At 41.3% G+C, this 57,671-nt stretch carries 53 protein-coding genes (2 of these 53 running past the window's edge); 28 read left to right on the top strand and 25 right to left on the bottom strand.

Annotated features, from left to right (window positions below; all coding sequences use genetic code 11):
• From V2H41_RS12815 to cas13b, 4 genes are all read left to right on the top strand, one after another.
• Positions 1 to 709 carry the end of a type I restriction-modification system subunit M gene (locus V2H41_RS12815; protein ID WP_330975557.1) on the top strand. 1,634 nt of this gene lie to the left of the window's left edge, so only the last 709 of its 2,343 coding nucleotides appear in the window; its start codon lies beyond the left edge, outside the window; it ends in the stop codon at positions 707 to 709.
• A 15-nt stretch (positions 710 to 724) separates the two neighbouring features.
• A complete protein-coding gene (locus V2H41_RS12810; RefSeq protein ID WP_330975556.1) occupies positions 725 to 2,098 on the top strand; it encodes a restriction endonuclease subunit S in 1,374 nt (457 codons plus the stop codon).
• Positions 2,099 to 2,513: 415 nt separating this feature from the next.
• A complete protein-coding gene (locus V2H41_RS12805; RefSeq protein WP_330975555.1) occupies positions 2,514 to 5,513 on the top strand; it encodes a type I restriction endonuclease subunit R in 3,000 nt (999 codons plus the stop codon).
• A 196-nt stretch (positions 5,514 to 5,709) separates the two neighbouring features.
• A complete protein-coding gene (gene cas13b / locus V2H41_RS12800) occupies positions 5,710 to 9,180 on the top strand; it encodes a type VI-B CRISPR-associated RNA-guided ribonuclease Cas13b (protein ID WP_330975554.1) in 3,471 nt (1,156 codons plus the stop codon).
• 875 nt (positions 9,181 to 10,055) lie between these two features.
• Here cas13b and V2H41_RS13990 read toward each other — a convergent pair.
• The 4 genes from V2H41_RS13990 to V2H41_RS12785 are packed head-to-tail and all read right to left on the bottom strand — an operon-like array spanning position 10,056 to position 11,531.
• A complete protein-coding gene (locus tag V2H41_RS13990; protein WP_419784742.1) occupies positions 10,056 to 10,265 on the bottom strand; it encodes a c-type cytochrome in 210 nt (69 codons plus the stop codon).
• Positions 10,184 to 10,372 carry a hypothetical protein gene (locus V2H41_RS12795; protein ID WP_330975553.1) on the bottom strand — a complete coding sequence of 63 codons (189 nt, stop codon included), beginning with the start codon at positions 10,370 to 10,372 and terminating at the stop codon, positions 10,184 to 10,186. The genes V2H41_RS13990 and V2H41_RS12795 overlap by 82 nt, the downstream gene beginning before the upstream one ends.
• Before the next feature lie 12 nt (positions 10,373 to 10,384).
• On the bottom strand, positions 10,385 to 10,855 hold the full coding sequence (locus V2H41_RS12790) for a hypothetical protein (RefSeq protein ID WP_330975552.1): 471 nt from the start codon (positions 10,853 to 10,855) through the stop codon (positions 10,385 to 10,387).
• Between the two features lie 37 nt (positions 10,856 to 10,892).
• A complete protein-coding gene (locus V2H41_RS12785) occupies positions 10,893 to 11,531 on the bottom strand; it encodes an NAD(P)-dependent oxidoreductase (protein WP_330975551.1) in 639 nt (212 codons plus the stop codon).
• 111 nt (positions 11,532 to 11,642) lie between these two features.
• On the opposite strand from V2H41_RS12785, the gene V2H41_RS12780 reads away from it, so the two are divergent.
• Positions 11,643 to 12,272, top strand: a complete 630-nt coding sequence (locus tag V2H41_RS12780; protein ID WP_330975550.1) for a MarR family winged helix-turn-helix transcriptional regulator — start codon at positions 11,643 to 11,645, stop codon at positions 12,270 to 12,272.
• Between the two features lies 1 nt (position 12,273).
• Here the strand turns inward: V2H41_RS12780 and V2H41_RS12775 are convergent, their stop codons facing one another.
• Positions 12,274 to 12,837, bottom strand: a complete 564-nt coding sequence (locus V2H41_RS12775) for a class I SAM-dependent methyltransferase (protein WP_330975549.1) — start codon at positions 12,835 to 12,837, stop codon at positions 12,274 to 12,276.
• A 266-nt stretch (positions 12,838 to 13,103) separates the two neighbouring features.
• Here V2H41_RS12775 and V2H41_RS12770 point away from each other — a divergent pair, with 266 nt between their 5' ends.
• Complete coding sequence (locus V2H41_RS12770) at positions 13,104 to 13,847, top strand: hypothetical protein (protein ID WP_330975548.1); 744 nt, start codon at positions 13,104 to 13,106, stop codon at positions 13,845 to 13,847.
• Here the strand turns inward: V2H41_RS12770 and V2H41_RS12765 are convergent.
• The gene (locus V2H41_RS12765; RefSeq protein WP_330975547.1) at positions 13,829 to 14,353 is read right to left on the bottom strand and encodes a dihydrofolate reductase family protein; all 525 of its coding nucleotides are present in this window, start codon (positions 14,351 to 14,353) and stop codon (positions 13,829 to 13,831) included. The two genes, V2H41_RS12770 and V2H41_RS12765, sit on opposite strands and share 19 nt — an antisense overlap.
• 92 nt (positions 14,354 to 14,445) lie before the next feature.
• Between V2H41_RS12765 and V2H41_RS12760 the strand changes: the two genes are divergently transcribed.
• Positions 14,446 to 14,823: a winged helix-turn-helix transcriptional regulator gene (locus V2H41_RS12760; RefSeq protein ID WP_330975546.1), complete on the top strand. Its 378-nt coding sequence runs from the start codon at positions 14,446 to 14,448 to the stop codon at positions 14,821 to 14,823.
• 25 nt (positions 14,824 to 14,848) lie between these two features.
• On the opposite strand, the gene V2H41_RS12755 is transcribed toward V2H41_RS12760, so the two are convergent.
• The gene (locus V2H41_RS12755) at positions 14,849 to 16,051 is read right to left on the bottom strand and encodes an MFS transporter (RefSeq protein WP_330975545.1); all 1,203 of its coding nucleotides are present in this window, start codon (positions 16,049 to 16,051) and stop codon (positions 14,849 to 14,851) included.
• A gap of 87 nt (positions 16,052 to 16,138) precedes the next feature.
• Positions 16,139 to 17,059 (bottom strand): helix-turn-helix domain-containing protein, encoded by a 921-nt coding sequence (locus V2H41_RS12750; protein ID WP_330975544.1) that lies wholly within the window; start codon positions 17,057 to 17,059, stop codon positions 16,139 to 16,141.
• Positions 17,060 to 17,228: 169 nt separating this feature from the next.
• Between V2H41_RS12750 and V2H41_RS12745 the strand changes: the two genes are divergently transcribed.
• From V2H41_RS12745 to glgP, 3 genes are all read left to right on the top strand, one after another.
• Entirely contained in the window at positions 17,229 to 17,696 is a 468-nt protein-coding gene (locus tag V2H41_RS12745) for a MarR family winged helix-turn-helix transcriptional regulator (protein ID WP_330975543.1), read from the top strand.
• Positions 17,697 to 17,709: 13 nt separating this feature from the next.
• On the top strand, positions 17,710 to 18,216 hold the full coding sequence (locus V2H41_RS12740) for a transposase (protein ID WP_330975542.1): 507 nt from the start codon (positions 17,710 to 17,712) through the stop codon (positions 18,214 to 18,216).
• Positions 18,217 to 18,508: 292 nt separating this feature from the next.
• Positions 18,509 to 20,167: an alpha-glucan family phosphorylase gene (glgP, locus tag V2H41_RS12735; RefSeq protein ID WP_330975541.1), complete on the top strand. Its 1,659-nt coding sequence runs from the start codon at positions 18,509 to 18,511 to the stop codon at positions 20,165 to 20,167.
• A 54-nt stretch (positions 20,168 to 20,221) separates the two neighbouring features.
• On the opposite strand, the gene folP is transcribed toward glgP, so the two are convergent.
• Positions 20,222 to 21,022 (bottom strand): dihydropteroate synthase, encoded by an 801-nt coding sequence (gene folP, locus V2H41_RS12730; RefSeq protein ID WP_330975540.1) that lies wholly within the window; start codon positions 21,020 to 21,022, stop codon positions 20,222 to 20,224.
• A 144-nt stretch (positions 21,023 to 21,166) separates the two neighbouring features.
• Between folP and V2H41_RS12725 the strand changes: the two genes are divergently transcribed.
• From V2H41_RS12725 to V2H41_RS12715, 3 genes are read left to right on the top strand one after another with little or no spacing between them, the layout of a single operon-like run.
• On the top strand, positions 21,167 to 21,715 hold the full coding sequence (locus V2H41_RS12725; RefSeq protein WP_330975539.1) for a DUF1599 domain-containing protein: 549 nt from the start codon (positions 21,167 to 21,169) through the stop codon (positions 21,713 to 21,715).
• A gap of 3 nt (positions 21,716 to 21,718) precedes the next feature.
• Positions 21,719 to 22,825, top strand: coding sequence for a BT_3928 family protein (locus V2H41_RS12720; RefSeq protein ID WP_330975538.1), 1,107 nt, complete (start codon positions 21,719 to 21,721; stop codon positions 22,823 to 22,825).
• A 14-nt stretch (positions 22,826 to 22,839) separates the two neighbouring features.
• Positions 22,840 to 23,889: an ABC transporter permease gene (locus tag V2H41_RS12715; protein ID WP_330975537.1), complete on the top strand. Its 1,050-nt coding sequence runs from the start codon at positions 22,840 to 22,842 to the stop codon at positions 23,887 to 23,889.
• Here the strand turns inward: V2H41_RS12715 and V2H41_RS12710 are convergent, their stop codons facing one another.
• The 6 genes from V2H41_RS12710 to nusB all read right to left on the bottom strand — a co-directional run bounded on the left by V2H41_RS12710 (position 23,890) and on the right by nusB (position 27,883).
• The gene (locus V2H41_RS12710) at positions 23,890 to 24,171 is read right to left on the bottom strand and encodes a DciA family protein (RefSeq protein ID WP_330975536.1); all 282 of its coding nucleotides are present in this window, start codon (positions 24,169 to 24,171) and stop codon (positions 23,890 to 23,892) included.
• A gap of 35 nt (positions 24,172 to 24,206) precedes the next feature.
• Positions 24,207 to 25,289: a DNA replication/repair protein RecF gene (recF, locus tag V2H41_RS12705; protein WP_330975535.1), complete on the bottom strand. Its 1,083-nt coding sequence runs from the start codon at positions 25,287 to 25,289 to the stop codon at positions 24,207 to 24,209.
• Between the two features lie 117 nt (positions 25,290 to 25,406).
• A complete protein-coding gene (coaE, locus tag V2H41_RS12700) occupies positions 25,407 to 25,997 on the bottom strand; it encodes a dephospho-CoA kinase (protein WP_330975534.1) in 591 nt (196 codons plus the stop codon).
• Between the two features lie 60 nt (positions 25,998 to 26,057).
• On the bottom strand, positions 26,058 to 26,390 hold the full coding sequence (gene yajC, locus V2H41_RS12695) for a preprotein translocase subunit YajC (RefSeq protein WP_330975533.1): 333 nt from the start codon (positions 26,388 to 26,390) through the stop codon (positions 26,058 to 26,060).
• Between the two features lie 17 nt (positions 26,391 to 26,407).
• Positions 26,408 to 26,863, bottom strand: coding sequence for a DUF1573 domain-containing protein (locus V2H41_RS12690; protein WP_330975532.1), 456 nt, complete (start codon positions 26,861 to 26,863; stop codon positions 26,408 to 26,410).
• A 93-nt stretch (positions 26,864 to 26,956) separates the two neighbouring features.
• The gene (gene nusB, locus V2H41_RS12685; RefSeq protein ID WP_330975531.1) at positions 26,957 to 27,883 is read right to left on the bottom strand and encodes a transcription antitermination factor NusB; all 927 of its coding nucleotides are present in this window, start codon (positions 27,881 to 27,883) and stop codon (positions 26,957 to 26,959) included.
• Positions 27,884 to 28,213: 330 nt separating this feature from the next.
• Between nusB and V2H41_RS12680 the strand changes: the two genes are divergently transcribed.
• Both V2H41_RS12680 and groL read left to right on the top strand, forming a co-directional pair.
• The gene (locus V2H41_RS12680; RefSeq protein ID WP_330975530.1) at positions 28,214 to 28,507 is read left to right on the top strand and encodes a co-chaperone GroES; all 294 of its coding nucleotides are present in this window, start codon (positions 28,214 to 28,216) and stop codon (positions 28,505 to 28,507) included.
• Between the two features lie 112 nt (positions 28,508 to 28,619).
• On the top strand, positions 28,620 to 30,254 hold the full coding sequence (gene groL / locus V2H41_RS12675) for a chaperonin GroEL (protein WP_330975529.1): 1,635 nt from the start codon (positions 28,620 to 28,622) through the stop codon (positions 30,252 to 30,254).
• 137 nt (positions 30,255 to 30,391) lie between these two features.
• Here groL and V2H41_RS12670 read toward each other — a convergent pair whose 3' ends face one another.
• Positions 30,392 to 31,825 carry a Gfo/Idh/MocA family oxidoreductase gene (locus V2H41_RS12670; protein ID WP_330975528.1) on the bottom strand — a complete coding sequence of 478 codons (1,434 nt, stop codon included), beginning with the start codon at positions 31,823 to 31,825 and terminating at the stop codon, positions 30,392 to 30,394.
• A gap of 217 nt (positions 31,826 to 32,042) precedes the next feature.
• Here V2H41_RS12670 and V2H41_RS12665 point away from each other — a divergent pair, with 217 nt between their 5' ends.
• Complete coding sequence (locus V2H41_RS12665) at positions 32,043 to 33,668, top strand: ABC-F family ATP-binding cassette domain-containing protein (RefSeq protein ID WP_330975527.1); 1,626 nt, start codon at positions 32,043 to 32,045, stop codon at positions 33,666 to 33,668.
• A 69-nt stretch (positions 33,669 to 33,737) separates the two neighbouring features.
• On the opposite strand, the gene folK is transcribed toward V2H41_RS12665, so the two are convergent.
• Positions 33,738 to 34,247 carry a 2-amino-4-hydroxy-6-hydroxymethyldihydropteridine diphosphokinase gene (gene folK / locus V2H41_RS12660; RefSeq protein ID WP_330975526.1) on the bottom strand — a complete coding sequence of 170 codons (510 nt, stop codon included), beginning with the start codon at positions 34,245 to 34,247 and terminating at the stop codon, positions 33,738 to 33,740.
• A gap of 134 nt (positions 34,248 to 34,381) precedes the next feature.
• Here folK and sppA point away from each other — a divergent pair, with 134 nt between their 5' ends.
• From sppA to V2H41_RS12645, 3 genes are read left to right on the top strand one after another with little or no spacing between them, the layout of a single operon-like run.
• Complete coding sequence (sppA, locus tag V2H41_RS12655) at positions 34,382 to 36,139, top strand: signal peptide peptidase SppA (RefSeq protein ID WP_330975525.1); 1,758 nt, start codon at positions 34,382 to 34,384, stop codon at positions 36,137 to 36,139.
• A 39-nt stretch (positions 36,140 to 36,178) separates the two neighbouring features.
• On the top strand, positions 36,179 to 37,279 hold the full coding sequence (locus V2H41_RS12650) for an ABC transporter permease (protein ID WP_330975524.1): 1,101 nt from the start codon (positions 36,179 to 36,181) through the stop codon (positions 37,277 to 37,279).
• Between the two features lie 40 nt (positions 37,280 to 37,319).
• Positions 37,320 to 37,811 (top strand): hypothetical protein, encoded by a 492-nt coding sequence (locus tag V2H41_RS12645; RefSeq protein WP_330975523.1) that lies wholly within the window; start codon positions 37,320 to 37,322, stop codon positions 37,809 to 37,811.
• Between the two features lie 26 nt (positions 37,812 to 37,837).
• Here the strand turns inward: V2H41_RS12645 and queG are convergent, their stop codons facing one another.
• Positions 37,838 to 38,785: a tRNA epoxyqueuosine(34) reductase QueG gene (gene queG, locus V2H41_RS12640; RefSeq protein ID WP_330975522.1), complete on the bottom strand. Its 948-nt coding sequence runs from the start codon at positions 38,783 to 38,785 to the stop codon at positions 37,838 to 37,840.
• A 35-nt stretch (positions 38,786 to 38,820) separates the two neighbouring features.
• Positions 38,821 to 39,930, bottom strand: a complete 1,110-nt coding sequence (locus V2H41_RS12635) for a lactonase family protein (RefSeq protein ID WP_330975521.1) — start codon at positions 39,928 to 39,930, stop codon at positions 38,821 to 38,823.
• Positions 39,931 to 40,096: 166 nt separating this feature from the next.
• On the opposite strand from V2H41_RS12635, the gene V2H41_RS12630 reads away from it, so the two are divergent.
• A complete protein-coding gene (locus V2H41_RS12630) occupies positions 40,097 to 40,546 on the top strand; it encodes a hypothetical protein (protein ID WP_330975520.1) in 450 nt (149 codons plus the stop codon).
• Positions 40,547 to 40,657: 111 nt separating this feature from the next.
• Here the strand turns inward: V2H41_RS12630 and dapA are convergent, their stop codons facing one another.
• The 6 genes from dapA to V2H41_RS12600 all read right to left on the bottom strand — a co-directional run bounded on the left by dapA (position 40,658) and on the right by V2H41_RS12600 (position 46,603).
• Entirely contained in the window at positions 40,658 to 41,545 is an 888-nt protein-coding gene (gene dapA, locus V2H41_RS12625; RefSeq protein WP_330975519.1) for a 4-hydroxy-tetrahydrodipicolinate synthase, read from the bottom strand.
• A gap of 165 nt (positions 41,546 to 41,710) precedes the next feature.
• Complete coding sequence (locus V2H41_RS12620) at positions 41,711 to 42,682, bottom strand: acetyl-CoA carboxylase carboxyltransferase subunit alpha (protein WP_330975518.1); 972 nt, start codon at positions 42,680 to 42,682, stop codon at positions 41,711 to 41,713.
• Positions 42,683 to 42,821: 139 nt separating this feature from the next.
• A complete protein-coding gene (locus tag V2H41_RS12615; RefSeq protein ID WP_330975517.1) occupies positions 42,822 to 44,060 on the bottom strand; it encodes a glutamate-5-semialdehyde dehydrogenase in 1,239 nt (412 codons plus the stop codon).
• Between the two features lie 46 nt (positions 44,061 to 44,106).
• Positions 44,107 to 45,144 (bottom strand): glutamate 5-kinase, encoded by a 1,038-nt coding sequence (gene proB, locus V2H41_RS12610; RefSeq protein ID WP_330975516.1) that lies wholly within the window; start codon positions 45,142 to 45,144, stop codon positions 44,107 to 44,109.
• 66 nt (positions 45,145 to 45,210) lie between these two features.
• The gene (locus tag V2H41_RS12605) at positions 45,211 to 45,690 is read right to left on the bottom strand and encodes a YkgJ family cysteine cluster protein (RefSeq protein ID WP_330975515.1); all 480 of its coding nucleotides are present in this window, start codon (positions 45,688 to 45,690) and stop codon (positions 45,211 to 45,213) included.
• The gene (locus V2H41_RS12600; RefSeq protein ID WP_330975514.1) at positions 45,683 to 46,603 is read right to left on the bottom strand and encodes a sterol desaturase family protein; all 921 of its coding nucleotides are present in this window, start codon (positions 46,601 to 46,603) and stop codon (positions 45,683 to 45,685) included. The genes V2H41_RS12605 and V2H41_RS12600 overlap by 8 nt, the downstream gene beginning before the upstream one ends.
• Before the next feature lie 272 nt (positions 46,604 to 46,875).
• Here V2H41_RS12600 and gcvP point away from each other — a divergent pair, with 272 nt between their 5' ends.
• From gcvP to V2H41_RS12560, 8 genes are all read left to right on the top strand, one after another.
• Complete coding sequence (gcvP, locus tag V2H41_RS12595) at positions 46,876 to 49,743, top strand: aminomethyl-transferring glycine dehydrogenase (RefSeq protein ID WP_330975513.1); 2,868 nt, start codon at positions 46,876 to 46,878, stop codon at positions 49,741 to 49,743.
• 177 nt (positions 49,744 to 49,920) lie between these two features.
• Positions 49,921 to 50,280: a DUF488 domain-containing protein gene (locus tag V2H41_RS12590; protein WP_330975512.1), complete on the top strand. Its 360-nt coding sequence runs from the start codon at positions 49,921 to 49,923 to the stop codon at positions 50,278 to 50,280.
• Positions 50,281 to 50,350: 70 nt separating this feature from the next.
• Complete coding sequence (locus tag V2H41_RS12585) at positions 50,351 to 51,406, top strand: metallophosphoesterase (protein WP_330975511.1); 1,056 nt, start codon at positions 50,351 to 50,353, stop codon at positions 51,404 to 51,406.
• Between the two features lie 233 nt (positions 51,407 to 51,639).
• On the top strand, positions 51,640 to 52,512 hold the full coding sequence (locus tag V2H41_RS12580) for an aldose 1-epimerase family protein (protein WP_330975510.1): 873 nt from the start codon (positions 51,640 to 51,642) through the stop codon (positions 52,510 to 52,512).
• A gap of 71 nt (positions 52,513 to 52,583) precedes the next feature.
• On the top strand, positions 52,584 to 54,905 hold the full coding sequence (locus V2H41_RS12575) for a TonB-dependent receptor (protein ID WP_330975509.1): 2,322 nt from the start codon (positions 52,584 to 52,586) through the stop codon (positions 54,903 to 54,905).
• A 9-nt stretch (positions 54,906 to 54,914) separates the two neighbouring features.
• Positions 54,915 to 55,757 carry a DUF4249 domain-containing protein gene (locus V2H41_RS12570; RefSeq protein ID WP_330975508.1) on the top strand — a complete coding sequence of 281 codons (843 nt, stop codon included), beginning with the start codon at positions 54,915 to 54,917 and terminating at the stop codon, positions 55,755 to 55,757.
• A gap of 90 nt (positions 55,758 to 55,847) precedes the next feature.
• Complete coding sequence (locus tag V2H41_RS12565; RefSeq protein ID WP_330975507.1) at positions 55,848 to 56,885, top strand: LacI family DNA-binding transcriptional regulator; 1,038 nt, start codon at positions 55,848 to 55,850, stop codon at positions 56,883 to 56,885.
• A 352-nt stretch (positions 56,886 to 57,237) separates the two neighbouring features.
• On the top strand, positions 57,238 to 57,671 hold the 5' end (the start) of the coding sequence (locus V2H41_RS12560; protein ID WP_330975506.1) for a SusC/RagA family TonB-linked outer membrane protein. The gene runs 2,659 nt beyond the window's last position; only the first 434 of its 3,093 coding nucleotides appear in the window; its start codon is at positions 57,238 to 57,240; its stop codon lies beyond the right edge, outside the window.

The raw sequence follows: 57,671 nt of genomic DNA, 5'->3' as shown, positions 1-57,671 counted from the left end.
AACCTATGGCGAAAAAGTGTACGCGGGCTTAAGCGCTTATGCCGATGAAATCAGCCACCGCTCCGAGCGGGAAGGCTGGGAGCTCAACAAAAAGCAAATAGCCAAACTGCTCGATGCCGACACCTGGCAGCAACAAAAAGTATTGTACGAAGCAGCACAGCAACTGGCCGCGCATTTTGGCGATAGAGTGTTTATGGATTTTAATCGCTTTTCAGAAGAATTGGATGAAGCCCTGAAGACTTTGAACCTTTCATTAAGTGCCGCGCAGAAAAAGAACCTAATGCAAGCCGTATCGGTATACGATGCTCAGGCCGAAAAAGTGGTGAAGAAAAAAGAAAAGCTGCAAGGCGACAAATTGAGCAAACTCCTGGACCACCTGGGTTGCAAGGAAGAAGAGCTGCCCTATTTCGGTTATTATCCTTCGGGGAAAAAAGGCGAGTACATCGTATACGAAAGCGAGACCGACCTGCGCGATGCCGAGCAGATTGGTTTGAATGAAAACATTTTGGATTATTTCCTGCGCGAAGTACAGCCGCACGTGCCCGAGGCCTGGATTGATTTGGACTCGGTGAAGATGGGGTATGAGGTCTCGTTCAACAAATATTTTTATCAGCACACGCCATTGCGCCCTGTGGAAGAGATAGCCGGGGATTTGTGGACTTTGGAACAGGAAGCCGAAGGATTATTAAAAGAAATTTTGGGATGCTAAAAAATGGAAACAACAATGAGTACGCTCGATATACATAGCCCGGCCCAAAGCTTAGCCCGCTATCCCGCCTATAAAGATAGTGGAGTAGAATGGATTGGGGAAATGCCGGAACATTGGGAGGTGAGGAAATTAAAGTATTTGGGTTATTTATTTTCAGGCTTATCCAATAAAAAGGGTGAAGATTTTAGTAAAGAGTATCTTCCTAATACAAAAGAATTCATTCCATTCACTACTATTTGTAATTTTTCTCAAATAAAAGAGGAAATTTTTCAGTATGTGAAAATCTCAAAATATGAACGACAAAACCTTGTAGAGAAGAATGATATATTGTTTTTGATGAGTAGTGAAACTGATGAAGATATAGCTCGATGTGCAGTTTATTTGTTGGATAAGAAAGTCCATTTAAACTCCTTTTGCAAAGGATTTAGATTGACAAGCGGTGAAACCCATCCAGTTTTTATAAACTATTTATTAAGCAGCAATACTTATCGTAAATACTTCCGAGCAAGTGGTAGAGGTTTTACACGAGTTAATATTAAGCAAGAGTATATCAACGATGCTATAGTCACTCTCCCCCCACTCTCCGAGCAATCCGCCATTGCTGAATTTTTGGATAAGAAATGTGAGCAGATTGACCGGTTGATTCGCATCAAAGAGCAGCAGATAGAGCGCTTGCAGGAGTTGCGCCAGGCGAAAATCCACCAGGCGGTGACCAAAGGCCTCAACCTCAATGTGCCCCTTAAAGACAGCGGCATTGAATGGATTGGACAAATCCCGGAGCATTGGGAGGTGAAGAGGTTGGCCTCTTTTGGGAGATTTTCTAAGGGGGGAGGATTTTCGAAAGCTGATTTAGTTGATGAAAAAGGTGTTGCTGCAATTCTCTATGGGGATATTTATACTAAGTACAATTATATAATTAATGAATCGGTGCGTTTAATTTCTAATGAGTCAGCTTCAAATGCAATTGTTTTAGAATATGATGATTTATTATTTACTGGTTCAGGTGAAACTAAAGAAGATATTGGAAAGTGTGTAGTATTTAAGTCTAATACTAAAACTGTTGCTGGTGGTGATGTTATTATTTTTAAACAAGTCTCAAATTCAAGTTGCTTTTTGGCGTATTGTTTAAATACAGAAGGAGTGAAGTTTGAAAAAGCTAAATCTTCTAAAGGTGAAATAATTGTACATACTTACGCATCAAAATTGAAAGAAATATCTGTTCCTATCCCTCCATTATCAGAACAAGAAGCCATCGTGGCTTACTTAGACGAAGCAACCAATAAAATAGACCAAACGATTAATCATTATCGAAACCAAATAGAAAAACTGAAGGAATACAAACAAAGTCTGATTAATGCCGCGGTAACGGGGAAGATAAAGGTAGCTTAAGGCAACATCAGATTTTGAATGGACGAAACAAAATATTAGTATGGACAAGGAACCATAAGCCGAGGATGAAGATACAGATGCACAGGGCGTCCAAAGCCGATGCCGCGTGAGGGATAGCAACGGAAAGCCCGCAGCGGTGCGAAACGCAGCGATAGCCGGTGAAGCACTGCGAGGACTTGGAGTGAATAGCCCGACCCGCCGTGCTGAATGGTAGTACCAACATTGAGCTATGGCAATAGGATGAGCAATGATATGCAGTGGATGAACGGCAAGAAGGCGGGGCACGCCCAAATAAATATAAACATTAACGAAGCATGCTTGCTTATGCAGAATGAGGAGGAACGAGCATTGGGGAAGTTGGTTAAACCAATAAACAAAAAAAAGAAAAGTGTGAACCACATATACTATTGCTGTTATGACCACAACCTATAACGAACAAGCCTTAGAAGCACTGATAGAAAAACATCTGACGGGGTATACCTCTGAGATGCGTCAGGGTGCGAATATAGTGGAAGAAGAACGGGAGCATTACCTTTCGGGTAAGGGGTATTATCCGAGCAGTCCTTCGGATTTTGATGCGCGCTATGCTTTGGATACACGCCGCTTTTGGGATTTTCTGGAAAAAACGCAACCGAAAGAATTGGCCAAACTCCAAAACTATAGCGACTGGCAATTGAGAATCCTGGAACGCTTCGACCGCAAAGCTAAAAAAGACGGCATCCTGAAGCTGCTCAAAAAAGGTTTGGAGGTGGATAATGCGCATTTCACCTTGTTTTACGAGGCTCCGGGAGCGGCTTCGGCCCAGTCGGTGCACGAGAACTTTTTGAAAAATCAGTTTTCCGTAACCCGTCAGGTGCGTTACTCTACCGTCAATCCGGGTGAGGAAATCGATATGGTCTTGTTCGTGAACGGCATTCCCCTGTGCACCATCGAACTCAAAAATCCCTGGACCGGCCAGACCGCTGCCGTGCAGGGCATTCATCAATACAAAAACCGCGATGAGCGGCAAACCCTGTTGCAGTTTGGCCGCTGCCTCGTACACTTTGTGGTGGATACCGACGAAGTGTATATGACCACCAAACTCCAGGGCTCCGATACCGTGTTTCTGCCCTTCAACAAAGGCAACAACTTCGGCAAAGGCAATCCGGTAAACCCGAACGGACATAAAACCGCCTATCTGTGGGAAGAGATTTTTTCGCGTGAGGTGTGGGCGCAGATCATTCAACATTATATGCTGCTCGAAGGCGATGACAAAGAGCCATTGTCGAAGAAATATTACATCTTCCCACGCTATCATCAACTCGATGTGGTGCGCCGCCTCGTGGCCGACGTGCAACAAAACGGCGTGGGCAAAACCTACCTGATACAGCACTCGGCCGGTTCGGGTAAGTCGCACTCCATCACCTGGACGGCCTTCCGCCTGATTGAGTTGGAGCAAGACGGCAGGCCGATGTTCGACTCGGTGGTGGTGGTTACCGACCGCAAAGTATTGGACAGACAATTGCGCGAAAACATCAAACAATTTTCCGAAGTCAAAAACATTATAGCCCCTGCCTATTCCTCCGGCGATTTGAGACAGGCCCTGGAATCGGGCAAGCGCATTATCGTAACCACCATTCAGAAATTCCCCTTCATCCTGGATGAAATAGACGATATGGCACAGCGGCGCTTTGCCGTCATCATCGACGAGGCGCACAGCAGTCAGGGAGGCATAGCCGCCGGAAAGATGAATCAGGTATTGGGTGCATTGGAGGTGAACGAAGAAGGTGAAATAGATGCGCAGGAGCTCATCTTGCGCGCTATGCATGCCAGAAAAATGCGCAAGAATGCTTCTTATTTTGCTTTTACGGCCACACCCAAAGGCAGTACCCTCGAGCGATTTGGCGAGCGCCAGCCCGATGGGAGTTTTAAACCCTTCCATTTGTACTCCATGAAACAAGCCATTGAGGAAGGATTTATTTTGGATGTGCTGGCCAATTACACGACGTACAAGAGTTATTACCAGCTGTATAAATCCATAGAAGACAATCCGGAGTTCAATACCCGCAGGGCACAGCGGATATTGAAAGCCTTTGTGGAGCGGGACCCCCGAACCATTCAGGCCAAAGCCCAAATAATGCTCGATCACTTCATTGGGCAGGTGTACAACAAAAAGCTGCTCAAGGGCAAAGCCAAAGCCATGGTGGTTACACAAAACATCGTGTCAGCCATTCGATATTACCAGGCCTTAAAGCAGTTGTTACAAGAGCGTGGCAATCCGTTTAAAATACTGGTAGCCTTTTCCGGTACCAAAACCGTGGACGGCATTGAGTATACGGAATCCTCTATCAATGGTTTTCCTGATAGCGATACCAAGGAAGTTTTTGACCGCGACGAATACCGCATACTGGTCGTGGCCAACAAGTACCTCACCGGTTTTGACCAGCCCAAGCTTACGGCAATGTATATCGACAAAAAACTGCAGGGGGTATTGTGCGTGCAGGCCTTGTCGCGCCTCAACCGCTCCGCTCCCAAGCTGGGTAAGAAAACCGAAAACCTGTTTATCCTCGACTTTGCCAACGATACCAACGATATCAAAGCCGCATTCGATCCGTTTTATACCTCCACCAGTCTGAGCGCTGCAACGGATGTAAACGTGTTGCACGACCTCAAAGACGAGCTGGACGAGTCGGGTATTTACGAATGGTCGGAGGTGGAAGACTTCAATCAAAAATTTTTCACCAATGCCTCAGCCGATGAGCTGAGTCCGATCATCGATACGGCCGCACAGCGTTTCAATGAAGGGCTGGAATTGGATGAAGACACCAAAGCCGATATAAAGGTAAAAGCCAAGCATTTTGTCAAGGTATATGGGCAGGTGTCGTCTATACTGGAGTTTGACAATCTTCGTTGGGAGCAATTGTTTTGGTTTTTGAAGTTTTTGATACCGAAGATGGTGGTACGTCGCAGGGAAGATGAAATACTGGATGAACTTTTGGACTCGGTAGATTTATCTACCTACGGTATAGAACGTACCAGGTTGAACGAGCGTATTGGGTTAGATGCTTCGGAGGCAACCTTAGATCCTGCCAATGCCAATCCCCGCAGTGCACACGTAGTGGATGAAAAAGCCGCCCTGGATGAGATCATCAAGCAGTTCAATGAGCGATGGTTTGCCGATTGGGAAGCCACCCCCGAAGACAAGCGGCAGTTTTTTTATACCTTTTTAGACAAGATTCAGCAGCATCCTGATTTTGAGTCTAAGTACAAAAACAATCCCGATGCCCATACGCGGGAGTTGGCGTATGAAAAGATCGTAGAGCAGGTGGTGTACGAGTTGCGCCGGCTGCATTTAGACTTTGCCAGGAAATGGACTGATGAACATTTTAAGCAAGATTTCAAAGCCAGTACACAGCGAGCGATTGGGGGGTGGTAGAGGAAAGAGAATTGCATAAGTGGGGCGTAAAAGTTATTTGATGAAGTAGAGGGGATAATTAGAAAAGTATGCAATGTTCGAAGGAACAAGGGGGATAGTTATGTATTGTAAAAAGAAAAGAATCATAGAGGGAGATGGAAATGATTAGGAGGTAGAGTTGAAGGCAAGTTTTGTAAAATTCTTAAAATGTATTTATATGGAAAACCACACCAAACAAACCACCTATAAGTACGATGAGATAGCTGATAAACATTATTTTGCCGGCTTCTTCAATTTGGCTTGGAATAATATAGAAATTGTCTTCAAGGTATTTCTTAAAAAGTTCAAGTTAATTGAAGATAAAGACAAGAAAATTGAAGTAAATCCACTTTCATTTGTTGATAATTACTTTAAAAATGAACTGGCTTTATCTGACTATCGGGATAGAATTGATTTCTTAAAACAATATTTTCCGGTTGTCCAATATTTAGAATTGTTGGTTAGCAAAAACAACGACTTGGAGAAATGTATCGGTGAAGAAAAAGAAAATAAGCGTAGAGAATGTTTTAGAGCTAAGTTCAAGTCTTTAATAAGGACAATTAATGAATTAAGAAATTATTATACACACCATTACCATAAACCTATCATTGTAGATGAAGCTACATTTGAATTATTAGATGAGCTATTTCTTACCGTTGTTAAAGAGGTGAAGAGATACAAGATGAAAGGGGAGCCCATACGTCATTTATTCAAAAAAGAATTAAATAACGAGCTCACGGCTCTCATCAAATTGAAAAAATCCGAGTTAGAAACACGTCGAAAGGAAGGTAAAAGAGTAAATATTGATCCTGTCTCTATAGAAAATGCAGTACTCAATGATGCATTTTCTCACTTACTGTTTGGGGAAAAGGGGGAAAAATTTTATCAATCTAAATCAACATCTTCTAACCAGCAATCTACAATCAATATTTCGGAAAGTGGTTTGTTGTTTTTGTTGGGCATGTTTTTACATAGAAAAGAAAGTGAACGGTTAAGGAGCAATATCCAAGGTTTTAAAGCAAAAGTAGTGCGTGACCCTGAGAAGCCAATTGATTTTAAGAACAACAGCCTGAAATATATGGCTACCCATTGGGTGTTCAACCATTTGGCAGCAAAACCCATCAAAGAACGATTAAATACTGCTTTTCAAAAAGAAACATTACTATTACAAATTGCTGATGAATTGAGTAAGGTGCCGGATGAAGTTTATCAAACCTTTTCTCAAGAGAAAAAAAATGAATTTTTAGAAGACATTAATGAATATTTTAAAACAGGAAATGATATCAAAAGCTTCGAAGAAAGCAGAGTAGTCCATCCGGTAATTCGAAAGCGTTATGAAAATAAATTTAACTATTTTGTTCTGCGTTTCTTGGATGAGTTTATTGATTTTCCAACACTTCGCTTTCAGATTCATTTAGGCAACTATGTACATGACCAAAAAGAAAAACCAATATCACAAGGTACTCATCTAATAACCCAAAGAATCATTAAAGAGAAAATAAACCTATTCGGAAAACTATCAGAAGTAACCAATAACAAAACAGATTTCTTTCAAAAATTAGAAGTAGCTGGTGGTGAAACAAATTTGGAAATGTTCCCTGAGCCGTCTTATAATTTTGTGGGGAATAATATACCTATTTACCTCAATTTGGCTAAATCTAAAGTTGAAGGAGCAAAAGAATTGAATTCTCATCTAATAAGATTAAATAATGAAGAAAAGAAGCATCAAAAAAAGAGAACGGGTAACAAACCTGATAAGACGGCAATATTGAGCGAAATTCAAATTAGTGGCATTTCTTATGGAAAGCCAGTAGCATTGCTATCCTTAAATGAATTGCCGGCTTTGCTTTATGAATTACTGATTAATGGTAAGTCAGGAGAGGAAATTGAAAATATTTTGGTGGAAAAATTAGTAGCACGTTATAAAACGATAAATAATTTTTCACCTGATAATCCTCTACCCACATCTCAGATTTCCAAAAAGCTCAGAAAAGCTACAGCTAATGAAAGAATAGATATAGATAAATTGATTAGAGCAATAGACAGAGAAATAACTGTATCAAAAGAAAAGGCTAACCTAATTGCTACCAAGCTACGTGACTGGGAAAATGCGAAGACAAATAGAAAATATGTTTTTACGAAAAAAGAGTTGGGTCAAGAAGCTACGTGGTTGGCGGATGACATCAAGCGATTCATGCCTAATAAGATAAAAGAAAATTGGAAGGGTTACCAGCACAGTCATTTACAACTATTGTTGGCGTTTTATGAAAGCCGTCCTAATGAGGCCTATTCTTTTTTACGAGAGTTTTGGAACCTGGATGATGATACTTATTTATTTAACCGATGGCTCAAAACTTCTTTTAACGAAAAAAGCTTCCATAAATTTTATCTAAAGTATTTAGAAAATAGGAAGGAATATTTTGAAAACATACAACAACAAATCACTGCTTTCAAAAACCAAGAAAAACTCTTAAAAAAGTTTATCGAGCAGCAGCATATATGGTCGGTTTTTTATAAGCGATTGTATATAGTTTCTCCAATTGAAGAACAAAAAAGGCAGTTGCTTTTAAAACCTTTGGTATTTACCCGAGGCATTTTTGATCCAAAGCCAACGTATATTGAAGGAAAGGAATTCGAAGGGAATAAAGATTTGTTTGCGGATTGGTATCAGTATATTCATGATGAAGAACATGTATTGCAGAAATTCTATAGTTGGAAAAGAGACTACAAGGAACTTTTTGAAAAATTTAAAGCGTCTGATGAGTTTACTAATAACAAATACCAGCTTAGTGAAAAGCAGCAATTTGAGTTATTTAATAGAAAGTGGGACAAAAAAATACGGAAAATTATTGGTCAGGATTTGTTCTTAAATTTAATCATCAAACGCATCATAAAAGAGCTCTACCATCAAGACGTAGCATTGAATTTAGCCGATTATTACTTAACACAAGAAGAAAGAATAGAGAAAGAACAACGTGCAAAACAACAAACCAATAGACTAAAAGGTGATAAATCAGAAAACATCATCAATGACAGTTTTATTTGGAATATGACCATTTCCTATAAAACTGACTATATTGATGAGCCGGCTATAAAGCTAAAAGATATTGGCAAATTCATACGCTTTCTCAACGATGAAAAAGTAGAACGGATTTTTAGCTATACGCCTAAAAAAAATAATTGGAGAAAGGATGAGATAGAAAAGGAATTGGAAATGTATGAAAAAATAAGAAGAGAAGAGGTGTTTAAAATGATTCAAGAATTAGAAAAGAAGATTTTAGAAAAACATAAATTTGATGGTATAAATCATCCAGATGAATTTGAAAAGAGTGGAAACCCCAACTTCAAGAAATATATAGCTCAAGGTGTATTGAAAAAACATGGAATACAAGATGTTGTTATTGAGTGGATTGAAAATCTTGGAGAAAATAGCTATGAGGATAATAATACACTAGAGTTGCTAGTTCAAAAAGATGAAAAAGTACAGGATGCGTTTTTATTGATATATTTACGTAATAAGTTTGCTCACAACCAGTTGCCTACAAAAGAAATTTTTGACATAATCGTGTCCAAAACAGACACTAAATCTTATGTGGCAGAGACTCTTTTGAACTATATATCGATTACCTCGAGAAGAATTTTAAATTAGTTTAGAATAAAAAACCAGTTCTTTGTCATCTCGGACCATACGATATTTGCTGATTTTACTGATGAAAAATTAGCTTTACCCTTTACGAAATCAAGGGCGTACAATTTCCTGTTGTAACTGCCCTTATTTTGAAGGGTAAACACAACGCGCATCTAAGCACCCGATAACCCGGAGCAGTTGTAACTGCCCTTATTTTGAAGGGTAAACACAACAACTTGCCTATATGTGTTGGAACGGTAAAGTTGTAACTGCCCTTATTTTGAAGGGTAAACACAACAACTTGCCTATATGTGTTGGAACGGTAAAGTTGTAACTGCCCTTATTTTGAAGGGTAAACTCAACGAATAATAGAATTATCCTCTCACAAAGTCCTTGGAGAAGCATGTCAGGCTTTTATTCCTGCAAGCATTGTTGGGATAAAAGTATTCTGAAGCAATCGTAATGATACGGGGGAGTGTTATAAAGAATCAATTCGGTATGGCTACGAAACTTTCTTTCCCAATCGAAAGAAAACTAAACGTGCTTCGCAAACTGTAGGAGCAGTAAGTAATCATACTATTTTGCCAGGTCCTTCCCCCACTTTTTATTATTTATGTCATCACCGGCGAAGCTATTTTTTTACTTCTTTGCTACATTCTCGTCAAAACAACCCCGTCCTCTCTCTTGAATCCGCTTATTTCATCGTTAGGGCATATCTTCCTGAAAGTTTATGGCGTAAGCCATGGGGGGCCTAATTATTGTAACCTCCCTGGGATCACCTGTTCCTAATGTTGTGTTTTATTTTGCGATCATCCATGCATTGCTCAATCAGGTTTGCTAATTACATTCACCGTTTGCCAGGTGCTGTGAAGTCAGGATCGTATACCGGTAGATACTTACTCTTCCTTGCTTAGCGTCAGTATATAGCTTACTATTTCGCTTGTCTCTTCGATGGAGAGTTGGGTTTTAAAGGAGGGCATTTTGTTACGTCCTTCCCGAACGATCTTCAATAGTCTTGCACTGTCTAAGCTTGACTGTCGAAGGTTAGTTGCACCATTGATTCGGGCAGTGCCATCATTTCCGTGGCAGGCACTGCAGTAACGGATGTACAGTTCGGAGCCGCTCGTTGCAGACGCTGCAACGGGGGCGTCTCGTCAGAAGCAATATTGCAGGCCAGCCATATTGCCATTATGAAGGCTAAGTAATATCGCATAGGCATCTTGAATTAAAACCGAAATGCAGAAACGATAAGTATGACAGCCAGAATGAGCATTACTATAATGTAGAATCGATGCTGTTGCGCGAAAAACTTCATTAATTCCCGTTCTGATGGTTGAAGCACATCATTCTTAAAGGTATGGTTGAACCATTTTCGTTGTCTTGTGGTGAAGATGAAGAAGAGTACGATGCTGAGGATGGCTAAGGGAAATTTTATTTGAAACCATAATTGTTCGGAATAAATGCCTTTGGTTGCCGCCATCATGGCAACACCAGAGACGACAGCCAGTATGCCTGCCAGATGTATGTTTCGGCTGATTTTGTTTTTTATGTTGTATAAAAAGAACGCTTTATCAGAGTCGGTAAAGAAAGCTTGTCTCAGCTTTCTGAATAAAAGATAATCGGTAAAAGCCGTACCAATAAACAGTACAAATCCGACCATGTGCAGACTGAGTAAGATGGGATACACTGTATGCATACTGATTGAAGTTGAGAAATGTTGGGTGATAGAAAAATTAGTGGGCTACTTCTACAATCGCTTGATAGGTTTGCGCATCGTCTATATGGTTGATAATAAAGTCGGCCAGGTCTGCGCGGGAGATGCTCAAGCAAGCATCCAAAAAATCATTGACCGCATACCGATATTGGCCTGTGTAGGAGCCTTTGGTGAGACGGGGCGGTCGTACGGAAGTCCAATCCAGATTGCTTTTTTTCAAAACATCTTCCATTCGTAGGGTATCGTCGTATAGATGACGAAGGAATCGTTGCAGCACATTCTTGATAAAAAATCTGATGAAGAGATTGTGCTTGGGACTCACTTCCACCCCTGAGGCTGAAATACAGATAAGGCGGCGCACCTGTTGGCGATGCATTGCAGTTGTCAGCATCTTTATGCCCTCTGAAAAAACATAAACCGGTTGTTGCACTGCCTTAATTCCTATTGCCGAAATCACGGCGTAGGCTCCCGCTAGTTCGTCAAAATAGGTATCGGGTTGAAGGATGTCGCTTTTCACCACCTTAAGATGAGGATGCGTAAGGGTGATGGTTCCCGGCCTTCTTACCATAGCAACTACCTGATAGTTATGACGTAAAGCCAGATTGACAAGGAAGCATCCCGTTCCTCCATTAGCTCCAAAGATGATTAGCTTTTTCATGGGTTATTTTATTTCGGTTGCGTAATAAATATTGACAAATATACTTTGTTCCCAAATAAAAATATCGAATCCGAAGTAATTTTATATATTTTTGTTGCGAAAACACAGAAAATGGAAGAAACGGTCGAATTGGTATGTCGTTGGGCGGAATTCAAGAAAGCGCATCCCAACGCTTCTATTGAAGATTTTTGTCGGTATTACATCATTGAGCAAAGAGAGAATACCAAGCAAGAATCCTTGGTAGGGGGCGTTATTCCCGATAGTGTTTCAGGTTTACTGGTTAAGTTGCTTGCACGCATTGCCCGTATTCACGCTACCTATGTATCTATGGTATTGGAAGAGGAAGCTGTGTCAAGAATAGAAGAAGTGGGGATTTTGGCAACTCTCTATCAAATGGGACATCCCAAAAAATCGGAGGTGATCTATTCCAATTTGCTTGATTTTTCGAGCGGTACTGATATGATTGCTCGTCTGAAGACCAAAGGATTTGTTAATGAATCGGAAGACAAGGAAGACAAACGCTCGAAGCGCTTATCGTTGACTAAGGAGGGAAAGAAAGTATTTTTGAAGGTCATTCAAAAGATAGTGCGTGTAGCGAATCTGTTAACATACGATATGTCGGAAGACGACAAAAAATTGTGCATTCAGTTACTGAAGCATATCGACATAAAGTTTTCGGCTGTGGTGCATAAACACAAGGGGAGAAAATTTGATGATGTCTATCGCGAAATGACTTCCTAGATTAAGCGCTTGGCTGGAGCGTTAATAAGGCCGCCCGACTCAAAAAAATGGAAGGGGTAGCCATTATTTTAAAACCTTCATGCAATAGTACGTTGAGGATGTGATGGTATTGACGACGCGGTACATGGAATTTTTGTTCTGCTACCAGTAATAATGTAGCATCGTGGCATCGCTGCTTCAACTCGCTCGCTATCTTTTCCAAATAAATCATCTCGTGCAGGCTATAAAAAGCCAAGATAAAGTCAAACTTTAAGTGGAGATGAAGCGTTTCATGACTACTTTGATGAACAAGAATGTTACGTAAATGCGGTTTACGTTCCAGTTTGGCGTTCAGTATGTCTAGCATCCCTTTTTGAACATCTGCAGCCACCACCAACCCTTGTTCGCCCACCATTTCCGCTAATGCGATTGTAAAAAAGCCCGGACCACATCCAAGATCTAATACCCGCATTTTAGGTTTGACGTATGGTTTAAGGATGCGCTTGGGATCTTGTAACCAATATCTCAGCGTACTGGTTAGCCTATGGGCTTCTTCGATCGGATGGAGTAGGGGGTGTTGCATCATCAGTATATTTAGAACGTTATAAGAGTAAATTTAACGCATCATTACAATGAAAACAATACGTAGGGTATAGGCTAAAACTTTTAATGTGCAAGTATTTGTGAAAATGTCGAAAGCCAGCCTGCTACTTCGATCATCCTCCTTTTGCTCTAGGTTTTTTGAATTCCACAAGCGCAGTGCAGGAAGGGGAATAGGGGAGCTAGTATCTCAGTCGCTTCTCTAGTTTGGGACCAATAGCATATCTTTATAATGCGATTTCATAATGGTATATGTCCCATCCATCGTACAAAAAACACCCGTCATGCAGCCCTTTATCATACTATGCGCTATCAGTAGGATTGTCTGTATTGGTAGCGGGCATTTTGTTTTATGGTATGCGTCGTTGGAGTAAGGGGGTGGCGCTGATGCCCATCGATGCAGTATTGATGTATCTTTTGCCAATTGCATGTGGGGTAGGAGTATATCTATTGATGAGAAGCAGTTGGCATCGTAGGGCTGATAGCCGTTACGTGCGTGTTCCCAAAGCTTATTACAAAAACTCAGCGCAACTACCCAAAGCTACTTTGCAAGAACCCCAAGCCTACGATATCATTGCTTATAACGCTTATTCGGAGGCTTTGTGGATGAGCATTGCAGGGATAGGGCTGATCGGCTTTTCGATATTCGTTTTTCGGGAAGGTTATATTTTGCTGCCTTTGTTCCTCTTGTGCTTCGGGTTGTGGGTGATGGTGAGTGGCATTAAGGATTTTGTCAACCGCAAGCCCCAGCTGAAACTGAGTCAAACCGGTATATGGACTCCCCAATTGGGCTATCGCAGTAGGGAGGAAATCAAAGCCCTAAGCATCATTACTAAAAGGAGATACAAATCGCCCGAGTGGATCTTGGAGATTTATCTCCATCGACCGCGCGCCACGCAGGCATTATTGCCTGATGATACACTCTCGCTCAGCAGTTTGACGCCATGCGATGCGGTGATACAATATATTCAGCGTTACTATCTGCGGGATGAGTGATGATTTTTCTGATACACCACCTGCAAGGTATCTGCACTGAGTTTGCGATATTCTGATAAGCGTAAAGGAATATGCTGGGGGAGAAAATCGTCGCCTGGACTGATGATGGGTACCACGTGAAAAATAAAATCCGTAACCAGGTCAGCCTTCAGAAAAGCATTATATACTTGGGTGCCTCCACCGACGAGCATTGTTTCATGACCGCGCTGTGCCAAATAAGCAAGGGCTGCTTCGGGTGATGATGCTACTATTTTGTCTTCGGTTGGGGCGAGGGATTGTGACAACCATACCAGGTCTACTCCCGGATAGGCGGCTTTTAACCGATCGGCCCCGCCCATGGCTTGCTCAAATACTTCAAAAGATTTTCTACCCATGATTAAATTGCCATAGTTGCGAATAATAGCCGCCGAAGCTTCGATGATTTCCATCGGTACTTGATGATTGAGGTTCTCTGACAATAGAATTTTACCGTTTGCGGATATATTGGCTAGTAAGATTACTTTCATAAAGAAAATTGTATTAAACTTGTTGCAAAAATATTAAAGCCGTCAACCGTATAGCTATAGCGTTTCCTCAAGGTAACTATGTTTCATAGCCTATGACTGCAAAAGCACCATACGACACCCAAGCCTGTAAGCTCAATCGCCTTGCGATAAGAGACAGCCTAGAACTTATTGGAGGGAAATGGAGTTTGTTAGTGGTGCTCTTGCTAGGCAGACAGCAAGAGCCGATGCATTTTAAGCAAATTCAGAGAGCGCTGGATGGCATTTCTGCAAAAGTGTTGACTCGAGAGCTCAAACTCCTAGAAGAAAACCGTATTCTAAATAGAACAGTGCAGGATACCCTGCCTGTCACCGTTACATATGCCCTCACCGATTATGGTAAAACCCTGGTTCCCATCGCTCGTGCATTGCAGCAATGGGGGAAGCAACATCGCGAGGTGATTCTGGAAAATTTTAGACATTCTAAAAAGTAAAGTCATTACGCGATGCTGCCGCTATTTATGCACTGTAGGCGCGTAGCTGTAGCGCCTTGCGTACAAAGAGCAACAGCAACTGCAGGCATAATATTAGACTGAAATAGGATAATCCTAATGTCAGCTGATCTTTAATGGTGATAACATGCACCACAATATAGCTGACAATGGAAAAGATAACATAAGAACCGCCACTGGCTAGACCGCTTGCGGTAGCAGCATATTGGGGTCGACTAGTGAGCGAATAGGTAAAATAGGTGTTATAGCTATAGCCCAACCAAAAGTGAATGAGGAAAACAAATATCATGATGATGTACAGCTGATGAAAAACGGTTGCGGTAGTCAGCATGATGGCCATGACTATGAATTGTGAAACTGCCGATAGTTGTAATTTCTGAAAAGCGGGTTTATTGACGTGTTTCTTGCTCAGTAGTCCTCCAAAAAACATGGCGAGTCCCGATACCAAGGCGCAATAGCCGGTATGAACAGCCGTGAGATGATATTCGTGCTCTACAATAAACGCAATGCTCATCCCAAATACCATCACCATACTGTAGCATAATCCCAGTACAATAATGCCCAGGCTAAAGTCGGGAGCGCTTAGCAATTGCCGATACATCGAAAGAACCGACTTCAGTTTAAACGGATGTCTATGCGTGATGGTTTCTCCGCTATATATCCATTCCAGCACCAACATAATAAATGCATATAAAGCCAGAAAAAGGAAATTGGCGCGCCATCCGAAACTTTCCTGTAGATAGCCTCCTACAAACGGCGCCACAATAGGTGCGGTAGACCATACCACAGTCACAAGGCTCGTATAGTGTTTTCTTTTTTCTCCGGTGAATACATCCACAAAAAAGGCGCGCTTACACACTACAATAAAAGAAATTGCAATGCCTTGTATAAAGCGTAGCACCAGGATAGTATTCAAATCGCTGCTGAATGCAATGGCCAATGAGGAGAGCAATAAAACCATCAGCGAAATGATATTAATCCTATAGCGTCCGAAGCTATCCGAAATACTACCTACAAATAATTGGGATATACCATAACTTACGAGATAAAGGCTTAATGTAAGTTTGATATCCGATTCGCTTATCTGTAAGTCGGTTGCCATATGTGGAAACGAGGGAATGTAAACATCCATAGCGAAACCAGATAGGGGAATAAGAGCAAATGCTAAGATGGTACTGATGCCTTCGTGTTCTTTTTTCAGTTGCTTCATTATAGAAATCTCCTTTCTTTGAGCAAGCAAAATTATGCCGAGGCAGCGCGAAAACCGTTAAATGATTCAAACAAGATTTTACAAAAATCAAATATCCTGCTCATGATGTGCTCTGAAAGATCGGGGCGTGAAGCCGGTGTTTTTCTTAAAGAAATGAGTGAAATGTTGCACATACTCAAAGCCTAACGCTTCCGCTATTTCCGAAATATTCCAATCTGAATATTTTAATAAACTTATGGCTTCAGCAGCAATGCGCTCGTTAATGAGTTGGGTGGTAGATTTGCCGGTTTGTTCTTTTAGGCAATGATTGAGGTGGTTGACATGCACATGCAAAAGCTTGGCAAAATCGGAAGGGGTTCGCAGTTGAATGGGATTGAGAGGGGAGTCGATGGGGAATTGCACTTCCAGTGCATTGATGAAGGCATTCACCACTCGGTTTTTGGAACTCTTTTCGGGGTATAAAGAATCGGTTTGCGATTGTATCCAGATTGCCTGATAAACAATGAGTTGCAGCCATTTTTTCACTACGGCTTCACGGTATTCAAAGTCGCTGTGATAGGCATTGTACATCTGTTGAAAGCAGAAAAACAGCAGCTGATAAGTGTCTTCATTCAGAAAGAGAAAAGATCGGCGCGCTACGTTTAAAATATGGGTGAGGTGTGTAAAGAGTTGTTTTAAATCATAGGTTAGGTATTCATCATTAAATAAACAGATAAAGCCTGTAGGTTCTCCGGGAGTAGATTTCCAGCTATAAGCCATATTAGGTTGTGAGATGAAAATGCACGGCTTATCGATGACGATATTTTCTTCTCGAGTTTTTAATTCTGCGGTATTATTCAATAAGGTGATTTTCCAATAGTCACGTCTAGCAAAAGGAAGGCCTCCCGAGCAATTATTTCTTTTCAGAACGTTAAAATGTCGGGGTGTTTCTTTTTGTTCCAGCAGGTCGTGGGGCACCGGCTTTTTGATGAGTTCATAGTAATCGCGTAGGGATTCGATTTTTTCCATATTTACATAATTCAAATATTAGAAGGGATATGCAAAGTTAAGAATAATTAGTAATGGCTTCTGTTTATATCATAAAGATGTAGCACTGAGGAAGGGTTGAGAAAAAATGTTGCGGTAATTTGTTTTTTATTTAGTCACTAATTATCTTTGTAGATAAGATATTTATTAGATGAGCAAAAAACACTGCAAGGAGATTATAGAAGCATTCAGTAATGCCAGTCGTCATTATTCGGATGCCTCTATTCTAATGCATGAGGCCATTGCCCGTAAAGTGGGCTTGCCCGGCACAGATCATAAGTACTTGGGCCTGATATTGCAACACCGCGAGTTGACGGCAGGAGCTATTGCCCGCCTTACCGGCCTCACCACAGGAGCCGTTACCGGCTTGATTGATCGTTTGGAGAAGAAAAAACTGGTGAAGCGGAAATTTTCTAAAGAAGATCGTCGCAAAGTGATGATTGTACCCAACGAGGAGAATGCTATGAGGCTTCTGGGGCCCATATTTGGTGCACTCACGCAGCGCACCGCAAAGCTGTTGAGTGGTTATTCCGAAGAGGAGGTAAAGGTGATATTGCGGTATTTCACGGAAGCTACAACACTTATGAAGGAAGTAACCGATTCTCTAAATAATCCATAAAAAAATGAGCAATATGGAAAATCTTACTACAGCCTATGTACACCGCGCCGAACTATGGCTTTTTATTTCTACAGTAGTATATTTTCTGATGAACGGTGCACAAATTTTCGAAACATTGATACTGGTACCCAAATGGGGAGCTGCCCCGCCGGAGAGCTTAAAAATACTGCTGGATGGTAAAGGTACCGGGCTTAAGCCTTTCTGGATTATCTTTCATTCCTTTCATGAAATCTTGTTTATTCTGGCCATTATTTTCTGCTGGAGAATTGAGCCGGTGCGCAATGCCTTGTTGATAATATTTGCATTGCATGTGGGCCTGCGCGTATGGACTATTGCCTATTTTGCACCCAATATCATCGCTTTTCAACAAATTGCTGAAAATCCTTCGCAGATGATGACCGATATTGCCGCGCGTATTGCTCGCTGGGAAAAGTTGAACTATTGGAGAGTGGTGCTCTACATGTTGCTCTCCATTGCTTTGATACCTTTGTGTATTAAAGTATTTCATTTACGTTCATAAGGCAACGGTGTTGTGAGAGGCAATATGCAGCGCATGTTCATTGCTGCAACACATCCGTCAGGAACAATTTATCTTACCCATTATACGTTGTAACATTTTTATATGTAGTATTTTTCATAATCGTAATCAATATCAACAGACAGCGATAGAAATATCCTGTCTGTTTTTTATTTGTATTTTTCAAAAGTTTTGCCGTATTATTGTGTGTAGTTTACACATTCATTGATGATGTGGTATTGGCGGTTGGTTCAATTAATTTGATTACTTTGCCGCAATTTTAAAAGAATGATGTATGAGTTTTGAAAACTTCAGGGTTCCTTACGAAATTGATGCTAATTATAGTACAAAGGTGGCTTATTTTTCCATGGAGTATGCTATCCATCAGCCGTTAAAGATATACAGTGGTGGATTGGGATTTCTGTCTGGTTCGCATCTGCGCAGTGCATACGAGCTCCGTCAGAATATGATTGGAATCGGTATTCTGTGGAAGTACGGCTATTACGACCAAGAGCGTAATCAGGATCAAACCCTGAATGTAACCTGGAAAGAAAAAACTTACAGCTTTTTGGAAGATACCGGTATCAAGTTTCAGGTGACTATTCACGATCATCCGGTATGGGTGAAAGTTTGGTATCTGAATCCTGAGACCTTCAAAACTGCTCCTTTATTTTTATTGAGCACCGAACTGCCGGAGAACGATTACGTATCACAAACCATTACACACAAACTTTACGATGCTAATGCTGCGACTAAGCTGGCGCAATGCATTCTGCTGGGCGTAGGGGGTGCCAAGCTTATGGATATTCTCAACTTTAATCCGGAGGTATATCACCTCAATGAAGCTCACGGTTTGCCTGCAGCTTTTTACTTGTATCAAAAGTATCAGCAAAATATAGAGGAAGTAAGAAAGAGACTGGTGTTTACTACACATACACCTGAAGAAGCCGGTAATGAAAAGCACGATATTTATCTATGTCATAAGATGACCTATTTCTGCGGATTGGGTGTGGAAGAAGTGAAGTCATTGATCGGCGAGTACAGCGATATGTTTAATCATTCACTTGCCGCCTTACGCATGGCTCGTTTGGCAAACGGTGTGTCTCAATTGCATGGCGAAGTGTCGCGAGAAATGTGGGGTAAATATGGTAATATCTGTCCGATTATTTCCATTACCAATGCACAGAACTGGACCTATTGGGCCGATAAACATATGTATAAATTCAGGGAAGTAGGGGATGATTACGGACTAGATGATCGTAAGAAATGGATGAAGAAGCGTGCGTTTGAAATTGTGGCTGATCAGACGGGGAAACTCTTCGATCCTGATGTGTTCACCATCGTATGGGCCAGAAGATTTGCAGGTTATAAGAGAGCCGGCCTGATTGCTTCCGATAGGGAGCGTTTTGCAGAGTTGATGAATAATACCAAGTATCCCGTGCAGATGATTTGGGCCGGAAAGCCTTATCCGATGGATCATCCAGCTATTGGCGAGTTTAATGAACTGGTGCATCTGAGTAAGAATTTTAAAAATGTGGCCGTACTGATAGGTTATGAATTAGCGCTTTCTAAACGCCTGAAACAGGCTGCAGATGTATGGCTCAACAATCCGCGTGTGCCGCGCGAAGCTTCAGGTACCAGCGGTATGACTGCTGCCATGAACGGTGCTGTGAACTTCTCTACCGATGACGGCTGGATTCCTGAGTTTATCAATCACGGACATAATGGCTTTGTCATTCCCAAAGCTGATTACAGAAATATGTCGGTGTATGATCAGGATCAGTACGATCTAAACAAACTGTACGAAATTCTTACCGGGGAAATTTTGCCCCTGTATTATGAGAATTACAGTACTTGGCGTCAGATTATGAAAAACGGCATGCAGGACGTGCGTTTCAGATTCGACAGTAGCCGTATGGCGCATGAATATTACGAAAAGCTCTACAATGCTTAATGCCAAGAGTGATATGTTATATAGAAAGAAGGTGACTACAGCTTCTTTCTTTTTTTATACCGATGCTTCTTTATAAGTCGTATAAAGTTTTATAGCTTCCACAGCGGCTTTTACATCGTGTACTCTTAGAATCTGCGCACCGTTGAGCAGGCCAATGGTATTGATAACGGTAGTGCCATTCAGCGCTTCTTCGGGCGTAATACCGAGTGTGTGGTAGATCATTCCTTTTCTACTTACCCCCAGCAACAACGGGCATTGTAGCATCTCGAAGGTTGACAGATATTTTAATAAACAGAAATTGTGTAGGGTAGTTTTCCCGAATCCGAAACCGGGATCGATGATAATATCTTTTATGCCTTTTGATCGTAATAGGGCAAGTTTTTCGATAAAAAAATCCAATATTTCACGTACTACATTTTCGTACTGCGGATTCTGCTGCATATTTTGAGGAGTGCCTTGCATATGCATGAGTACATAAGGTAATTGCAATGCGGCAACTGTATCTATCAACTCTGAATCCATACTGCCTGCACTGATATCATTAATGATGGAAGCGCCCGCAGCCGCCGCTTCGCGGGCTACTTTGGCATAAAACGTATCGATAGAGAGAATAGCTTGCGGGAATTCTTTGTGTAGCACTTCTATAGCAGGCAATACTCTTTGCAGTTCTTCATCCACACTATATGTGGTGCTTCCCGGTCGGGTACTTTGTCCGCCAATATCCAAAATGGTTGCACCTTCCTTCAGCATTTGAGCAGCAGTACGAAGTATGGCTGTAGTTTCGGTATGTCTGCTACCACTATAAAATGATTCGTTATTAATATTGATAATACCCATTACGATGGGGGTATCCATGTTTAATAGCCTGCCTTTACAATTAAGTGTGAACATTCAGGTATTTGTTTGTTATTTTTGTTCCAATCCTGAGCGCTAAGTTACAGGTTGATTTGTAAAGAAGAGGAAGGAGCGTTGGGATCGGTTGGATAATAAAAGGAATGTATGAGTAAAACCAATGAACAATATGATGCCGTAGTGGAGTCGTGCAAATCCATCTTTTTTAAAAAGAATAAGGATTATGGTACAGCTTGGCGGGTATTGCGTACGATTTCCATTGTGGACCAAATTTATATCAAGGCACAGCGTATACGCACCATACAGGATAAAAAGCAGCAAAAAATTGCCGATGATATTCCCGGAGAATTTAAGGGCATTATCAATTATGCCGTTATCGGCCTGATACAATTAGCGCTTCCTGGAGATGCCCCAGAGGACTTGCCGGAAGCCGAGGTGGCACAGCTATATGATAAATATATCCATGAAGCCAAAACCCTCATGACTAACAAAAATCATGATTATGGCGAAGCTTGGCGCAACATGAGTCAGGAGGGACTTACCGATCTTATTCTGATGAAACTATTGCGCATCCGGCAGATATTGAATAATGACGGTCAGACGCTGATTAGTGAAGGTATCGATGCCAATTATTACGATATCATTAATTACGCGGTTTTTGCCCTCATATTACATAACGAAGCCCATAAAGCATAAATTATGAAAGCTCTTGTAACCTTCTCCCGAATACTGGTAGGCCTGTTGTTTATTTTTTCAGGACTGGTGAAAGCCAATGATCCTATTGGATTGAGTTATAAGATGCAGGAGTTTTTTCTAGCATGGGGAATGAGCGCATTGGATGGCATCGCTTTGCCCTTATCCATATTCATGATCGCTTTTGAAATTATTGCCGGAGCGGCTTTGTTATTGGGTTGGAGAATTAAGACCGTGAGTTGGTTACTGCTGTTGCTGATTATCTTCTTTACTTTTTTGACAGGATATGCTTATTTATCCGGTAAATTTAAAAGCTGCGGATGTTTTGGCGATTGTCTGCCTATTACTTCTCAACAATCCTTCTGGAAGGATGTGATATTGCTGCTATTTATTTTGATTATTTTCTTCAATAGAAAATATATCCAGCCTGTCTTCAATAAGTCCACAACTTCTTTTTTGTTGCTACTGGTGGCATTTTTCAGTTTTGCCGCACAGCGGTATACTTTGAAGCATCTGCCCGTAGTGGATTGCCTACCGTTCAAGAAAGGTAATAATATTGCGGAGCAGATGAAAGTGCCGGCCAATGCCATCCCCGATAGTACGGTAATCGTATTTGAGTATGAAAAGGACGGACAGAAGGTTTCCTTCACGGCTGATGAATTCCCGGATGATTTTGACGACAGTACCTACACTTTTATCGATCGTTACGACAGAGTAATCCGACCGGGTAAAAACAATGAGCCACCGATTAAGGCTTTTAATTTAAGCAATCAACAGGGTGCAGATCTTACACAGCAAATTCTGGAATTAGATAAGGTGGTATTGTTGTTTGTTGAAAATGCAAAAACACCAGTACATAAGTGGTCCAAGGGTTTTGCAGACTTGTATAAAAAGGCTAGGGAGAAAAATATTCCTGTATACATTGTTAGCAGTGACGCCAATGCCGTAAAAAAACATATTGCAGGTACATCATTTGCCGGTGTTGACGTATTGAGTGGCGATAATACTTCCATTAGGATTGCCGCTCGCACCAATCCTACTGTGCTTGTATTGCAGAAAGGTACAATTGTAGACAAGGAAAGCTATAAACGTTTTAACCGTATTACCTTATAAAGCTTTTAAGCACGATGGCACAATATATCGTCCGAAAACTTGTTTACAGCATACTGGTACTGATCGGTGTGGTAATACTGGTATTCTTTCTGTTTCAGGGTTTTGGTGATCCTGCACGGTTGGTAATGGGACAAACAGGCGACCTTAAAACACAGGAAAATATACGTCGCGAGTTGTATCTCGATCAGCCTAAGTGGAAGCAGTTTGTCCTCTATCTAAACGATGTGTCGCCTATTGCTATTCATTCTAAAGAAGAAGTTACCAATAAACAACTGAAAGGTATTTTTATAGGAGGAGAAAAGAAACTGGCCTTTAAAATTCCTTATCTGCGCAGATCTTATCAAAGCAAGCGCGAAGTAGGTAGTATTCTTATGCAGGCCTTACCGGGAACCATTATGCTTACCGTTGCAGCTATGGCACTGGCGGTTGTAATCGGTATCCCGCTAGGTGTGCTCGCTGCTGTGAGGCAGAACACTTGGATGGATACTACGGCTATTTTCTCCAGCATTATCGGTATTTCCGCGCCCTCATTTTTCATGGGAATTATCATTGCCTATATTTTCGGATTTGTGCTCACACACTATACCGGTTTGCAGATTAGTGGCAACTGGTTCGATATTGATGCAGAAACGGGGAAAAAAGTATTAAGCTTTAAAAACATCATATTGCCGGCCGTAACGCTGGGTATTAGACCTCTAGCTATTATTACGCAGCTCACCCGAAGCGCTATGCTCGATGTATTGGATCAAGACTATATCCGTACAGCTTATGCTAAGGGTTTGTCGAAGAAAGTAGTGGTATGGCGGCACGCTTTGAAAAACGCGCTCAACCCTGTCATTACTGCGATTACTGGATGGTTTGCTGAGCTCTTGGCGGGTGCTTTTTTTGTAGAGTATATATTTGGGTGGCAGGGGATCGGAAAAGTAACGGTGGATGCACTTGAAAAACTGGATTATCCGGTAGTGATGGGTTCTGTTCTGATATCGGCAGCTTTCTTTGTGATCATGAATATTATGGCCGATGTATTGTACGGTCTTTTCGATCCGCGCGTAAAGAATCAGTAATTATTTTACAATAACTTCTTTTATCACATTTTCCTTAAGCGCTTCATTGATCCGCTCGATGATTTTTTCTTTCTGATAAATCAGTTCGTTTTTTAATGGCGCCACACTGGTGTGGATGAAAAGTTTATCGCCCACAATCTGTATTTTTTCAGTATATCGGGCGATGGTTTTACCCATGATTTTTTCCCATAGGGCTTCTACCTCTAGTGCCTGTATATCGCTGCGAAAACGGCTTTTGTTTAGAAATTCCTTCAGGGCTTCTCCGATAGAATATTCGGCCATATGCGAAATTTTACTCGTGTTGGGAAAGGGGCAAGTTACAAAGTTATTATTTCATATTCCGCTTTTATTTTTTCCAAATGGGAGCGGAGTCGTTCTTCATTGGTATCGGTGATAAATACTTGTCCTTGATTCATTATGCATACTTTTTCCAGTAGGCTGGTAATTCGGGATTCATCCAGTTTTTCAAAAACATCATCCAGCAAGAGTATGGGCGATAATTTTTTTTCTTCGGTGATAACATCCAGCTCTGTGATTTTGAGTGCAAACAAAAGGCTTTTGCGTTGCCCCTGCGAAGCGATGTTCTTAAAAGGCTGATTGCTGAGTTGAAACAAAATATCATCGCGATGAATACCTGCTGTAGTGCGTTGTAATTGAAGGTCCTTATCGCGTGTACTTTCTAGCAATGCTTCGAACGAAATGTCGAAGAGTTTACTGTCGTAAAGAATAGATAGGTCTTCTTCCTTTTGTGCAATATCAGAATAGAGTCTTTTCACTCGTGGCAGAAAAGACACCAGAAAATGACTTCTTTTTTCAAAGATATAATTGCCGGGCGTGGTAAGTTGTTCGTTGAATATCTTCAGCAGGTCTTCGTTCAGACGCCCACTTTCTGCAGCGGCTTTTAAAAAAGAATTGCGCTGCTGCAATATTTTATTATAGGTGATGAGTTGCTGCAGATATTCAGCATCGAGTTGGGAGAGGAGTGCGTCAAGAAAGCTTCTTCTTTCTTCACTTCCTCCGGTAATCAGTATAGCATCGTCGGGCGCGATGACTACACAAGGGTAGCGGCCAATATGCCGTGAAAATTTATCATAGGGTTCTTTGTCCAATAAAAACTCTTTTTTATTATTCTCGCGTAATATGCAGGTTGCAGTTTCTTCTTTGCCGTTCAGGTTGAAGTGCCCTTCAATTCTAAATCCCTTAAAGCCGTGCTGCACGTTCACCACATCCGAATTGCTGAAATAGCTTTTAGTAAAGCATAGATAATGGATGGCGTCGAGAATATTGGTTTTGCCTACACCGTTTTGTCCGCAGATCCCGATTACCTTTTTGTTAAAAGTGAAGGTTCGGTTGGTGTAGTTTTTAAACTGTAAAAGCGATATGGAATGTAGCGCTAGCATGGAGCACAAAAATAATTCTTAGTCATCTATATAGTTGTTTCCAAGCGGTAGATTATATGGCCGAATGATGATGTATAAGAGCCAAGGGGAAAATGTTGGGAGAAAAAAGATAGCGTATTATTTCTCTGCTAGCTGTAGCAATTTTTCATGTAGGGCTATCACTTGTGGAATAACGGGGGTGGTGCCGCCGTTGTCGATGATGAAGTGAGAGCGCTTCATTTTTGCTTCTTCGTTCATCTGGCGGGCCATGCGGCTTTTAATTTGTGCTTCGGTCAAACCGCCGCGGGCAAGCACCCGTTGTATGCGTACTTGTTCAGGAGCCCACACACCAATAACATAGTCCAGAAACTGTTCGCTGCCGCTTTCAAAAATCAGTGCGGCTTCCTTGATAGCATAAGGAGCCTGTTGCCGCTGAAACCAGTTTTCGGCATCCTGAATAGTGGCAGGGTGGGTGATATCATTGAGGTCTTTCAGTGCGGCCTCGTCGTTAAACACAATAGCGGCAAGATAGGCCCGATTGAGCGCTCCCTGTTGATACACTTCCTCGCCGAAGCGGGCAATAAGCTGTGCGCGGATTTGCGGATCTAAGCGCATCAGTTCTTTAGCTGCGATATCGGCATCATAGACAGGGATACCCAGCGTAGAAAAAATTTTGGCAATGGTTGATTTACCACTGCCAATTCCTCCTGTGAGGCCTATCTTTAACATGTCGTAAATATTGTGTGTTCAAAATTGCATGCATCCTGAACGCAAACAGTATTACTGCACTTATTTAGCGGCAGTAGCTGCTTTATTCACCTGGTTGCTCCATTCCATGCTAATCGCTGATTTTGCCACTTTGATATAGTTGCCAGGGCTTACTTCGAGGCTAATAGTACCGTCTTCATTCAGTTGTTGAATTTTTCCGTGAATACCGGCAATGGTAACAACTCTATCACCTTTTTGCAGGTTTTCAATGAACTTCTTTTGTTCTTTAGCTTTTTTCGCCTGAGGGCGGATAAAAAACAGCCAGAACACTAAGATCATACCTAATAAGAAAATCAACTGCAAAGAACCGGCTCCTGAAGCGCCTTGAGCTTGTAAAATGTAATTAGTCATCATTTATAGTCTTTAAAATATTAATCTGTTACGGTCACTTTAAAAAGCAATAAGTGGTCGGTAGTAGGTTTTGTATTGGCTCTTACCTTTACGTTTTTGGTATGGGTGCCGGTGGGTTGCCCTGTACTGTTATAACGGGCTACAATTTTATCTTCCTGGCCCGGCATGATGGGTTTTTCGGGTTTGTCGGCTACAGTACAGCCACAACCCGGGTTTACCGAAGAAATAATTAAAGGTTTATCACCGGTATTTTTTACAACAAATGGTATTTCAACTGTTTGCCCCTTTTTGATACTGCCGATATCCTGAAAAGTAGAATCTACCCATTCCACTGTAGTGTAGTTGGAGGAGTCTCTTAATGCTGCTTGTTTTAGCGAGTCGTTTAAGGGAGCTTCATCGGCATTAGCCGATTGATTCCCGCTGTTGCAGGCTGCCATACCGGCTGCAAGTGTAAGAACAACTAATAAGCGTTTCATTGCAATCAAATTTTTGCAGAGATTGTTCAATTTCAATTTCTATTGCGAATGTATAGGAATATTCAGTATTCTGCTACAATTATCGCGATAAAATTATGCTTTTCTGAAATCCGTCTTTTTGAGCTTTCCCTGCCGTGCCAACTCTTTATGAATATTATCTAGAATACCGTTGACGAAAAATCCGCTTTGTGCGGTACTGTATTCTTTTGCTAGGTCAATGTATTCGTTAATGGTGACTTTGGGTGGAATGGTATCGAAATACAAAAACTCTGCTACCCCCATTTTCATAATAATCATGTCCAGCAAAGCAATGCGTTCCGGATCCCAGTTTTTCAACTTGGGGGTGATGAGTGACAGTAGGTATTCTTCTTTTTCAATAACGGTTCTCAGCAGATCTCTAGCAAATTGTTCCTTATCGGGAGTAATAATTTGCCTGAAAGCGGCTGATTGTGGCTTGCGGATAATAGCTGCTATTGTTTGCGCCAGCATATCTCCGTCGTCGTTCCAATTACTGAACGACTCTTCCATATGGTTGATGAAAATTTCATTACCCAGCATCAGGTCGTTGAAGATGAATTCAAATATCTTCCGGTCTTCCTGAATTTTATTTTCTTGAATACTGATATACTGTTGGTATTGAGGAGTAGCGGTAAGCTGTGTATAGATTTTCTTTATCAACGTTTCATCTCCAAACTGTTCGGGCTTTTCGTTTTTAAGGGCCGCTTTATACTCTTCCAACTCCAAAATTTCCCACAAAAGCGGACAGCCGGCGAGCTTGGTGTTGACGTTGAGATCTTTTTCGGTAGGAATATATTTGTGCGATTTTCTATAAGCGTCTTTTTCTGCGTATCTGGCTATTTCGGTAAGAAAATATACCAAGCTGGTCAGAAGTGTTCGGGTTTGATTAAAGTATTGTGTTAGTGTTTTTTGCGGATCAATGGGTCTGTCGGTCTCTACGCTGGTCGTAAATGCATAAAGGGTTTGCATCACCTTTACCCTTATGTTTCTTCTATTAATCATTGAATCAAGAACTGTTTTTTCAGGCGGCGAAGATAGGGTTTAATTATTAAAATGTTTCAATCTTGTGTGGTAAAACCTAGAAAGGACTAGGATTAATGACATGATGATGCGTAGGACAGACAGCCTGTCAGTCACCAGGGTGACAGAAGGCTTTGCACAGTTTGCAACCTGTCAACTTATCCCTTGTCTTGCAACTGAAAATTGGTTTGGACTGAAAAAATTGCATATTCTTATACTATGGCATATAATTTACGGTACATTTGCCGACCATAGAAAATCCTAGTAATCATTTTTTCTAACGTAAATAAACAATTTTTAAACAGATAAAACATGGCTAAAAAAGTATCACTTACCCCTTTACATGACAGGGTGATTGTAAAACCTGCAGCCGCCGAGGAGAAAACAGCGGGCGGTATCATTATTCCTGACACTGCTAAAGAAAAACCTCAACGCGGTACAGTAGTTGCTGCCGGACCGGGTAAAAAGGATGAGCCCATTACAGTAAAAGCTGGCGATGTTGTATTGTACGGAAAATACGCCGGTACAGAAATCCAAATCGACGGACAAGATTATCTAATCATGCGTGAAAGCGATATCCTCGCTATTGATAATGCTAATTCCTAATTAAGTACTTATTTTCTTAGTTGGGAATTGTTTTTATAAGTAGCTATTCTAAAAAAGTAAAACTGTGACCTCGCAGTATAAATAATCCCCTCAGGGGTGGAGGTAATAAAAAATGGCAAAACAATTACTCTTCAATATTGAAGCAAGAAATAGGATGAAGAAAGGCGTTGATGCCTTAGCAAACGCCGTAAAAGTTACATTAGGTCCTAAAGGTCGTAATGTAGTTATTGAGAAAAAATTCGGTGCGCCTACTGTAACCAAAGATGGTGTATCTGTGGCCAAAGAAATTGAATTGGAAGATGCAATCGAGAACATGGGCGCACAAATGGTGAAGGAAGTTGCTTCTAAAACTGCGGATATTGCAGGTGATGGTACTACTACTGCCACTGTTTTAGCTCAGTCAATCATCAGCGAAGGTCTGAAAATGGTAGCCGCAGGTGCTAACCCGATGGACCTGAAACGCGGTATCGATAAAGCTGTAGCACTGGTTGTTGAAAACCTGAAAAGTCAAAGCCAAACTGTAGGCAACGACAGCAAAAAAATTCAGCAGGTAGCTACTATTTCTGCTAACAACGATGAAACTATCGGTAAACTGATTGCCGAAGCTTTCGCCAAAGTGGGTAAAGAAGGTGTGATCACCGTAGAAGAAGCTAAAGGTACCGACACTACTGTAGAAGTAGTAGAAGGTATGCAGTTCGACCGCGGTTACATTTCTCCATATTTCGTTACTAACAGCGAAAAAATGGAAGCCGAGCTTCAGAACCCTTATATCCTGATCTATGATAAGAAAATCAGCGCCATGAAGGATATACTGGGTATTCTGGAAAAAGTAGCTCAAAGTGGTCGCCCACTGCTGATTATTGCTGAAGATCTGGAAGGTGAAGCTCTGGCTACTTTAGTATTGAACAAATTACGCGGTACGCTGAAAGTTGCGGCTGTAAAAGCTCCTGGCTTTGGCGACAGAAGAAAAGAAATGTTACAGGATATCGCTATCCTGACTGGTGGTACTGTAATTAGCGAAGACCTGGGTTACAAACTGGAAGCTGCAGATCTTCCTGCTTTAGGTCAGGCTGCTTCTGTAACCATCGACAAAGACAATACAATCATCGTGGGTGGTAAAGGTAAAAAACAAGATATCACTGCCCGCGTTAACCAAATCAAAGCGCAAATCGAAACCACTACTTCTGACTACGATAAAGAAAAATTACAAGAACGTCTGGCTAAATTAAGCGGTGGTGTGGCAGTTCTTTATGTAGGTGCTGCTACTGAAGTAGAAATGAAAGAGAAAAAAGACCGCGTAGACGATGCTTTACACGCTACACGTGCTGCTGTAGAAGAAGGTATCGTTCCAGGTGGTGGTGTGGCTTATATCCGCGCTATCCAAGCTCTGGATGTAAAACTCAAAGGCCAGATCGAAGACGAACAAACCGGTATGGCTATCGTAAAACGTGCTCTGGAAGCGCCTATTCGTACGCTTACAGACAATGCCGGTATCGATGGTTCTATCGTAGTTCAGAAAATTAAAGAAGCTACTGGAGACTTTGGTTTCAATGCCAGAACTGAAACTTACGAAAACCTGTTCAAAGCCGGTGTTATCGATCCTACCAAAGTAAGCCGTGTGGCTCTGGAAAATGCAGCTTCTATCGCCGGTATGTTGCTGACTACCGAGTGTGTGATTGCTGATAAACCAGAACCCAAACAAGCTGCTCCGGCTCCGGGTCCTGACATGGGCGGAATGGGCTACTAATAAAAGCATAGTATACCATTGTGAAGAAAGAGCATGTGTTTTATACACGTGCTCTTTTTTTGTGCTGTTTTGTCCAATAAAAAATCCCGTAAAGAATTACGGGATTTAAAAAATTATATTTATCAGAAGTGATCAAACTATACCTTATAGTACTCTTCCCAGCCTTTGCGTGGGGGAGGCCCTACCAGTAATGCATTGGCTCTTTTACTATTGGTAATGATCTTTTTCTTGGGATCGAACTGTATTTTTTCGCCCGTCCATTGAGCAATCACTCCCAGACAGAAAAGTTGACTCAGAGGACCAGCCACTGAGAATGGTGATCTGGTTTTTTCCAATCCCTTACATGCTAGTAGGAAGTTTTTGAAATGGTTGGAAGGTGATGGCGGTACTTCGGGAAGCTTGGATGCCATTTCCTTTGCCTTTGCTTCGGGAATGATAGACAAGGTACTACCATGTGAGCCTCCCTTAAAGATAAGATCTTTAGAGTAAATGATTTTACCGGGGTTCAGTTTGGCCTGAATGGTTCCGGTGCTGGGTGGTGGAATATTCGGATCTAACCCTTGTACACCATAACCTTCGGGAATAGGAGGTAGGTTGTCCACCCCATCGTACCAAAGTACTTCTACCGGCGGCATTTTATCTCTCTTGGGGAATTTGAAAGACAGCGTGGTAGACATCGGGAAGAAAAACTGATTATGTCCTGTGAGTTTTAAAGGCTCTACTGTGGTAGGGAGGCCTAGTTTCAGGAATTCGTGGGCGGTGTCGAGCAAGTGTGCTCCCCAGTCGCCAAGTGCTCCCATACCGAAGTCGTACCAGCAGCGCCATTGACCGTTTACGAAATCATGGTGATAATCGTGCCCGAATGTCTGCATCTGCCATAAATCCCAGTCGAGGGTCGATGGTACCGGCTCCGCAGGCGGGAACGATTTGATATTAGGATCCCATCCGTGCCAGCGCCGGCTGGAGTTCATATGTGCGACGATTTTTGTAACATCTTTGATAATACCGGCTTCTACCCAGGTTTTAAACTGGAAATAGTTGGCTTCTGAATGGCCTTGGTTACCCATTTGGGTTACTACATTGCTGTACTTGGCAGCCGCTTTCATCATTAGCTCCACTTCATTGAAAGTACGAGCCATGGGCTTTTCCACGTATACGTGTTTTCCCAGCTTAATGGCCATCATAGTAATGGGGAAATGCGAAAAATCGGGGGTGCCGATGCTTACGGCATCAATTTCATTTCCCATTTTATCAAACATCACTCTGAAGTCTTGGAAACGTTTGGCATTGGGGAATTTTGCCATAATTTCCTGAGTGTGTGGCGCACCCATGTCTACATCGCACAGTGCCACTATATTGGCAAGTCCCGTTTTGTGAAGCTCTAGAATAATTTCTTTACCTCTGTTACCAATGCCCACACAGGCCAGGTTTACCTTTTCGGATGGCGCAATCGTAGATTTCTTCAAAAGTCCTTTCTGCGCAAATAAAGCATCCGGAAGGATAAGGGCTGAGGCGCCAAGCAATGAAGCGTTCTTGATAAATTTCCTTCTGGAATTCTGTTTTTTGTTCATTATTTACAATTTTTCGTTAGACACGCGATGCAATCGTTGCTGATCAAGCGGTATAAAAATCCTAGCGAATTTAAATGATACCAGTCAAAAAGCAGCTTCTCAAATGCATTTTTCGAACATATTAGACGTATTTTTTGAGGATTTACTGCTTTCTTGGCTTAAAACTTTTATAGCTTGGCAGTTTGGGTTACCTTTGCAGCCTTAAAAAACGGCAGTAATGATAAGTGTTAAAGATCTTAAACTAGCTTACGGTAAGCGTGTATTGTTCGAAGATGTTAATCTGAACTTTACCAAAGGCAATTGCTACGGTGTAATTGGTGCGAATGGGGCAGGTAAATCTACTTTTTTAAAAATACTGAGTGGAGAAATTGAGCCCAATAAAGGTACTGTGACTATTACACCGGGCGAGCGTATGGCGGTGTTGAAACAAAACCATTTTGAATTTGACGAAGAGACCGTGTTGAACACCGTACTGATGGGTCATAAGCAAATGTGGGATATCGCCCGTGAGCGGGACGCCATCTACGCTAATCCGGATGCTACCGATGAAGATTACATGAGAGCCTCTGAACTGGAAGCCGAATACGGCGAAATGGGAGGATACGAAAGTGAAAGTGATGCTGCCGCATTTTTGAACGGATTGGGCGTGACCAACGACATGCACCAGATGCTGATGAAGGACATTCCGTCTAATATGAAAGTAAGGGTACTGTTGGCTCAGGCTTTGTTTGGCAATCCGGATATCCTGTTATTGGACGAGCCTACCAATGGTCTGGATATTGAAACCATTGGATGGCTGGAGAATTTCCTGGCTGATTATGAGAATATCGTACTGGTAGTGAGCCACGACCGTCACTTCCTAGATGCTGTTTGTACGCATATTGTAGACGTAGACCGTCAGAAGATTAAAATATTCACCGGAAACTATACCTTCTGGTACGAAAGCTCGCAACTGATGGCGCGTCAATTGGCAGATAAAAACAAGAAGATCGAAGAGAAGCGTCAAGCTTTACTCGATTTTATTGCCCGCTTCAGTGCCAATGCGTCCAAGAGCCGACAAGCTACGGCGCGTAAGAAAGCTCTGGAAAAGCTTACCATTGAGGAAATTGAACCCAGCTATCGAAAGTATCCTGGGATCATATTCCAACCTCTTCGTGAAGTGGGTAATCAGATACTGAACGTAGAGAAGTTAAAAGCTTCTACCGAGGACCGTGTGCTGTTTGATGACGTTACTTTCAGTGTGAACAAGGGGGATAAAATCGCTTTTATTTCCAAAGACCCGCTGGCTGTCACACAATTTTTCGAAATTATTAATAACGAAGCTAAACCCGATGCGGGTACTTTTGAGTGGGGCACTACTGTTATTTCGGCTTATTTGCCTATTGAAAATAGCAAATATTTTAACAGCGACTTAAACCTGATGGACTGGTTACGTCAGTTTGTGCCTTCGCATGTAACAGATGTGGATGAGCCATTCTTACGCGGTTTCTTAGGTAAAATGCTTTTTAGTGGTGAGGATGTATTGAAGAAAACCAGCGTGCTGAGTGGAGGTGAGAAAGTGCGTTGTATGATTAGCAAAATGATGTTGCAAAACCCGAATGTGATTATTTTGGACCAACCTACCAACCACTTGGATTTGGAAAGCATTCAGAGCTTTAACGAACAATGTACTGTTTACAACGGTATTGTGCTGCTGACCAGCCACGACCATACTTTCATGCAAACCGTGGCCAATCGTGTGATAGAGCTAACGCCTAAGGGTATCATCGACCGTCTCACTACATTTGATGAATACCTAGAGGATGAAAGAGTAAAAGCACTGCGCGAAGAAATGTATTCTTAATTACGTTGAAAAGTTATAAAGACCTATTTTATTGAAGCCCTCGTGGCTTCAATTTTTTTTGGACTCGGATTATTGTGTAATGGGGATATCCGTTTTTTTAACGGTGAGCACATCCGTACATTGTTGAAGTAGGGTAGTGACCGACCGATTTAATACGGGATGCATAAAGGATCCGGCAATCTCTTCTAACGGTACAAGCACGAAATTTCTTTCGGAAATACGTGGATGAGGCACGATGAGAGTGGGGCTATGAATCACTTCTTCGTTGAAAAAGAGGATGTCGATGTCTATAATGCGCGCACCGTATTTCTCTTGGCGGACACGACCCATTTCTTCTTCAATTTCATGAATGCGCGCTAGTGTATCGATTGCATTTAAAGGAGTATGTATCCGTAATACCTGATTATAGAACCTAGGTTGCTCGCTAAGGCCCCAAGGTTCTGTTTCATATACTGATGAAGATTGCTCAATGCTCCCGATCTTTTGTTTGATTTTCTCTTTAGCAGTAGCTAGATTGGCTGCTTTATTACCTAGATTGGTACCGATAATCAGATAGACAACGTTTACTTTATTTTCCATAAAACCAGATCAAATATCTTTAATTTTGGCGCATATAGCGTCAAGGGGCTAAAAATATCCATAAAAGTACATAGCGTGATAGGGGCTTTATAGTTGCCCCAGCGATTATGGAATACTAAAAATATCTTCATCATATGAAATCATTTCTGAAAATCTTTTGTGCTACATTACTGGCTTTGGTGGTGTGTTGTATACTGATATTTGTATTTCTAGCTGGCATTGCAGGAGGGTTAATGTCGAAGCAGGCTACGGTTATAGCCGATAAAACCGTACTGACTATCGATTTGAGTAAAAAATATGAAGAAAGGCCCGTGAAAAACTGGCAGTCGGTTGTGAACGCGGATGTTTTGGAAGAAACGCCTTCATTCTTTGATCTTATTAGACTGATTAAAAAAGCGAAAACCGATAAAAATATTAGCGGCATATTGCTTATCGCTAACAACAACGCAAATGGTTTTGCTACCAGCGATGAAATCCGTAATGCGTTGCTCGATTTCAAAAATTCCGGAAAGTTTATTATTGCTTACGGCGATAATATGACGCAGAAAGCGTATGATATAGCCAACATTGCCGATAAGGTATATGTGAGTCCGAAAGGTGTGTTTGAGTGGGTGGGCTTTAGTGTTAACTATATGTTCTTGAAAGGAACACTGGATAAGTTGGAAATTAAACCGCAAATTTTTTATGCCGGTAAATTTAAGAGTGCTATCGAACCGTTCCGTGTAGATAAGATGACCGAGGAAAACAGACTGCAGACTTCTGTTTGGCTGCATGATATTTACAGTGATTTTCTGTATAAAACCTCTGCTACCCGAAAGATCGATACTACAACATTGTATCAGCTGGCAAATAGTGGGGCTATTCTTACAGCGGAAGATGCCGTAACCCATAAACTGATTGACGACGTTAAATATGATGATGAAGTAAGGGGTGAGATTAAAAAGCGGTTAGGAATTGATGAAAACGCAAAAATCAGCCTCGTATCTGTAGACAAATATGCGACGGCTGTGGGAGATGATAAAGGAAAAGGCGATCGCATTGCATTGATTTATGCTACCGGTAATATTGTAGATGGAAAAGGACAGGAGGATAATATTGGTAGTGAACCTTACATCGAACTGTTGCGGAAAGCGCGTTATGACAAAGCCGTTAAAGCTATTGTGCTCCGTGTCAACTCGGGTGGTGGTAGTGCACTGGCCAGTGAAAATATTTGGCGCGAAATGGCGTTAGCCAAAAAGGAGAAACCTGTGATTGTAAGCATGGGGGATGTGGCAGCATCAGGAGGATACTACATTTCAGTGGCTGCAGATAGCATTTTCGCTTCTAAAAGTACTATTACAGGCTCCATTGGTGTTTTCGGAGTGGTGCCTGATTTATCGAGCTTCTTTAAAAACAAGCTGGGTGTAACATTCGATGGCGTAGCTACAGGTCCGCTGGCGAATGCAGGTACGCTCAATCGGCCGATGACGGAGCAGGAGCGCAAACTCTTTCAAACGCATATTGAAAAAATATATGCCGATTTTAAACAACGTGTAGCGGATGGACGCAATAAAGATACTGCCTATATAGAAACTATTGCACAGGGGCGTATATGGACAGGTCTTAAAGCCAAAGAAGTGGGATTGGTGGATGCATATGGAGGATTGCAGAGGGCTATTGAAGCGGCTGCGGCCAAAGCAAAGCTGAGCGAGTATCAGATAAGGGAGTATCCTAAGACTAGTTCGTTTGTAGAGCGTCTTTTGGGACTAAATAAGGTACAGGCCAGCCAAGCTCGACTTATAAAGGAACAAGTGGGTAGTGAATATTATGAAGTGCTGCAACAGCTGGATAAAATAAGAGCAATGGCAAGCGGCCCTCAAACCAGACTTCCATTTGATTTTATTATCCATTAACAGAGGGGTAGGATTGATCATTTAAAAGAAACATGATTCATGGCATATAGTCAGACTAGGGCATTGTGGGCGATTACAAAAGCAAGTTTTAAAGCGATTTTTAGTCAGCCCTCGTCGATATTTTTCAGTTTTTTGTTTCCGATTGCCTTTATTTTGGTTTTCGGTGCATTTAGCGAACGGCCGGCTGATCCCTTCAGGGTTGCGATAAGCAATACAAGCGATACAAGTAATGTACTCTATGATAGCATTCGCCATAATTCGCTTATAGAAATTGTTCCTTACTCCGATACGGCGCGGCAGTTTGCTGATTTGCAAAAAGGACAGCTTTCGGCAATAATAGATATTCAAAAAGTACAACATACAGATTCAGCCGTTTTTTATAAAGTACACCTATTGTCGAGTGAAGCGGCCGGAGGTAATGTGTATGCGTTGATGCAGGCGTTGGACTATCAAGCATTACAAATAGAATTGAACGATGCGCACAAACTTCAGCGAGAATATGCATTTGTTCCTGAAATTGTTCCCGGTAAAAAGTATCGACAAATTGATTTTATTCTACCGGGGCAAATAGGCTTTTCGATTCTTTTTGCAACGATGTTCGGGATTGCTTTTGTATTTTTTAATCTGCGAGAACAGTTGGTGCTAAAACGCTTTTATGCATCTCCGGTTAAAAAAATTAATATTCTGATAGGTATTGGAACCAGTCGCTTGTTCTTTCAGCTGATTAATGTGATAGTGCTGATTCTTTTTGGCCATTTCTTTTTGAAATTTACACTTATTAATGGTGCTCTCACCTTTATTGAGATGCTATTGATGACTCTTTATATGCTTTTCCTGTTGATGGGAGTGGGCCTGATATTTAGTAGTATTGCCAAAAGCGATAGCAGCATTCCTTTACTGATCAACATGTTTGGTTTTCCTCAAATTTTGTTATCGGGGGTGTTTTTCCCCATAAGCGTATTCCCGCAATGGTTGCAGCATATATGTCAGCTCCTGCCTTTGACGCCGTTTAATAATGCATTGCGTAAAATATCTTTTGAAGGCCTGCATTTATACGATTGTTGGAGGGAGATTGGCATATTGGGAATCTGGATTATTATAGTGTACGCTATTGTGATTAAGGTGATGAAATGGGAGTAGCGAATAGGGGTAAACTTGGAGTGATTTATTTTAGAGCTTTATGAAATATTTGAAATTATTGATAGGAAGCGCAGTGGTATTTTTTATCATGGCTTGTATTGTGTCCTTTTTTATTCCGTCGCAATTACGCATACTGCGCATGACGAATATTGCTCCTGAAAAAGACAGTGTGCTGTATCCCGTTCGCGATTTATCGCAATGGAAAAGCTGGTATCCGGGTTTGGAGCGAGCGCAGCTGGAAGAACCTCACGTGGAACAGGGTAGGGTGATCAAGGCCAGGGTGAACGACATACGATTGGAGATCCTTAGTTCCGATAGCAATGCTGTAGAGGCTTCTATGAGTAAGGGCGCTAAGCCGGTAATTATGGGTTGGCGTATTGATCCCTCCTTCAAAAGTGATTCTTTAGTATTGCAGGGATATATTGAAGTGCAGTTGAAATGGTATCCATGGGAAAAATTTTCCAGTCTCATGCTCGATAAAGCTTACGGCGATATGATGAAGAAAAGCCTAGAGAATCTGAAAAATCTGTAAAAAGTTCCCCAGCATCCTAAGGAGTATTAAAGGGGCGCTGTGGGTTTATCCGTACTAATGAATTTTAAGTTGCGAAGAATTCCTTTGTATTTAGCCCGTTTCAATGGAGAATACTTGAAGATTCTTCTAAATTGTTCTTCAGTCATGGCTTCCCATTCGCTTGAAGAAAGGTTGAGTATTTCAGGAATAGGATTAAATGCTGGTTCGTTATGCGGCTTACTGAATCGGTTCCAAGGGCATACATCCTGACATACATCACAACCAAATAACCAGTTGTCGAACTTGCCTTGCATTTCGTCAGGAAACAACATTTCCTTTAATTCAATAGTGAAATAAGAGATGCATCTGCTTGCATCGATGACCTTGTCGGGCAGAATCGCATTAGTGGGGCATGCGTCAATACATCGGGTGCAGGTTCCGCAATAATCTTTAGCAAACGGAGCGTCGGCCTGAAGTTCCAAATCAGTTATAAGCGTCGCAATAAAGAAGAAAGAACCGCTTTGTTTATGAATTAGGTTGCCGTTTTTACCTACCCAACCCAATCCACTTTTCACGGCCCACGCGCGCTCCAATACAGGAGCAGAATCTACAAATCCTCTGCCGTTAACTGTACCTATTTTTTCTCTTATCTGAGCGAGCAACCCATTTAGTTTTTCACGGATGACCTCATGGTAATCGTTACCGTATGCGTATTTTGCTATTTGTGGTACATCGGGTTTTTGCTTTTGTGCAGGATAATAATTATACAATAATGTAATTACAGACTTGGCTCCTGGTACGAGCTTGGTAGGATCCACGCGGAGATCAAAGTGGTTTTCCATATAGCGCATCTGGCCATGCATGCCTTTATTCAACCAAGCTTCGAGCTTGCGAGCCTCCTCAGGAAGCGGAGTCGCCTGAGCAATGCCGCAATAATCAAAGCCTAACTGCTTGCTGATTTGCTTGATGAATAAGGTGCGCTTGTCGATATCCATGATTTTATGCAACGTTGAAAATTGTATAGATGGTACTAATGCCCATCAATCCATTGTAAACATACGGGAGCACCTACCTCAATGCGCGCTCCTGTATCTTGTAATAGACCCGTATTTGAGTCTATTCTGAAGATGGTAATGTCGTTGGATTTCTGATTAGCGGCCAGCAGAAATTTTCCTGACGGATGAATGGTAAAGTTGCGGGGAAAATCTCCCAAGGTTGCTTGTTCACCTATAAAGCTGAGCTTTCCATTTTGAGGATCTACACTAAAAATCTGGATGGTGCTATTGCTTCGTTGTGATACATATAAAAATCGTTCGTCAGGGGAAAGATGAATATCCGCTCCCGCACCATCCTGTTCAGCAGGAAGATGGTTGACAGTTTGAATAATTGTATAGCCATCCTTACGCTTTTGTATTACATCTACACTGCCGGATAATTCTTCGATGAGATAGCCAAACGTACCTTTCCGAGTGAAAATAATATGGCGCGGACCTCCTCCTGGTTTTACTGAAATGACCGACTGGTTCTTTGTATCTAAGAAACCTGTTTGTGCATTGAAGGGATATACTATTACTTTATCTAATCCCAAATCGGGAACAAATAAGGTTTTATTGTCTTCGCTTATGTAAGTGCAGTGTACATGCGCGTTTTCTTGTCTACTTTTATTGATACTGCTTCCTTTGTGTTGTATAAATTGATGACGAGGCCCAATCCTACCATCCGACAGAATCGGATACACAGTAAGGCTGCCGCTACTATAATTACCTACAAAAAGCCATTTGCCTGTTCGGTCTAAACTAATGTAGCAGGGATCGCTGCCGTTGCTGTCTTCACTGTTTACAAATGTCAAGCTATTATTGCCAGGGTTATAGGAAAAAGCACTAACTGTTCCGTTTTTGTTTTCTTCATTCACACAATAAACAAAAGCATTGTTTTTGTCGGCAACAAGAAAAGAAGGATTATTGGTATTGACATGACTAACAGGTGAGGCTTTTCCGGTTGTTGTATCAAAAGCATAGATGTAGATACCCTTGCTAAGTTTGTTGTGAGTGTAGGTGCCGATTAACAGTTTTTGAGCATATGTATTCATAAAGAAGATGGTGCCAATGCTGCACATTATGGTTGTAAGCAATAATTTCATCCGGGTATGTTTAATTGTAAAAATAGGTATTCTCTTTATTGGCTGGTATAAATGCTTCAAAATACATTAGCTATTTTTTAACAAAGCCCTACAAACCATTTGAATCGGCAGACTATCTATGTTGTAGAAGGAACACAATATTTTTTAACCTATTAAATATATAAAAATGAAAAAGGTATTAACATATGTGGTGGTGGTGATATTAGGAGTAGTGGTGTTGTCGGGCTGTACCAAAAGAAGATATTACGACCCTCCGATAGACAAAAATAAAGAGGTTGCTTATGTAGATTATTTCTACGACGACTATCCTTATGTTTTTATTGTGAAGTTTGAATATGACGGACGCTATGCTATTGTAACTACATTAAATGAGGACGAGTATTTACCTATATTGGGTGAGCGCCTGATTGGTAATTTCTCAGTGGGTAAGAAGAGTATCTATGTACCAAAGGGTAATTTCTACGCTCGGGTAGATGTTCTGGAAACGAATATTCGCACCCAACGTGAAGCCGATAATGCGCTGGCTTATTGGGTGGATAACGATCCTTATGCCTCCTTTGCAGGAGCGATGAGAAGTAAGGCAAAACCGGATATTAAAATGCTTCCCAAACGATAGAGATATCCGTTCTTCATACATTCGGCCGCGCAAGCGGCCTTTTATCATGAAATGCGTATTGAAGAAAAGGGATCAGCTTTGCTGATCCCTTTTCTTTTATGCTTGATATCTTTATTGCGCTGCCGTCATGAGTTCTCTGATATAAGCTGCATGCTTTTCACTAACGGGTACCACTGGCAATCTGCAATTCGTACTACATAATCCCATTTCTTTGAGATATTGTTTTACACCTGATGGGCTGCCTTCACTAAACATTGAGTTGATAATTTCTATGTATTTCAAATGTATGGGTAAAGCATCAGCAAATTTTCCGGCCAGGCAGAGGCGTACCATCTCAGAGAATTCTTTAGGATAAGCATTCGCCACAACCGAGATAACGCCTTTAGCGCCCAGTGCGATCATGGGTAATGTGATACCGTCATCACCACTGATGACCATAAAGTCTGCCGGTTTATGCTTGATGATTTGATTAATCTGATCGAAATTGCCGGAGGCTTCTTTAGTGGCGATAATATTTTTGCAATCGTGTGCAATGCGGAGGGTTGTTTCGGCAGTTACATTCATGCCGGTTCTACCGGGAACATTGTACATGATTACTGGTAGGGGTGCGGCATCATTTACCGCTTTATAATGCTGATAAATACCTTCCTGTCTGGGTTTGTTATAGTAAGGTGAAACGGATAAAATGGCATCGTAGCCGTCCAGTTTCATGGTAGAAAGTGCATGTACGGTTTCTTTGGTATCATTACCGCCGATACCTGCTACCAGTCCGATGCGGCCGGCAGCTTTTTCTTTAACAAAGTCAAATAATATCTGCTCTTCTTCTCTGGTAAGTGTAGCGCTTTCGCCCGTGGTACCGGCTACTACCAGATACTCAATTTTATTATCAATCCAGAAATTAATCAGATTTTCCAGTGCAGGCCAGTCGAAATCGCCGGATGCCGTAAATGGAGTTACGATCGCAACTCCTGTACCTGTTAGTTTTTGTTGTATAGACATTTTTAATATATCGTTTGATGCGTGATTCGAATCGTTATACTTTACTTTCTGCAATAGGATGATGCCGATTGTAATACAGCTAAGTTAATATGTAAAATGAAGGTAACAGCAGTTGCTGATACCCTAATCAATGTATATGTAATAATGCTGAAGTTGAATTATGCATTATAGTTCTTCCCAGACACCCATTTTGCAGAACTTATCGATGCGGGCTTGTACGCGTTGTTCAGCATCCATATTTTTTAGTTCTGCCAAGGCTTGCAGAATTTGTTTTTTGACATTATCTGCAGCTTGCTTGTAATCCCAGTGTGCGCCACCGGGCGGCTCGGGAATGATACCATCAATTAGTCCAAACTCCTTCATTTTACTGGAAGTAAGTTTTAGCTGCTCGGCAGCCTGCACTTTATAATCCCAGCTGCGCCACAGGATGGTGCTACAGTTTTCGGGTGAGATTACGGTATACCATGTGTTTTCCATCATATATACTCTATCACCCACGCCTATACCCAATGCGCCTCCACTGGCTCCTTCACCGATGATAATACAAATTACCGGCACTTTCAGACGCATCATTTCGTAAATGTTGCGCGCAATAGCTTCACCCTGCCCGCGCTCCTCGGCTTCTAGGCCAGGGTAGGCACCGGGAGTATCAATCAGGGTGATAATAGGCTTGTTGAACTTTTCGGCCAGCTTCATTAAGCGTAATGCCTTGCGATATCCTTCGGGGTTGGCCATCCCGAAATTGCGAAGCTGACGTTTTTTGGTATTGGTGCCTTTTTGGTGGCCGATAATCATTACGGTCTGGCCTTCTAGTGAAGCAAGGCCACCTACTATAGCTTTATCGTCTTTTATATTACGATCACCGTATAATTCAACATAATTTTCTGTCATCAGCTCAATATACTTATGAGTATAAGGGCGATCGGGATGACGGCTCAGTTGTACGCGTTGCCAGTCGCTGAGGTTTTGAGTAATCGTTCTGCGGGTTTCTTCTACCTTTTGTTGAAGCTGCTCAATCTGGGAACTCAGGTCGATATTGGTCTTTTCCTGGCGTTCAGCAGTGAGAGCAATTTCATCCAAAAGATCTTTTATTGGTTTTTCAAAATCAAGAAATTGCCTGTTCTGAACATCTGGCATAATACGAGTTGTTTTATGAAGCGGCTAAATTAATGAATAATTAATTAATAGGGTTTTGAAATATATCAACAGGTGTTGATACCTATTTGTCCGAAACAACGCCGCCAGATTGTTTCAGTTATTTATCAATAGTTTAAAGTTACCTAATCTGACCGTTACCTTCCAGCACCCATTTTTCGGTAACAAGCTTTTCGAGCGCAAAAGGTCCGCGCGCATGTAGTTTTTGGGTAGAAATACCGATTTCTGCCCCCAGGCCAAATTCTTCTCCGTCGGTAAATCGGGTAGAAGCATTGGTATATACAGCCGCCGCATCTACCTCTTTCACAAACCGCTCACAAGCTTTTTTATTTTTAGAAACAATGGCTTCCGAATGACGGGTGGAATATGTGGCAATATGATCGAGGGCTTCATCCATTCCAGAAACAACCTTCACGGCACATTTCAATGAGAGAAACTCTCGCCCAAAGTCTTCGGCTTTTGCTTTCTGCAGATGTGGATAGCCCTTCAGAATTTTGTAAGCGCTCGCATCTGCAAAAATCTCCACCTGATATTCTCCCAGTTTAGGTGCCACCTGACTGAGAAACTCAGGTGCGATGGCTTTATCTACCAATATAGCATCTACGGCATTACATACAGACGGACGGCTTACTTTGGCATTGACAACAATGTTTACCGCTTTCTTTAAATCCGCCTCTTTTTCCACATAAATATGGCATACGCCGGCCCCGGTTTCTATAACCGGTACCAGACTATTTTGTCTTACAAAGTTGATGAGCCCTTCCGATCCGCGCGGAATCAGTACGTCCAGATAACGGGTAGCAGTAAACATTTCCTGTACCACCTCTCTCTCAGGAGGCAACAATGTTACGGTGGCTGTATTTAGACCAAATTCCTTTAATACTTTATGAATCAGATTTACCGAAACTTTATTGGTATGCTGGGCATCGCTACTTCCTTTAAGTACGCAGGCGTTACGGCTGCGTAGGCACAGTGCAGCAATATCGTAAGTCACATTGGGACGGCTTTCGTATATGGCACCCACCACCCCCAGTGGCACTGAAATCTTCTTTAGTTTTAGTCCGTTGGGTAATGTTTTCTTCAGTAATGTTTGATTGGAAGGATCCGGCAACTTTGCAATGTTTTTAATAGCTGCCGCAATATTTTTCAAACGCTGAGGATTTAACATCAGCCTATCATTCTTAGGATCATCGGGGTCTTTAGCTGCCAGGTCTTTAGCATTGGCTTTTAGTATGGCTGCTTCATTTGCTATAATGGCATCTGAAATAGCATACAGTAATTTTTTTAACTGCGTTTCCGATAAATTTTGTAAAGCGGTCTTTGCTTTATTAGCATTGATAAGCGCTTTTTGGATTGACATAATGTTTAAGTTTTTCTCTTATTGTTATTAACTATAGATCCCGAAATTATATCAAAACTATATCATTGGCATGAGCTGCTACCGTATTCTTCACTTTTATATACTTTTTCATGTCCGCACTACTCATTTTTGTTTTGGCTACGCCGATGATAATGCCGTCCTCAGTCATTAGCTGCACCACTTCTCCTTGTGCAAAACTTCCTTCAATAGCGACGATACCTACGGTAAGCAGACTTTTCCGTTCTAGGATAGCTTTCGCCGCACCCTTATCCACTTTTATATTGCCTAAAGTGATAGAACCGCTGGCTAGCCATTTCTGACGGTTTTTGAGGGTAGATTTTTTGGCATGAAACCAAGTGCCGTTTTTTCTGCCTAGGGCATCTACAATAGGAGTGTCGGACTGAAGGCCACACATTACTACATGAATGCCCAGATTGGTTGCCAGACGAGTGAAGGTAAGTTTGGATAGCATACCACCCAGTCCGAATTCCGATTTTTCTTCTTTTTTCACCAGCGACATAACGGTGGTATCGATGGATTTCACTTCTTTGATAATTTGCTTATTGGTGTCGAGGAATCCACCTACCGAAGTACAAAGTACCAGTGTTTCCGCATCAAATGCAATGGCAAGCAGGGTAGCTAGCTCATCATTATCCGAAAACTTCAGTTCGAGATCACTGATCACGTCATTTTCATTGACAACAGGAATCACATTATGCGCCCAGAAAGTTTTGAAAGTATCTCGCAATTGCAGAAATTGTTTACGGTCGCTGAAATGTCCGCGTTCGCAGAGGGCTTGGGCTACCGTTAGACCAAATTTTTTGAAATAATTGCGATAAATTTCGATGAGAATGGGGTTGCCGATGGCTGCGGCCACTTTGCGTTGTAGCAAAGTTCCCTTATAGTTTTCAATGTATTTTTTACCACTGCTAACCGCCCCACTACTTACCAATACGATTTTGTAGCTTTTGCTAAGTCTGCTGATATCCGAAACAATCTTTTGAATTACGCGTTTATTGATATCGCCATTCGTTTTGGTAATGACTGCCGAACCCAATTTGATTACTAAAACTTTTTGTGCCATAATGATTTAAGTGGAGGCAAAGGTAACTTTCCTGTGTTAAATTTTAAACCTGCGCGATTGAGACTGCTACTGTTGAAGGAGTTTTTCCAGCACATAATAGGTGATAGGGCAAAATTCGCTATTCTTAAGTGTGATGGCCTGACGTTTCAGCAGTACATCTTCATCCGTATACGGGAAGCGGGCACAATCTGATGGTCGCTCTTCGTAAATATAGCAAGTGTTATCTGCATTCAGGAAAGGGCAGGGGGAAGCCTTTACTACAAAATCACCGTCCTCGTCCACGCGTAAGTAGGTGTCTATAAATACGCTTTCTTTTAACCCTAGGTGCTTAGAGATGCGCTTAATATCAGGCGTCTTAAAACGGGGAGAATAATTTTTACAGCAATGGGCACAGCTAAGGCAATCCACATTATCAAAAGCTTCCTCATGCAGGAGGGGCAATCGTTTAAGAACTTCATTTTTGTTAGCTCGTTTTAGAAACTGCTGATAAGTTTTACGATGTTCTTTCGATTTTTTCTCCCAATTATGTAAGATGTCTTTACTCATGTTGATGTTGCTTAAGTTGCGCCTCTTCTTGTAGCCGTAATTCCTCGCTGGTTTGCCTACTACCATCGTGGCTCCATCCGGGAGGGCCGAAGATATAACCTAATCGTTGTTTAAAGGTCAGATTTTTTTGAGTGACGTCTTTGTAAATATTTTTCCATTCGTACAATACTAGGTTTACGGGGTCTTCCTTTTCCATAGGTTTGGTAAGGCCATATTGGATCGGTTGATACTTTTCTGCCGGCAGTTCTTCCTGAAAAGTACCGAACAGTTTATCCCATATGATGAGAAACATCCCCATGTTTTTATCCAAATACTTCGGGTTGGATCCATGATGTACGCGGTGGTGGGAGGGGGTTACTAGAATATGTTCTAGAACACCCATTTTGTTGATCTTCTCCGTATGTACCAAAATGCCCCAAATTTGGGTGGCGGAATATATAAATACAATATCGATAGGCTGAAACCCCAGCCATGCTATCGGAATAAAATAAATGAAGCGGTAAAGCGGTTCTAGTACCGAGGAACGAAATCCTACGGTAAGATTGAATTTGGAGGAAGAGTGATGAGTAAAATGGGTGGCCCAAAATAATCTACAATAATGGTCCACACGGTGTAGCCAGTAATACATGAAGTCTTCAAAAAGCAATAATATTACCCAATAAAGGATGGGATTAGCTATCGGCTCAACTAGGCGATGTTCGTAGAAAAATGTGAGTATAACTCCAATATAAATAGTACGAAATAACAAGTCAATACCGCTGTTAAGGGCCATCAGATACAGGTTCTGTAAGGTATCTTTGAGCGAATAGGTGTCCTGCTTACGCAAATGACTGAGCAGGATCTCAAGGCCAATAACGATGATATACAACGGAGTGGAAAGTAGGATCAGCAGTTGTTCTCTCGCGATACTCATATGTTGTAAAATTACAAACAACATTTATCCCAGTCGAAAAATATTTACTCGTATAGGATGCAAGGATGGAAATGATGAGGCATTATAATACTTTGCACCTCTGAGATTTATACCATTAGAATCTATTATGGTGTGTAGCTCTTGCACATTTAGGGCCACATAATAAACAATGCTAAATGCCTGTAATTTGAACAGAGGGATAAATAGTGCATTTCTCGCTTCAAATAAACATTTACCTTTGCGCATCCAAAAAATTTAATCTCAATATTACTATGAATTTTTTCGAGCTCCAATCCAGGGAATTTGCTACAAGACATATCGGGCCGAATGAAAGAGAAACACTTAAGATGCTACAAGAGATCGGCTTTGATAACCTGGAGCAACTAATCAATCAAACCGTACCCGAAGGTATCAGAATGTCCGAGCCCTTGAACATCCCCCGAGCCATGAGTGAGCACGAGTTTTTGAGGCATATTAAAGAGGTATCCTTGAAAAACAAAATCTTTCGTAATTACATCGGTCAGGGGTATTACGGAGCCATTACGCCCTCGGTGATTTTGAGAAATGTTTTTGAAAACCCCGGCTGGTATACTCAGTATACGCCTTATCAGGCAGAGATCTCGCAAGGGCGTTTGGAAAGTTTGCTGAACTTTCAAACAATGGTCAGCGACCTTACCGGACTTCCGCTCGCCAACGCCTCTCTATTAGATGAGGCAACTGCAGCAGCTGAGGCGATGCTGATGTTTTTCAATGCTAAAAACAGGCAAGAACATATCACCAAGCCTAAATTTTTCTTGGATAAGGAAACTTTTCCGCAAACCAAAGATGTTGTTTATACTCGGGCTAAACCTTTTGGTATCGAGGTGGTAGAAGGCGATTATGCCGAAGCCGTTATTGATGCAACCTATTTTGGGGCTTTGGTACAATATCCTAATAATATTGGTAGTATTGAGGATTACCGCAGTTTTATCGGTAAGGTATATGAAGCGGATGCGTACGTGGTAATGGCTACCGATTTACTAGCGCTGACATTGCTGACACCTCCCGGTGAGTTGGGAGCAGATGTGGCGGTGGGTTCTGCACAACGATTTGGTGTACCGCTAGGCTTTGGTGGCCCTCATGCCGCATTTATGTCGGCCAAAGATGATTTTAAGCGGCTTCTGCCAGGACGTATTATCGGCGTAAGTGTGGATGCCGAGGGTAAGCGTGCCCTGCGTATGGCATTGCAAACCCGCGAGCAACATATTAAAAGAGAAAAAGCTACTTCCAATATCTGTACGGCACAAGCACTACTGGCCAATATGGCTGCTATGTACGCCGTATATCATGGTCCTAAAGGGTTGAAACAAATTGCTGAGCGCATAGCGATATTTGCACAAACTGTAGCTTCGGAAATTGAGGCAAGAGGCTATACTTTAGTAGCACAATCTTTCTTCGATACCATCGTGGTGAAGGTAGATGATGCATCAGTGATCAAAAGTCGGGCAGAAGAAAAGAAAATTAATTTCAGATATTTTGACAAGCATTGGGTGGGTATTTCCATTGATGAAACTACTATTATCGAAGACTTGTTCGATATCATCAGCTGCTTTGAGAACGAAAGCGAAACCATCGCTTTTGAGATTGCTGAAGACGATGGACTCTATCGCATCCCCGAAAAACTCACCCGTACTTCGGCCTATCTCACACATCCGGTATTTAATTCTTATCATAGCGAAAGTCAGATGCTTAGATATATTAAGTATCTGGAAAATAAAGATTTATCGCTAAATACTTCCATGATATCTTTAGGTAGTTGTACTATGAAATTGAATGCAGCTACCGAGATGATTCCCCTAAGCTGGAATCACTGGTCCAATATCCATCCATTTGCACCAGTAGGGCAGGCGGGAGGTTATAAAGAGCTGATTGATACGTTGAGTCAGTATCTGTGCGAAATAACGGGTTTTGATGCCTGCAGTCTTCAACCCAATAGCGGCGCTCAGGGAGAATATGCAGGGCTACTTACCATTAAAGCTTATCATGAAGCACAGGGTAATCCGCAAAGAAATGTAATGCTGATTCCGATTTCGGCACATGGAACTAATCCTGCTTCTGCTGTAATGGCTGGGATGAAAGTTGTGGTGGTAAAAGCGCTGGAAAACGGATATATTGATGTGGAGGATCTGAAAGTGAAGGCTAATCAGTATGCCGATCAGTTGGCCGGTATTATGATTACTTATCCCAGTACCTACGGCGTATATGAGGAATCAGTAAAGGAAATTACCCAAATTATACACGATTATGGTGGTCAGGTATATATGGACGGGGCAAATATGAACGCGCAAGTGGGATTGACTGCTCCAGGATTGATTGGTGCAGATGTATGCCACCTCAATCTACATAAAACTTTTGCCATCCCTCATGGCGGCGGTGGACCGGGGGTAGGTCCCATTTGTGTGAAGGCACATTTAGCTCAATATTTACCGGGCCATGTGGCTATGTCTGGCCATAGTAACGGTGCTGTATCTGCAGCTCCCTATGGTTCTGCTTCTATTTTATTAATCTCTTATGCTTATATCCGCATGCTCGGGGCTGAGGGATTGAAAAAGGCTACACAATATGCCATTCTGAATGCAAACTATATGCGTGCGAGACTGGCTAAGCATTACGATATTCTCTACACTAATAATAACGGACTTTGTGCTCACGAGTTTATCGTAGATCTGAGGCCGTTTAAAAAGACGGCACAAATAGAAGCCGAAGATGTGGCGAAAAGATTAATGGACTACGGCTTCCATGCACCTACCATGAGTTTTCCAGTGCCGGGTACTATTATGATTGAGCCTACAGAAAGTGAAGACAAGGCAGAGATGGACCGTTTTTGCGATGCGCTTATCAATATTCGTCAGGAAATTCGCGATATTGAGGAAGGTAAGGCCGATGTCAAAGACAATCTGCTTAAAAACGCACCCCACACACAATATGCGGTAACGGCCGATGCGTGGACGCACGCATATAGCAGACAGCAGGCGGCATTTCCATTGCCCTATGTAAAGCTGAATAAATTTTGGCCTTCTGTAGCTCGTGTGAACAATACGCTCGGTGATCGGAACCTGATTTGTACCTGTGAGCCGGTTGAGATGTATGTAGAAGAGTAAACTTAATATCAATCATCGTATACTGTAAAGCCGTCAGCATTGCTGGCGGCTTTTGTTTTATTCCTCATAATTTTTTAATTTGTGATTAAGGTTCAGTAACTTATTTGCCCAATATTGATACAAAATAACTCCGGATTGCTTGTAATATACCGGTTGTCATAAAAAACAGAGAACGTATTGAAACGTATTCTCACCAAAAGAATATATGAGCCTGTACATCGGGACGATGGTGTCAGAGTACTGGTAGACAGACTTTGGCCAAGGGGGATTAGTAAAAATGCCGTATCTATTGATTATTGGGCAAAGGAGCTGGCCCCATCTTCCGAATTGCGGAAGTGGTATGGTCATGATGTTTCAAAATGGGAAGAGTTCCGCAGCAGATATAGAGAAGAGTTGGCAGCAAATCCTGCTTTGAGAGAATTTGTATTGAAATATCAGGGAGGGGAAGTACTTACCTTATTATTTGCTGCTAAAGATGTGCGCTTTAATAATGCCATAGTACTGCAAGAGTATTTAAAAGAGCTATGGAAATGTTGACCCTTTAATTATGTAACTATAATTCTTAATCTTCGGCTTAAAGGCCATTTAGTTTAAAACACGTTGCATTATGAATAAAAAAATCTTCAGGCTATTCCTTCTAATTCTACTTTTTAGCTGTAAAAGCCCTTCTCTCATTTCGGATTACGGGATTGATAAAAAAGATCAATTTTTTTCTATTGCCGTATTGCCCGATACCCAATACTATACTGCTATGCGATATGGAGGTACTATGAAAATGTTCCAAAATCAGATTAACTGGATTATTAAAAATAAGGATAAAGAAAAAATTGCCTACGTGATTCATTTAGGAGATGTAACGGATAAAAATACTCAGGAAGAGTGGGAGCGGGCAAAAACGGAGTTGTATAAACTCGAAGCGCATAATATCCCTTACGGTGTAGCTGTGGGTAATCATGATCAGACGCCTAATGGCAATCCTGCAAAGGGAGACGACCAAACCTATTATAACAAATACTTTGGTAAAGATCATTTTATCGGTAAGCATTGGTATGGGGGTAGCCTAGGCAATAATAACAGCAATGACGATCACTTTGATATTTTCGAGTCGAATGGGTTGAAGTTTCTTGTAATGTACTTCGCTTACAATCAGCCGGGCACCACTCATTATAGCGAAAGTTATGAGCGTATTGTAATGCGTTGGGCCGATAGTGTGCTGAGTGCTAACCGTGATCGTAAAGCTATTTTGGTCTCGCATAGCACTATGGGGAGAGGAAAAAATGAGACCAGTGCCACTACTCCGGGGCAGGGATCCAATGATAACCCCGGACAGTTTACCAAACAAGGCAAGGTGATTTACGATATGGCCAAGCACCATAACAACGTTTTTTTGATGTTGGGTGGACACATAGCCGGAGAGTCTTTTAGAAAAGAAACTTATAATGGTAATGTTATTAAAGCCTATCTTGCCGATTACCAGTCGCGTCAGAATCCTCCCTACAGCGGTACCAAGGATAGAAATGGCGGTAATGGTACCATGCGTCTGATGCGGTTTAATATAACCAAACATACCCTAAGCGTCATAACATTTGTTCCCAAGGATGACGGTTCTGTTGTAATGGAAGTAGATGGGGATAGCCAATTCACCGAACCCTTGTTTAATTAGCCATATGTGATCATATAACTAACAGTGCTCATCGGATACGTCATGATGAGGTGGCTGTGTTATTTGTATATCTGTTTTTGTATGGTTAGGGATAATAGCATACACTTCAGCTCAGGCTATTAACCTTTAATAGCTTTTGTTCTATTACAGACAATGCAATTACTTTTGTAAAAGAAGATTGCTTTTAAGAATGAATGGTGATTTAACTTTAAGATAGTATAATGATAAAGCATATGCATACATTAGAGAACGAGTATATAAGAATTGCAGTGGCTGATAAAGGTGCTGAACTGCAAAGTATACAGGACGTAAAAACCGGACAAGAATATATGTGGTCGGGCGATGCTGCCTTCTGGGGAAAACATTCTCCTGTGTTGTTCCCTATTGTGGGATCTTTAAAAGGTGGTACTTATTATTACAAGAATAGAGCCTACCAGCTAGGGCGACATGGTTTTGCGAGAGACTGCGTATTTGAGCTTCATAATGCAACGGATAATAGTTTGAGTTTTCTTTTGCAAAGTGATGAAGAAACATTAAAGAACTATCCTTTTCTTTTTAAATTATGCATTGAGTATACACTTATCGAAGACAAACTGAGGGTTACTTATCGGGTAGTAAATATTGGGGAAGAAGATATGTATTTTTCCATTGGAGCGCATCCGGCATTCAAAGTGCCGCTTTTCGAAGGAGATGCGTATAGCGATTACAAACTTGAGTTCGAAGTGGTAGAAAATACGGGGCGGTGGCCCATTAATTATGATGGTCTACTGGAAAGTAGCGATATCCCTTTTTTCTATAATAATAATGTCATTCAATTGCGAAAGGAGCTTTTTTATAAAGATGCCATCGTCTTCAAGCATCTTCAAAGTAAAAAAGTTAAGCTCGTATCCATTAAGAATAATAAAGGTTTTGAAATTAGCTTTGACGACTTTCCTTATTTAGGAATCTGGGCGGCAAAAAATGCAGATTTTGTATGTATTGAGCCTTGGTGCGGTATCGCCGATAGTGTAAATGCCGATCAACAGATTACGAATAAAGAAGGTATTCATCAATTGGCACCTGGTGCAGTCTTTGTTAGGCACTGGGAATTTTCCTTTATATCTTAAAAGTATTATTAAAAAGTAGGCTCAAGAGTAGTCTTTATGGGGTTTATATGTATCTTCCCGTGCTTTAAGTAATGAAACGAACGATTCTTTTTTTTCTAAGTTTAACTTTATTCCTTTCTGGGTATGGACAGGCATATCATACCTTGAGCGGCACTGTTCGTTCGGCACGGACGGGGGAAACGCTTATTAATGCTAGTGTAAAAGTACTCAACAGTGATGAGGGGGTGAGCAGTAATGAGTACGGATTTTACTCTATCACTCTAAAGGATGGGGAGTATGAAATAGAATATTCTGCCATTGGATACGAAACTGTAATTGAAAAAATTACCCTACAATCCAATATTGTTAGGAATATAGAACTCCCTGATGAAATCAAGAATTTAGAGACGGTAAGTGTTACAGCTAATACCCGGGGACGTACGATTTCTGGGACACAAATGGGAGTGGAGCGTCTCAGCACTAATGAAATTAAGACAATTCCCATGCTGCTGGGTGAGCGAGACATACTCAAGGCTATTCAATTGCTTCCCGGTATTAAGCAGGCGGGAGATGGGAATAGTGGTTTCTATGTGCGAGGGGGTGGCTCTGATCAAAATCTGATTTTGCTGGATGAAGCTCAGGTGTATAATGCTTCTCATTTATTGGGATTTTTTTCAACGTTCAACTCCGATGCTATTAAAGATATCACCGTATACAAAGGTGGTATGCCAGCACAGTATGGCGGTAGACTGTCGTCGGTACTGGATGTAAAAATGAATGAAGGCAATAATCAAGATTTTGAACTTAGCGGTGGTATTGGACTTATTTCTGCTAAATTAAATGCTGAAGGGCCCATTCAGAAAGGGCGTTCCTCTTTTCTTCTTTCAGGACGCCGAACTTATGCCGATTTATTCATTCCGCTCAGCAGTGATACCAGCATAAGGGATAATCGGCTATATTTTTATGATTATAATGCCAAGATCAATTATAAACTGAGTGAAAGGGATAATATTTATTTATCGGGCTATATGGGACGCGATCATTTGAAGTTGGGACAACAGTTCGGCATGGATTGGGGAAATATAACCGGTACGCTCAGGTGGAATCATATTTTTAATAGCAAGTTATTTTCTAATACGTCGCTTATTTTTAGCGATTTTGATTATAATATACGGATTAATAACAGTAGTAACGATTTAAGCATCTTCTCAGAGATACGGGATATTAATCTTAAGCACGAGTTTCAATGGTATACATCGGGGAAGCACACTTTGCGCTTTGGATTGAATTCTATCTATCATACCATAAAGCCGGGCGAAGTAACTTCATCGGGCGAAACCAGCTATAATGACTTTTATCTGCAAAAAAGGTATGCATGGGAGAATGCCATCTTTGCAAGCGATACATGGAGAATGCTACCTTGGCTAAATGTGACTTATGGATTGCGTTTGTCTTCATTTGCGGTACTGGGTCCCGGTGATTTTTATGAAATAGATGGTGATGGTAAAATTACCGATACGCTCACTTATAAAAAAGGTCAGCTTGTAAAAAATTACATCAATCTGGAACCGAGACTGGCCGTGAGTTTTATATTAAATCCAACAACGTCTATAAAGGCATCTTATGTGCGTAATGTTCAAAACCTGCACCTAATAGCTAATTCTACTACCAGTGCACCTACGGATAAATGGATTGCCAGTACGAATATTGTGAAACCCGAAATTGCAGATCTGGTATCTCTGGGTTGGTATAAAAATTTTGCCGGCAATCGTTATGAGTTTACTACAGAGGTGTACTATAAAAAAATGTATAATCAGATTGATTATCGTGACGGTGCAGAAGTGTTTACCAATGATGCCATTGAGACGCAACTGCTATTTGGTATCGGACGTGCTTATGGTTGGGAACTATTTTTAAAGAAGAAAACTGGTAAAACAACGGGTTGGATAAGTTATACGCTTTCTAAAACGGAGCGTAAAATAAACGGAATAAATGATGGTGCATGGTACAATGCGCGTCAGGATAGAACGCATGACATAGCTCTTGTTGTAAATCATCAACTAAATAGGCGCTGGAATCTTGCGGCCAATTGGATATTTTATACCGGAGATGCTGTGACTTATCCCAGTGGGAAATATATTATCGATAACCAGGTGGTGTTTTATTATACCAAACGCAATGCCGATCGTATGCCCAATTATCACAGATTGGATTTGGGCGCAACTTGGGTGTTGAAAGATAAAAAGAAATTTAGATCAGAACTTGCATTTAGCTTGTATAATGCTTATGGGAGAGAAAATCCGTATATGATCACTTTTAGGCAGAATGAGGATGATCCTACCAAAACAGAAGCCGTTAAAACTTCGTTGTTTAAATTTGTTCCTTCAATCTCTTACAACTTTAAGCTTAAATAAATGAGGTATTTGAGAAACATATTCAGTGTGGTATCCTGTCTGTTTTTGATTTCCTGTGAGAAGGTGATTACAGTACCCATAAAAGATGCAGCGCCTCAGTATGTCATTAATGGTTATATTACCGATAGCGAAAACTCTTGCCGTGTATTGATTTATACTACTGTTGGGTTCAACGATACGAATTTCGAAACAGGAGTTTCAGGTGCTATTGTAACCGTCGCCGAAAATGATAAATCTCCTGTGCGGTTGGAGGAAGTTGAAAGAGGCCTTTATAGAGCCAATCTTACCGGTAAGTCAGGCAATACCTACTCTCTTAGGGTAGAATTGGATGGCAAAATATATACCGCTACATCCACCATGCCGCGAAAGGTGAATATCGATACCCTTTATATTACCGAGCGGCCTTTTTTAGGTAAGACCAGAAAGTTTGCTACTGTAGAGTTTACCGATCCGCCCCAAAGCGGTAATGCTTATCGATTTATTCAATATGTAAATGGAGAGCCGGAAGCTACTGTATTTGTGACTAACGATACTTTAATTAACGGTCGTCGTGTGAAGTATGATTTGCTGGTGTTTAATGACGAGTATACTTTGTATAAGTGTGATCAGGTATACGTGGTTATGCAGTCTATCGATTATCCCAATTATCTTTTCTGGAATAGTTTAAACCAAAGTGCTTTGGGGGCACCTCAAACCGCATCTCCTGCCAACCCTTTAAGTAATATTAAGGGTGGTGCTTTGGGACATTTTAGTGCACATACAATATCTTCGTATAATGTAGCGGTATTCCCTGATTCCACCTGTAGTTACCCTGAGTCAAGCTTGAGACCAGAGTTGAAGGTGTGGGAATAATAAATGCCCTTAAACGGATACAATATTATTAAAAAGTAAAAAATACTTTGCCGATATTAGTTTCAAATTACCCATTCAAAACAATACGCAGTGAAGCAACTATCGATTAAAGATATCGCCAAGCTGGCAGGAGTTGTGCCTTCAACAGTATCATTCGTGATCAATGGAAAAGAGAAGGAAATGCGCATTAGCGATGAGCTTGCCGCCAAAATTAGAAAAATTATTGCCGAAACAGGCTATGTTCCCAACCGTTCCGCGGCCAGTTTGCGTACCGGTAAAACGCATGTGATTGGCCTCATTGTAGAAGACATATCCAATGTGTTCTTCTCGCTTCTGGCTAAAGCAGTAGAGGATATTGCTTATAAAGATGGCTACAGAGTTGTATATTGTAGTACGGAGAATGAGGATAAAAAAGGCGTAGAATTAATTAGGGTGTTGCATAAGCAAGTAGATGGGTTTATTGTGACACCGTCTATTGGAATGCGGGATGAAATACTCAAGCTAAAAAAAATCAAAAAACCCGTTGTATTGCTTGACCGTTATTTCCCTGATGCGAATATCCCTTATGTGCTGGTGGATAATAAAAAAGCTATTGCGCAGGGAGTAGACTTACTGATTTCACGTGAGTATAAAAATATTGCTTTTGTTGTAACAGCGCTTGATCAAGTACAAATGCAGGAACGTTTAGAGGTATTTCGACAATGTATAAAAAAGCATACGGGTCGTATGCCAAAGTATGTATTAAAGCTTCCTTTTTCCACAATGGAAAACGCTTATGAGAAAGGTATAAAAAGTTTTTTGGAACAACATCCTGAGATTGATGCTATCTTTTTTGCAACAAACTATCTTACTATCGATGGATTGAGAGCCTTGCAAGCGCTGAAATGGAAAATCCCTGATAGGGTAGGTGTGTTGTCTTTTGATGATCATGCGATTTTTAAATTGTATATGCCTTCTATTACCGCCATTAATCAGCCTATTGTAGACATCGCTCGTAAAGGTATTGAGTTGCTGATTGCGCAAATGAATAATCAGGCAGATCATAATAACAGTAAGGTTTTATTGGAAGCAGAACTAATTTGCAGAGATTCTTTAAGAAAGCCTTCTAAGAAAACAAAATTGTCGTAAGACAATATTATGAGAAACAATCCCCAATGCATTTTCACTTAAGAAAATTTCTGTAAAGGAAAAATTAAAATTTTGTTTTTTGAAAACTTTTATTACTTTTACTATGCAAAAACGATTTTGCCATTTGAGTATGCTTATTGTCGAAAATGATTGTGTGTCCGTAAGTTAAACCAAGATTGATTGAGCCCAAATTAATCTATCGCTCAAATGACATTTTGAGAAATATTATAAGCTGCTGGCGTGGCATTTTGCTTTTAGTGTGCGAGTAAAGCCGTTGCTTTATAGTACAGGGTGGTGTATTCTGTTCGCTTTCAAATAACCATTTAAGGAGTAAACAATAATAACTTGTCGTATGCACTTTTTAATCAAACAGAAGCTGGCGCTCGCTTTGCTAGTGTCATTATTTGTACCTCTGTTCCTTATTGCTCAAGTATCTGATTCAGAATCGATCGTTGTTTCAGGTACTGTAAGGGATAAGTTAAATGCGGTTATGTCAGGTGTTACCATTCAAAACCTGCGAACCGGTGTCACCAGCCTTACCGATGCTAACGGGTATTATGAAATAGCTGCATCAAAAGGCGATACACTTACTGCCTCGCATGTGGGTTATATTACGCATCGCTGGGTTTTTTCGGAGAGAATTGTAGAAAACATTACGCTCGAAGCTGTGGCGGGAAGTTTGGAAGATGTAGTAGTGGTGGGTTATGGCCAGCAGAAGAAAATTAGTCTGGTAGGTGCTCAGTCTACAGTAAAGGCAGAAGAGCTGAAACATCCTGTAGCAAATCT

Source organism: Niabella digestorum, from assembly GCF_036409055.1.
GTDB classification, from domain to species: Bacteria; Bacteroidota; Bacteroidia; order Chitinophagales; family Chitinophagaceae; genus Niabella; species Niabella composti.
The sequence above is the reverse complement of the archived record's forward strand: the minus strand, read 5'-3'. Positions and strand labels throughout refer to the sequence as shown.

Coding starts and splice junctions, on each gene's coding strand:
- V2H41_RS12605 (WP_330975515.1), bottom strand. CDS start 45,690: ATGAGTAAAGACATCTTACATAATTGGGAGAAAAAATCGAAAGAACAT.
- folK (WP_330975526.1), bottom strand. CDS start 34,247: ATGGAAAATAAAGTAAACGTTGTCTATCTGATTATCGGTACCAATCTA.
- coaE (WP_330975534.1), bottom strand. CDS start 25,997: ATGTTAAAGATAGGCCTCACAGGAGGAATTGGCAGTGGTAAATCAACC.
- groL (WP_330975529.1), top strand. CDS start 28,620: ATGGCAAAACAATTACTCTTCAATATTGAAGCAAGAAATAGGATGAAG.
- yajC (WP_330975533.1), bottom strand. CDS start 26,390: ATGATGACTAATTACATTTTACAAGCTCAAGGCGCTTCAGGAGCCGGT.
- V2H41_RS12630 (WP_330975520.1), top strand. CDS start 40,097: ATGAAAAAGGTATTAACATATGTGGTGGTGGTGATATTAGGAGTAGTG.
- V2H41_RS12805 (WP_330975555.1), top strand. CDS start 2,514: ATGACCACAACCTATAACGAACAAGCCTTAGAAGCACTGATAGAAAAA.
- V2H41_RS12720 (WP_330975538.1), top strand. CDS start 21,719: ATGAAAGCTCTTGTAACCTTCTCCCGAATACTGGTAGGCCTGTTGTTT.
- cas13b (WP_330975554.1), top strand. CDS start 5,710: ATGGAAAACCACACCAAACAAACCACCTATAAGTACGATGAGATAGCT.
- V2H41_RS12760 (WP_330975546.1), top strand. CDS start 14,446: ATGACTGCAAAAGCACCATACGACACCCAAGCCTGTAAGCTCAATCGC.
- V2H41_RS12740 (WP_330975542.1), top strand. CDS start 17,710: ATGGAAAATCTTACTACAGCCTATGTACACCGCGCCGAACTATGGCTT.
- V2H41_RS12600 (WP_330975514.1), bottom strand. CDS start 46,603: ATGAGTATCGCGAGAGAACAACTGCTGATCCTACTTTCCACTCCGTTG.
- recF (WP_330975535.1), bottom strand. CDS start 25,289: ATGCTAGCGCTACATTCCATATCGCTTTTACAGTTTAAAAACTACACC.
- V2H41_RS12635 (WP_330975521.1), bottom strand. CDS start 39,930: ATGAAATTATTGCTTACAACCATAATGTGCAGCATTGGCACCATCTTC.
- V2H41_RS12680 (WP_330975530.1), top strand. CDS start 28,214: ATGGCTAAAAAAGTATCACTTACCCCTTTACATGACAGGGTGATTGTA.
- V2H41_RS12780 (WP_330975550.1), top strand. CDS start 11,643: ATGGAAGAAACGGTCGAATTGGTATGTCGTTGGGCGGAATTCAAGAAA.
- V2H41_RS12795 (WP_330975553.1), bottom strand. CDS start 10,372: ATGCGATATTACTTAGCCTTCATAATGGCAATATGGCTGGCCTGCAAT.
- V2H41_RS12810 (WP_330975556.1), top strand. CDS start 725: ATGAGTACGCTCGATATACATAGCCCGGCCCAAAGCTTAGCCCGCTAT.
- V2H41_RS12575 (WP_330975509.1), top strand. CDS start 52,584: ATGAAACGAACGATTCTTTTTTTTCTAAGTTTAACTTTATTCCTTTCT.
- V2H41_RS12645 (WP_330975523.1), top strand. CDS start 37,320: ATGAAATATTTGAAATTATTGATAGGAAGCGCAGTGGTATTTTTTATC.
- V2H41_RS12755 (WP_330975545.1), bottom strand. CDS start 16,051: ATGAAGCAACTGAAAAAAGAACACGAAGGCATCAGTACCATCTTAGCA.
- V2H41_RS12650 (WP_330975524.1), top strand. CDS start 36,179: ATGGCATATAGTCAGACTAGGGCATTGTGGGCGATTACAAAAGCAAGT.
- V2H41_RS12710 (WP_330975536.1), bottom strand. CDS start 24,171: ATGGCCGAATATTCTATCGGAGAAGCCCTGAAGGAATTTCTAAACAAA.
- sppA (WP_330975525.1), top strand. CDS start 34,382: ATGAAATCATTTCTGAAAATCTTTTGTGCTACATTACTGGCTTTGGTG.
- V2H41_RS12665 (WP_330975527.1), top strand. CDS start 32,043: ATGATAAGTGTTAAAGATCTTAAACTAGCTTACGGTAAGCGTGTATTG.
- dapA (WP_330975519.1), bottom strand. CDS start 41,545: ATGTCTATACAACAAAAACTAACAGGTACAGGAGTTGCGATCGTAACT.
- V2H41_RS12770 (WP_330975548.1), top strand. CDS start 13,104: ATGTCCCATCCATCGTACAAAAAACACCCGTCATGCAGCCCTTTATCA.
- queG (WP_330975522.1), bottom strand. CDS start 38,785: ATGGATATCGACAAGCGCACCTTATTCATCAAGCAAATCAGCAAGCAG.
- V2H41_RS12715 (WP_330975537.1), top strand. CDS start 22,840: ATGGCACAATATATCGTCCGAAAACTTGTTTACAGCATACTGGTACTG.
- V2H41_RS12750 (WP_330975544.1), bottom strand. CDS start 17,059: ATGGAAAAAATCGAATCCCTACGCGATTACTATGAACTCATCAAAAAG.
- V2H41_RS12785 (WP_330975551.1), bottom strand. CDS start 11,531: ATGAAAAAGCTAATCATCTTTGGAGCTAATGGAGGAACGGGATGCTTC.
- V2H41_RS12765 (WP_330975547.1), bottom strand. CDS start 14,353: ATGAAAGTAATCTTACTAGCCAATATATCCGCAAACGGTAAAATTCTA.
- proB (WP_330975516.1), bottom strand. CDS start 45,144: ATGGCACAAAAAGTTTTAGTAATCAAATTGGGTTCGGCAGTCATTACC.
- nusB (WP_330975531.1), bottom strand. CDS start 27,883: ATGATTAATAGAAGAAACATAAGGGTAAAGGTGATGCAAACCCTTTAT.
- V2H41_RS12670 (WP_330975528.1), bottom strand. CDS start 31,825: ATGAACAAAAAACAGAATTCCAGAAGGAAATTTATCAAGAACGCTTCA.
- V2H41_RS12620 (WP_330975518.1), bottom strand. CDS start 42,682: ATGCCAGATGTTCAGAACAGGCAATTTCTTGATTTTGAAAAACCAATA.
- V2H41_RS12585 (WP_330975511.1), top strand. CDS start 50,351: ATGAATAAAAAAATCTTCAGGCTATTCCTTCTAATTCTACTTTTTAGC.
- V2H41_RS12745 (WP_330975543.1), top strand. CDS start 17,229: ATGAGCAAAAAACACTGCAAGGAGATTATAGAAGCATTCAGTAATGCC.
- V2H41_RS12775 (WP_330975549.1), bottom strand. CDS start 12,837: ATGATGCAACACCCCCTACTCCATCCGATCGAAGAAGCCCATAGGCTA.
- folP (WP_330975540.1), bottom strand. CDS start 21,022: ATGGATACCCCCATCGTAATGGGTATTATCAATATTAATAACGAATCA.
- gcvP (WP_330975513.1), top strand. CDS start 46,876: ATGAATTTTTTCGAGCTCCAATCCAGGGAATTTGCTACAAGACATATC.
- V2H41_RS12725 (WP_330975539.1), top strand. CDS start 21,167: ATGAGTAAAACCAATGAACAATATGATGCCGTAGTGGAGTCGTGCAAA.
- V2H41_RS12690 (WP_330975532.1), bottom strand. CDS start 26,863: ATGAAACGCTTATTAGTTGTTCTTACACTTGCAGCCGGTATGGCAGCC.
- glgP (WP_330975541.1), top strand. CDS start 18,509: ATGAGTTTTGAAAACTTCAGGGTTCCTTACGAAATTGATGCTAATTAT.
- V2H41_RS12615 (WP_330975517.1), bottom strand. CDS start 44,060: ATGTCAATCCAAAAAGCGCTTATCAATGCTAATAAAGCAAAGACCGCT.
- V2H41_RS12790 (WP_330975552.1), bottom strand. CDS start 10,855: ATGCATACAGTGTATCCCATCTTACTCAGTCTGCACATGGTCGGATTT.
- V2H41_RS12580 (WP_330975510.1), top strand. CDS start 51,640: ATGCATACATTAGAGAACGAGTATATAAGAATTGCAGTGGCTGATAAA.